This is a genomic window from Niabella aurantiaca DSM 17617 (assembly GCF_000374125.1).
Classification (GTDB): Bacteria; Bacteroidota; Bacteroidia; order Chitinophagales; family Chitinophagaceae; genus Niabella; species Niabella aurantiaca.
The window spans coordinates 1-57,671 of the sequence record NZ_KB893649.1; the positions used below are offsets into that span (position 1 = coordinate 1).

The 57,671-nt window shown below is 48.3% G+C and carries 36 protein-coding genes, 3 tRNA genes and 3 rRNA genes (1 of these 42 running past the window's edge); 8 read left to right on the plus strand and 34 right to left on the minus strand.

The genetic code is table 11. The features are described from left to right. Positions 1–43: 43 nt before the first annotated feature. The 6 genes from rrf to B160_RS0126880 form a co-directional block, all read right to left on the minus strand. A 5S ribosomal RNA gene (rrf, locus tag B160_RS0126855) occupies positions 44–155 on the minus strand. A 127-nt stretch (positions 156–282) separates the two neighbouring features. Continuing rightward, positions 283–3,081, minus strand: a 23S ribosomal RNA gene (locus tag B160_RS0126860). Positions 3,082–3,458: 377 nt separating this feature from the next. Then, positions 3,459–3,532, minus strand: a tRNA-Ala gene (locus tag B160_RS0126865). A 32-nt stretch (positions 3,533–3,564) separates the two neighbouring features. After that, positions 3,565–3,639: transfer RNA gene (locus B160_RS0126870), tRNA-Ile, on the minus strand. Between the two features lie 158 nt (positions 3,640–3,797). Next, positions 3,798–5,323 (minus strand): 16S ribosomal RNA (locus B160_RS0126875). Together the 16S, 23S and 5S rRNA genes with 2 tRNA genes alongside form the textbook arrangement of a ribosomal RNA operon. A 96-nt stretch (positions 5,324–5,419) precedes the next feature. Beyond that, positions 5,420–5,605, minus strand: coding sequence for a hypothetical protein (locus B160_RS0126880; RefSeq protein ID WP_157558258.1), 186 nt, complete (start codon positions 5,603–5,605; stop codon positions 5,420–5,422). A 620-nt stretch (positions 5,606–6,225) separates the two neighbouring features. On the opposite strand from B160_RS0126880, the gene B160_RS0126890 reads away from it, so the two are divergent. Next, positions 6,226–7,203: a glycosyltransferase family protein gene (locus B160_RS0126890; protein ID WP_018631075.1), complete on the plus strand. Its 978-nt coding sequence runs from the start codon at positions 6,226–6,228 to the stop codon at positions 7,201–7,203. A gap of 23 nt (positions 7,204–7,226) precedes the next feature. On the opposite strand, the gene truA is transcribed toward B160_RS0126890, so the two are convergent. From truA to B160_RS0126935, 9 genes are all read right to left on the minus strand, one after another. Next, entirely contained in the window at positions 7,227–7,976 is a 750-nt protein-coding gene (truA, locus tag B160_RS0126895) for a tRNA pseudouridine(38-40) synthase TruA (protein ID WP_018631076.1), read from the minus strand. 55 nt (positions 7,977–8,031) lie between these two features. Beyond that, positions 8,032–9,336: a DUF4476 domain-containing protein gene (locus B160_RS0126900; RefSeq protein WP_018631077.1), complete on the minus strand. Its 1,305-nt coding sequence runs from the start codon at positions 9,334–9,336 to the stop codon at positions 8,032–8,034. Between the two features lie 280 nt (positions 9,337–9,616). Next, positions 9,617–10,405, minus strand: coding sequence for a TPM domain-containing protein (locus B160_RS0126905; RefSeq protein WP_018631078.1), 789 nt, complete (start codon positions 10,403–10,405; stop codon positions 9,617–9,619). A 6-nt stretch (positions 10,406–10,411) separates the two neighbouring features. Then, positions 10,412–10,876, minus strand: a complete 465-nt coding sequence (locus B160_RS0126910) for a TPM domain-containing protein (RefSeq protein ID WP_018631079.1) — start codon at positions 10,874–10,876, stop codon at positions 10,412–10,414. A gap of 4 nt (positions 10,877–10,880) precedes the next feature. Continuing rightward, positions 10,881–11,462, minus strand: coding sequence for a LemA family protein (locus tag B160_RS0126915; RefSeq protein WP_018631080.1), 582 nt, complete (start codon positions 11,460–11,462; stop codon positions 10,881–10,883). 15 nt (positions 11,463–11,477) lie between these two features. Beyond that, the gene (locus B160_RS0126920; RefSeq protein WP_018631081.1) at positions 11,478–12,059 is read right to left on the minus strand and encodes a LemA family protein; all 582 of its coding nucleotides are present in this window, start codon (positions 12,057–12,059) and stop codon (positions 11,478–11,480) included. 186 nt (positions 12,060–12,245) lie between these two features. Next, entirely contained in the window at positions 12,246–12,716 is a 471-nt protein-coding gene (locus B160_RS0126925) for a hypothetical protein (RefSeq protein WP_211218118.1), read from the minus strand. Between the two features lie 10 nt (positions 12,717–12,726). Further along, the gene (locus B160_RS32325) at positions 12,727–13,461 is read right to left on the minus strand and encodes a diacylglycerol kinase (RefSeq protein WP_018631083.1); all 735 of its coding nucleotides are present in this window, start codon (positions 13,459–13,461) and stop codon (positions 12,727–12,729) included. Positions 13,462–14,072: 611 nt separating this feature from the next. Further along, positions 14,073–14,288, minus strand: a complete 216-nt coding sequence (locus B160_RS0126935; protein ID WP_018631084.1) for a hypothetical protein — start codon at positions 14,286–14,288, stop codon at positions 14,073–14,075. A 223-nt stretch (positions 14,289–14,511) separates the two neighbouring features. On the opposite strand from B160_RS0126935, the gene B160_RS0126940 reads away from it, so the two are divergent. Both B160_RS0126940 and B160_RS0126950 read left to right on the plus strand, forming a co-directional pair. Continuing rightward, positions 14,512–15,345, plus strand: a complete 834-nt coding sequence (locus B160_RS0126940; RefSeq protein WP_018631085.1) for a helix-turn-helix domain-containing protein — start codon at positions 14,512–14,514, stop codon at positions 15,343–15,345. Between the two features lie 159 nt (positions 15,346–15,504). Continuing rightward, a complete protein-coding gene (locus tag B160_RS0126950; RefSeq protein WP_018631087.1) occupies positions 15,505–17,502 on the plus strand; it encodes a hypothetical protein in 1,998 nt (665 codons plus the stop codon). A 93-nt stretch (positions 17,503–17,595) separates the two neighbouring features. Here the strand turns inward: B160_RS0126950 and B160_RS0126955 are convergent, their stop codons facing one another. After that, positions 17,596–18,795: a phosphoglycerate kinase gene (locus B160_RS0126955; protein WP_018631088.1), complete on the minus strand. Its 1,200-nt coding sequence runs from the start codon at positions 18,793–18,795 to the stop codon at positions 17,596–17,598. A gap of 239 nt (positions 18,796–19,034) precedes the next feature. Then, positions 19,035–20,048 carry a type I glyceraldehyde-3-phosphate dehydrogenase gene (gene gap, locus B160_RS0126960; protein ID WP_018631089.1) on the minus strand — a complete coding sequence of 338 codons (1,014 nt, stop codon included), beginning with the start codon at positions 20,046–20,048 and terminating at the stop codon, positions 19,035–19,037. Positions 20,049–20,234: 186 nt separating this feature from the next. Here gap and B160_RS0126965 point away from each other — a divergent pair. The 4 genes from B160_RS0126965 to B160_RS30260 all read left to right on the plus strand — a co-directional run bounded on the left by B160_RS0126965 (position 20,235) and on the right by B160_RS30260 (position 23,618). Beyond that, positions 20,235–20,306: transfer RNA gene (locus B160_RS0126965), tRNA-Glu, on the plus strand. A gap of 949 nt (positions 20,307–21,255) precedes the next feature. Further along, on the plus strand, positions 21,256–21,666 hold the full coding sequence (locus B160_RS0126970) for a hypothetical protein (protein WP_018631090.1): 411 nt from the start codon (positions 21,256–21,258) through the stop codon (positions 21,664–21,666). Between the two features lie 825 nt (positions 21,667–22,491). Further along, positions 22,492–23,127 (plus strand): DUF6266 family protein, encoded by a 636-nt coding sequence (locus B160_RS32165; RefSeq protein ID WP_018631091.1) that lies wholly within the window; start codon positions 22,492–22,494, stop codon positions 23,125–23,127. Between the two features lie 221 nt (positions 23,128–23,348). Next, the gene (locus B160_RS30260) at positions 23,349–23,618 is read left to right on the plus strand and encodes a helix-turn-helix domain-containing protein (RefSeq protein WP_018631092.1); all 270 of its coding nucleotides are present in this window, start codon (positions 23,349–23,351) and stop codon (positions 23,616–23,618) included. A gap of 478 nt (positions 23,619–24,096) precedes the next feature. Here B160_RS30260 and B160_RS0126995 read toward each other — a convergent pair whose 3' ends face one another. From B160_RS0126995 to B160_RS0127050, 12 genes are all read right to left on the minus strand, one after another. Next, complete coding sequence (locus tag B160_RS0126995; protein WP_018631095.1) at positions 24,097–26,343, minus strand: alpha-N-acetylglucosaminidase; 2,247 nt, start codon at positions 26,341–26,343, stop codon at positions 24,097–24,099. Between the two features lie 85 nt (positions 26,344–26,428). Next, complete coding sequence (locus B160_RS0127000; RefSeq protein ID WP_018631096.1) at positions 26,429–28,879, minus strand: hypothetical protein; 2,451 nt, start codon at positions 28,877–28,879, stop codon at positions 26,429–26,431. Between the two features lie 190 nt (positions 28,880–29,069). Continuing rightward, positions 29,070–30,842 (minus strand): N-acetylmuramic acid 6-phosphate etherase, encoded by a 1,773-nt coding sequence (locus tag B160_RS30950; protein ID WP_018631097.1) that lies wholly within the window; start codon positions 30,840–30,842, stop codon positions 29,070–29,072. Further along, positions 30,843–33,428: a hypothetical protein gene (locus tag B160_RS30270; protein WP_018631098.1), complete on the minus strand. Its 2,586-nt coding sequence runs from the start codon at positions 33,426–33,428 to the stop codon at positions 30,843–30,845. Between the two features lie 49 nt (positions 33,429–33,477). Beyond that, the gene (locus tag B160_RS0127015; protein ID WP_018631099.1) at positions 33,478–34,818 is read right to left on the minus strand and encodes a sugar porter family MFS transporter; all 1,341 of its coding nucleotides are present in this window, start codon (positions 34,816–34,818) and stop codon (positions 33,478–33,480) included. Positions 34,819–35,003: 185 nt separating this feature from the next. Then, a complete protein-coding gene (locus B160_RS0127020) occupies positions 35,004–36,761 on the minus strand; it encodes a RagB/SusD family nutrient uptake outer membrane protein (RefSeq protein ID WP_018631100.1) in 1,758 nt (585 codons plus the stop codon). 15 nt (positions 36,762–36,776) lie between these two features. Beyond that, positions 36,777–40,157: a TonB-dependent receptor gene (locus B160_RS0127025; RefSeq protein ID WP_018631101.1), complete on the minus strand. Its 3,381-nt coding sequence runs from the start codon at positions 40,155–40,157 to the stop codon at positions 36,777–36,779. A 187-nt stretch (positions 40,158–40,344) separates the two neighbouring features. Next, positions 40,345–41,550, minus strand: coding sequence for a FecR family protein (locus B160_RS30275; protein WP_169540146.1), 1,206 nt, complete (start codon positions 41,548–41,550; stop codon positions 40,345–40,347). 88 nt (positions 41,551–41,638) lie between these two features. Next, the gene (locus B160_RS30280; protein ID WP_169540149.1) at positions 41,639–42,166 is read right to left on the minus strand and encodes an RNA polymerase sigma-70 factor; all 528 of its coding nucleotides are present in this window, start codon (positions 42,164–42,166) and stop codon (positions 41,639–41,641) included. 103 nt (positions 42,167–42,269) lie between these two features. Next, positions 42,270–44,048 carry an alpha-L-fucosidase gene (locus B160_RS0127040; RefSeq protein ID WP_040680605.1) on the minus strand — a complete coding sequence of 593 codons (1,779 nt, stop codon included), beginning with the start codon at positions 44,046–44,048 and terminating at the stop codon, positions 42,270–42,272. A 66-nt stretch (positions 44,049–44,114) separates the two neighbouring features. Then, positions 44,115–46,241 carry an RCC1 domain-containing protein gene (locus B160_RS32170; protein ID WP_211218119.1) on the minus strand — a complete coding sequence of 709 codons (2,127 nt, stop codon included), beginning with the start codon at positions 46,239–46,241 and terminating at the stop codon, positions 44,115–44,117. A gap of 169 nt (positions 46,242–46,410) precedes the next feature. Continuing rightward, a complete protein-coding gene (locus tag B160_RS0127050; protein WP_018631105.1) occupies positions 46,411–48,108 on the minus strand; it encodes a thrombospondin type 3 repeat-containing protein in 1,698 nt (565 codons plus the stop codon). Positions 48,109–48,559: 451 nt separating this feature from the next. Here B160_RS0127050 and B160_RS0127060 point away from each other — a divergent pair, with 451 nt between their 5' ends. Continuing rightward, on the plus strand, positions 48,560–49,582 hold the full coding sequence (locus tag B160_RS0127060; RefSeq protein WP_018631107.1) for a GntR family transcriptional regulator: 1,023 nt from the start codon (positions 48,560–48,562) through the stop codon (positions 49,580–49,582). Between the two features lie 697 nt (positions 49,583–50,279). Here B160_RS0127060 and B160_RS0127070 read toward each other — a convergent pair. The 5 genes from B160_RS0127070 to B160_RS0127090 all read right to left on the minus strand — a co-directional run. Then, positions 50,280–51,638, minus strand: a complete 1,359-nt coding sequence (locus tag B160_RS0127070) for a 3-keto-disaccharide hydrolase (protein ID WP_018631109.1) — start codon at positions 51,636–51,638, stop codon at positions 50,280–50,282. Positions 51,639–51,710: 72 nt separating this feature from the next. Further along, entirely contained in the window at positions 51,711–53,105 is a 1,395-nt protein-coding gene (locus B160_RS0127075; RefSeq protein ID WP_018631110.1) for a Gfo/Idh/MocA family oxidoreductase, read from the minus strand. Positions 53,106–53,165: 60 nt separating this feature from the next. Next, positions 53,166–54,671, minus strand: a complete 1,506-nt coding sequence (locus B160_RS30285; RefSeq protein WP_018631111.1) for an alkaline phosphatase D family protein — start codon at positions 54,669–54,671, stop codon at positions 53,166–53,168. A gap of 68 nt (positions 54,672–54,739) precedes the next feature. After that, positions 54,740–56,755 carry an NPCBM/NEW2 domain-containing protein gene (locus B160_RS0127085; RefSeq protein ID WP_040680607.1) on the minus strand — a complete coding sequence of 672 codons (2,016 nt, stop codon included), beginning with the start codon at positions 56,753–56,755 and terminating at the stop codon, positions 54,740–54,742. A 22-nt stretch (positions 56,756–56,777) separates the two neighbouring features. Continuing rightward, positions 56,778–57,671 carry the 3' portion of a glycoside hydrolase family 28 protein gene (locus tag B160_RS0127090; RefSeq protein ID WP_018631113.1) on the minus strand. It continues 699 nt past the right edge of the window, so 894 of the gene's 1,593 nt are visible here — the last part of the coding sequence; the start codon falls outside the window, past its right edge; the stop codon is at positions 56,778–56,780.

The following is a 57,671-nucleotide window of genomic DNA, read 5'->3' on the forward strand; positions in this document are numbered from 1 at the left end:
CAGGCATAAAAAAACCCTCCAGTAAAACTGAAGGGTTCAATAAGAATGGCAGCTACCTACTCTCCCGCATTGTGGTGCAGTACCATCGGCCATAAGGGGCTTAACTTCTCTGTTCGGTATGGGAAGAGGTGAACACCCTTGGTATAACCACCATAAAAAATTAAAAATGTAAAACACTAAACTAAAAATGCAGCACTAAAATGTCTAACATCTATCGTCTAATATCTAACATCTAATAAGATTAACATATTGGAAAAAACTGTCAGAAGAGATCTAATAAAAAAATTAAAGCTTACGGGCAATTAGTACTACTCGGCTTTGATGTTACCACCTTTACACCTGTAGCCTATCAACGTCATAGTCTCTGACGGCCCTTAAAAGTAAACTCATCTTGAGGCAGGTTTCACGCTTAGATGCTTTCAGCGTTTATCCTGTCCGTGCTTAGCTACTCTGCATTGCACCTGGCGGCACAACAGATACACCAGCGGCACGTACGACCCGGTCCTCTCGTACTAAGGTCATGTCCTCGCAATTTACTAACGCCCACCACAGATAGGGACCGAACTGTCTTGCGACGTTCTGAACCCAGTTCACGTGCCACTTTAATCGGCGAACAGCCGAACCCTTGGGACCTTCTCCAGCCCCAGGATGTGACGAACCGACATCGAGGTGCCAAACCTCCCCGTCGATATGAGCTCTTGGGGGAGATCAGCCTGTTATCCCCGGAGTACCTTTTATCCTTTGAGCGACGGCCCTTCCATACAGAACCGCCGGATCACTTTAGCCGACTTTCGTCCCTGCTCGGCCTGTTTGCCTCACAGTCAAGCTCCCTTTTACTAATGCGCTCTGCGTACGATTACCAACCGTACTGAGGGAACCTTTGCAAGCCTCCGTTACTCTTTAGGAGGCGACCACCCCAGTCAAACTACCCACCATGCACTGTGTCCCGCTAGGGATTAGATTCTAAATCAAAGAAGGTTGGTATTTCAACGACCGCTCCACCCTACCTGGCGGCAAAGCTTCATAGCGTCCCAACTATACTACACATCCGTAATTCAAAATCAATGCAAAGTTGTAGTGAAGGTTCACGGGGTCTTTCCGTCCCGTGGCGGGTAACCGGCATCTTCACCGATACTACAATTTCACCGGGCTCGTGGAGGAGACAGCGTTCAACTCATTAGACCATTCGTGCAGGTCGGAACTTACCCGACAAGGAATTTCGCTACCTTAGGACCGTTATAGTTACGGCCGCCGTTTACTGGGGCTTCAGTCAGAAGCTTTGGATTACTCCGAACATCCTTCCTTAACCTTCCAGCACCGGGCAGGTATCAGGCTCTATACGTCATCTTTCGATTTTGCAGGGCCCTATGTTTTTGTTAAACAGTTGGTTGAACCATTTTACTGAGACCACATCGCTGTGGTATGCTTTATCCCGAAGTTACAGCATCAATTTGCCTAGTTCCTTCTCCACGGCTCACCCGAGCGCCTTAGAATACTCATCCCGTCTACCTGTGTCGGTTTGCGGTACCGGCTGCTATACTCGCTTTTCTTGGAAGCACTCTCACTGCTGCGCTTCACCCGAAGGTTCCACTCGTCTAATCCGTCAGACTAGGCAGCTAACATGCTCCGTCACTTTTATTGTATAGCAGGCGCAGGAATATTAACCTGCTTTCCATCGTCTACCCCTTTCGGGTTTGACTAAGGACCGGGCTAACCCTGATCCGATTAACGTTGATCAGGAACCCTTAGACTTTCGGCGATAAGGTTTTTCACCTTATTTATCGTTACTTATGCCTACATTTTCTTTTGAAACCGCTCCAGCATACGTCGCCGTACACCTTCGATGCCGTTTCAATGCTCCCCTACCGATCAGCCCTCAAAGGGCGATCATAGAGCTTCGGTTCATGGTTTAATACCCGATTATTTTCCGCGCAGAGTCTCTCGACCAGTGAGCTGTTACGCACTCTTTAAATGAATTGCTGCTTCCAAGCAAACATCCTGGCTGTTATAGAAACTCTACATCGTTTGTCTAACTTAACCATGTATTGGGGACCTTAGCTGCTATTCTGGGTTATTTCCCTCTCGGCCATGGACCTTAGCGCCCACAGCCTCACTCCCGGAGATATGTACTAGCATTCGGAGTTTGTCAGGGTTTGGTAGGCGGTGAAGCCCCCTAGCCCAATCAGTAGCTCTACCTCTAGTACACTTCTAAAATCCGAGGCTGTTCCTAAAAACATTTCGGGGAGAACGAGCTATCTCTCAGTTTGATTGGCCTTTCACCCCTATCCACAGGTCATCCCAAGACTTTTCAACGTCAACGGGTTCGGTCCTCCAGTGTGTGTTACCACACCTTCAACCTGCCCATGGATAGATCACAAAGTTTCGCGTCTACCCCCACTGACTAAGCGCCCTGTTCGGACTCGCTTTCGCTACGGCTCCGTTTTCAAAAACTTAACCTCGCCAGTGAGGAGTAACTCGTAGGCTCATTATGCAAAAGGCACGCCGTCACACCATAAAGATGCTCCGACCGCTTGTAGGCGTACGGTTTCAGGTACTATTTCACTCCCTTATTCAGGGTGCTTTTCACCTTTCCCTTACGGTACTGGTTCACTATCGGTGTCTGAGGAGTATTTAGCCTTACCAGATGGTGCTGGCAGATTCAAGCAGGATTCCTCCGGTCCCGCCCTACTCAGGATACTACACGTCCACGTTAATTTCCGCTTACGGGGCTATCACCCGCTTTGGCTTAACTTTCCAGAAAATTCTGCTTGATAACGCTTTCTAAAAGTAGTCCTACAACCCCAGCTCCGCACGCGAAGCTGGTTTAGGCTCTTCCCTGTTCGCTCGCCACTACTTAGGGAATCATTGTCTTATTTTCTTTTCCTCCGGGTACTTAGATGTTTCAGTTCTCCGGGTTGGCTCTCTTTCGAGTAATATACCTTCAGTATATTAGGTTGTCCCATTCGGAAATCCAGGGATTTAATACTTGTGTGCAGTTCCCCCTGGCTTATCGCAGCTTACCACGTCCTTCATCGCCTCTCAGACCCTAGGCATCCACCATACGCCCTTAATTGCTTTAAAAAAGTTCGTAAACTTCTTTAATGAGGCCAAGCTCCCGCTTGGACTTATTTTTTAGTTTAATTGTAGATTGTTACCCGACCACATTTCTTCAGACCAACCATAATAATTATAGTGTGATGTTTCAAAAATTGTGATCGAACCCGACTCGCGTCGGGCTGTTAGGTACTCTCCTAACAGTTTATTTTTTTCCAATATGTCAAAGAACTTGGTCTTCATGAAAATCTGAAACTACACAACCTAAATCATATACCTCAAACCTCATTCGACTTTTGCAGATAAAATGGTTTCGAACCATCGGAGCCTCTCAGGCTTTATCTCATCTTAAAAGAACTCTTTTTTTTCAAATCCTCAAATTATTCATCCTCAAATTTGACTTGTGGAGGATATCGGAGTCGAACCGATGACCCTCTGCGTGCAAGGCAGATGCTCTAGCCAACTGAGCTAACCCCCCATCTAAAGGCTGATAGCTATCAGCTTGTAAAGTAGACCCGACCAGATTTGAACTGGTGACCCCTACATTATCAGTGTAGTGCTCTAACCAGGCTGAGCTACGGATCTCTATACCCCAAACCCCTAAAGGGGCCTCGAGATGATTGCCTCCGTTAACCCTCGGGCTTGTCTTTTATTTAAAAGAACGCTAAATAAATTTGAAAGAATAGGAAACAACAGCACGGTAAATCTGGGGTTGAAAATATTCAACCCGTACATAGCTCTAAAAAGGAGGTATTCCAGCCGCACCTTCCGATACGGCTACCTTGTTACGACTTAGCCCCAATTACCAGTTTTACCCTAGGCAGCTCCTTGCGGTTACCGACTTCAGGTACACCCGGCTTTCATGGCTTGACGGGCGGTGTGTGCAAGGTCCGGGAACGTATTCACCGTATCATTGCTGATATACGATTACTAGCGATTCCAGCTTCACGCAGTCGAGTTGCAGACTGCGATCCGAACTGAGAAGAGGTTTTTGGGATTAGCTTCATATCGCTATGTCGCAACCCTTTGTCCTCCCCATTGTAGCACGTGTGTAGCCCTGGGCATAAAGGCCATGATGACTTGACATCATCCCCTCCTTCCTCGCGTCTTACGACGGCAGTTTCACTAGAGTTCCCAGCGTTACCTGATGGCAACTAGTGATGGGGGTTGCGCTCGTTGCGGGACTTAACCCAACACCTCACGGCACGAGCTGACGACAGCCATGCAGCACCTTGCTTTGTGTCTATTGCTAGAAAAACCACTTTCATGGTTCGGCACTCGCATTCTAGCCCAGGTAAGGTTCCTCGCGTATCATCGAATTAAACCACATGCTCCACCGCTTGTGCGGACCCCCGCCAATTCCTTTGAGTTTCAATCTTGCGATCGTACTTCCCAGGTGGGATACTTAATGCTTTCGCTCAGACACTTATTGTGTATCACAAATGTCGAGTATCCATAGTTTAGGGCGTGGACTACCAGGGTATCTAATCCTGTTTGATCCCCACGCTTTCGAGCCTCAGTGTCAATATATGTGTAGCCAGCTGCCTTCGCAATTGGTGTTCTATGTCATATCTATGCATTTCACCGCTACATGACATATTCCGCTAACCTCCACAATATTCAAGACCAATAGTATCAATGGCAGTTTCCAAGTTAAGCTCGGAGATTTCACCACTGACTTACTAGCCCACCTACGCTCCCTTTAAACCCAGTAAATCCGGATAACGCTTGCACCCTCCGTATTACCGCGGCTGCTGGCACGGAGTTAGCCGGTGCTTATTCATCTGGTACCGTCAGACGAGAAAGAATTCCCTTTTTTCGTCCCAGATAAAAGAAGTTTACAATCCAGAGGACCTTCATCCTCCACGCGGCATGGCTGGTTCAGAGTTGCCTCCATTGACCAATATTCCTTACTGCTGCCTCCCGTAGGAGTCGGGCCCGTGTCTCAGTGCCCGTGTGACTGGTCGTGCTCTCACACCAGTTAATGATCGTTGGCTTGGTGGGCCGTTACCCCTCCAACTACCTAATCATACGCACACCCGTCTTCTAGCGCATCACTGCTATAATATCAAAGAGATGCCTCTTCAACATCTTACGGAGAATTAATCCAAGTTTCCCTGGGCTATGCTCCACTAAAAGGAAGGTTGTGTACGTGTTCCTCACCCGTTTGCCGGTCTCAAGAAGTGCAAGCACCTCTCTACCCCACGACTTGCATGTATTAAGCCTGCCGCTAGCGTTCATCCTGAGCCAGGATCAAACTCTCCGTTGTAAATGAGTTTGACTACTGACTATTAAAAATTCTCAAGAGAAAAATTAACGTGTCAAAAATCTAAATGTTATTTGCTTTTTGACTTACCTTTCGTTGTCACAATTGAATGTGACTGAATTGTGCTATTGCTTCCAAACTTTCAAAGATCTTACCACTTCCATCACCCCCTAAAAGAATGACTTCCGTGACCTTGTAAATACCGCCGGATTTGAACCAGCTGCGCGCCTCTACGCTGTACCTCCTAAAAGAACTCCATCCCCGCATCAATTCTCTCCTCCTCATACCCTCCGTTTCGGGGTTGCAAAGATGCATTCTTTTTTTCATTTCACCAAAAATATTTTGAAAATATTTTTGATATAATCCATTAAATGTGAAGAACTTACCTGTTGAATTGATAGACCTGCATTGCCTCAAACCTTTGTTTCAGGCGGATTGCAAAGATACAAATTTTGATTTGATTTTGAACACGGTCAACAAAAAATATTTTATTTATTTTTTTAACCGTACCAGGTAAGTATAAGCGGAATATCCGGCAACAGTTTTACCGGAATTCATTATAGTAGATATTACTGAAACTTAAGCTATACAAGCGTTTCAGCGTTTTTTGAATCTTTATTTTCTTCTCAGAGAACTCATCCGTTTCACAAACGGAGTGCAAATATAGAACCTTTTTCTGAACCGCAAAATTTATTTCATAAAAAAATGATTTTTTCTGGAATAAAGCCGGACGTGCTCAATAGAACGCCCCTCCCGGCGTTATGAAACAAGTGCCGATCCCTTTTTAAAAAACAATGGCAACCGCATCTTTCGCCGATAAAAAACGTCCAACTATATGATCCACAGTGATTTTTTACACCCGGCCCCGCAATTGCTAACCCGGTTGAATAAAATAATACAGATTTATGAACAAAACCCCGCGTTCGATCCTCGTAGCCAATAACCATTTGCAACATCTGGGAGGATCAGAGACCTACACCTACACCCTGGCTGAAGAATTGAAAAAGCAGGCTTTTGATGTGGAGTATTTTACGTTTCACAAGGGCCTCGTATCGGATAGACTGGAAACCGATATCGGCGTCCGGTTTATGAAAAAAAGAAAGTACGATCTCATCCTGGCCAATCATTATACCTGTGTCAACCATTTGCGCAACAAGGGCTTTATCATTCAGACCTGTCATGGCATTTACCCCGAACTGGAGCAGCCTTCTCCCCATGCCAACGGATATGTAGCCATCTCCCAGGAAGTAAAGGATCATTTATCCCAAAAGAACCTGGAAAGCAGGATCATCTTAAACGGCATCAATATGGACCGGTTCAAAAGCACGGCCCCCCTGTGCCCGGATGTAAAAACCGTTTTGAGCCTGTGCCAGTCTGACGAGGCCAACCAGATCATAGAGGCCTCCTGCCAGGCGGTGGGCGCAAGACTTACCACCCTCAATAAATTTAAGAACCCGGTATGGCATGTGGAGCGAATGATCAACAGGGCCGATCTGGTCATCGGCATCGGCCGGTCTGCCTACGAAGCGATGGCCTGCGGACGCCCGGTGATCATTTTTGATCACCGCTCCTATTTTGAGCCCTGTGGCGATGGATATGTTAAAGACTGCCTGGAAAAAAGCCTGTTGAAAAACTGTTCCGGGCGCGCTTTCAACAAGGCTTTTTCGGTTGCTGAAGTGGTGCGGGAAATAAAAAAATTCAAAATGGAAGACGGAAATTTTTTCCGGAAATTTGCGCTGAAAAAATTCAATATCGCCCACAATGTACGCGAATACGTGGATTATTTTACGCATCTGAACCAGCGGTCTTCGCTGGTTGGGCAATTATCCGCAACGATCAAACGGTTTTTCAACAAACCGGACTTAGAAAAAAGCTATCTATAAATAAACGGGCGTACCGTAGCTTTCTATTTTACCAACATTCCTTCTGAAACCGGGTAGTGTACCCGCGTCAGGGTTAATCCGCGTGCCGGCGCATCAAAATATGCAGTTCCGCAGGCCGTTTTTTTCAGGATGTCTTCAAAAGCCTCCATATCCAGTGAATACCGGCCCACCCGCAGCATTGTGGCTACCAGCGCACGGACCATTCCTCTTAAAAACCGGTTCGCAGTTACCTGATATTCCCACACATCCCCCTCCCGGTTCCAGCCGCTTTCCATCAGGTTGCAGTTAAACGTTTTTACCTGGGTATTTTTCTTGGAAAAACTGCTGAAATCCCTATAGTCCTTCAATAGGGATGCCGCCTGGTTCATGACTTCCAGGTCCAGGGGATAAGGATAAAAACAGGCCGTATCCGAAAGGAACGCATTCTTGAACTGGTATACTTTATAAACATAGGTACGGCTGAGCGCATCGAACCGGCAATGAGCATCATCGGCTACCCGCCTTACTTCTTTGAGAACAATGTCCGGAGGGAGGATCGCATTCAGGTTATAGATCCATTGGGAATCAAAAGCCTTGTCCCAGTCGAAATGAAAAAAATTCTGCAGCGCATGTACACCGCTGTCCGTCCTGGAGGAACCGGTAAGCGGAAGCGTTTCTTTAAAAAAAACCGCAAACGCCCGCTCAATCTCCCCCTGGATGGTTGCCCCCGTGTTCTGGATCTGAAAACCATTATAACGGGTTCCTTTATAAGAGACTTCTAAAAAATAACGCATCGCAACCTGGCAGCTGAGGGCTGACAGCTTTCAGCTATCAGTTTTCAGCATCTAACTATTGAGTAAGACTGTTGAATTTTTCTTTATAATAGGTGTCTTTGATCTCTGACTGCAGCGAGCTGAAGTTCTCCGGGTCCGAAACATGCGCGCGGGCAGCTTCAAAGAAATTGTACTTCCCTGCATTGGATAAGAACATGCTGCTGATGTATTTTACCTGGGCACTGGTATAACATTTATTTTTAAACGCACGTTTGGCCTCGTCGATCATCTCGTCATCATTTTCTTTTCCGGCCATCTCCCGGCGCAATTTCAGAAAATCATCTTCAGTAGCGACCGATTTACAGTTACCCGGAACCGGTTTGGACGGTGCTTTCACCGCTTCTTCTTTTTTGCTGCCGGTACTGTTCGCTTGCGGAATGGCGGGCTTCTCTTCCACTGCAAAGGCTTCCTTTTCCTTTTCGCCATCGTTGGGGGATGGTGTTTCGGGTGCCTTCTCCTGCGGCGGGGCGGCTGCTTCCTGATCCGCCGTGGCCGGTATGGTGATTTCTATCTGTTCCGTTTTTCCCCCTGCGCTCCGGTCTTCATATAATACAACGGTACCGGTACCGGAAGAATGCTGTGAGATCTTTACCACTGTATTTTTGCCTGCAGGACTTGCGGTTTCAGGCATGGCGGCGCCTGCTTCCGCCGTGGGCTGTTCAGCTGCAGGAGCGGGTTCGGCTTTTACAACCGGTTTTTCTTCGGGTTTGGGCTGCTCCAGCAAGCTGGGATCATTGGCTGCCTGGGAAAGTACTTTTGTAAAATCGCTTACATTGGGATTGTCGGTCACAGCCGGCTGCTGAACCGGTGGCGGCGTTTGCTGTACAGCGGCGGTCTCTGCAGGGGCCTGTTTTGGGGGTTCTTCTTTTACCACGGGCTTTTCCTCGGGCTTCGGCCTGGGCGCCTGGCGGCGCGGCCGCGGTTTGGGAGCCTCTGCTTTTGCCAATGCCTCGGCCTCTTCAGCTGTGAGGGGTTTCTGAACATCCATGGACTGCAGGTCAAAAAGCGACCATCCTTCCGCACCAAAATTTTTTATCAGGTATCCTTTGTCTTTTGAATCGATCTTAAACCGGAAGGTCATTTCAGGATTCTTGTTGTCCTGAAACCCTACGATCAGCCGGTAGTCTCCGTCCTTGAGCTGGGGCAGGATCAGGTACCCGGAAGAATTTGCTTCAATGCGCTGCCCGTTGATGCGGATGTAAAAGGGCTGTGCCGGTTCGGTTTGCAGATAAACAAAATATTTTGACTGAACCGAATATTGTGCAAAAGTGATAAAGCCTGTCAGCAGAAAGATCATCGCCAGTAAAAAACGCTTGTTCATGATGTATGTATTGTTCTATTTATCCTGTCAAAATATAATTCGTCCAAACAAAAATAAACGAATAATGCGATGTAGAGAAGGTTTCTGGAAGAATTTGGAAATTTGAAAATGTGAAAATCTGGAAACAGGGGAATGGGGCGCACATGGGAGTTACAAACGGATCTGACCTGAAATCTTCTTTTATCTTTGGTTTTTGGTTCTCATAAGAATTACTAACCGGCATGGGGTATAGACGAAATTCAACCAGGAACTTTAAACATTGAACCTGAAACACCCCCTCCTACCAACTGCCGCCGGCGCCGCCGCCGCCGAAGCCCCCACCACCGAAACCGCCGAATCCTCCTCCGCCGCCACCACCGGACCAGCCGCCGCCACCGCCGCCGCCCGACCAGCCGCCGGGTATGATCCAGCCGCCACCACCGCGGTACCCGCGGCGCGACACATAGCCGCCACCGCCACCGCCACCGCGGCTCATAAAAGAAACAAATACGATGACAACGATAATGATCAGGATGATGGTTCCAAAACTGATGCCTTTACCCTGCTGATGATAGCCGTCCGGGGCTTTGAATCTGCCCGCCGCCGCCTGGATCAGGGCATCGGTACCTTCATCCAGTCCGCGGTAATTATCGCCCCGCTTAAAATCGGGGATAATGATCTGCTGAATGATCTGGTCCGCGACGAGGTCGGTAATGGCTCCTTCCAGCCCATACCCGGTAGCAATGAACAAACCCCGGTCCTTCGGGCCAGCATTAACCAGTATTACCACGCCATTGCTGAATTGCTTTTGTCCGCCTACGCCCCATTTTCGTCCCAGCGCAATGGCATAGTCGTCCCTGGAATAACCTTTCAGATCATCCACGATCACCACGGCGATCTGGTTGGAGGTACTATCGTCATAGGCCACCAGCTTGCGCTCCAGCGTCTGCACCTGCTCCTGCGTCAGAAAGCGCCCGGTAAAATCATTTACCAGCCGGGGCGGATTGGAAGGATTGGGGATCACGGATTCGACCTGTGCAAAGGACAGGGCCGAAACCAGCAAAAAGTATAATAAGATAAGTTTTTTCATCGCATCTTAACTGCCAAAAACGATATCGTCCGGGAGCTCGTTGTGGTCGGTGGCCCGGTCAAAAGGAAAATACAGGTGGAGGCCTTCGCCGATCTGGTGAATGTATTCACTGATGCCGGTGGCAAAATGCTTCTGGTTAAAATGACCCAGTATTTTCTTTACCAGGTTGTTCCAGTACTCCTTCCCTGTCCGCTGATAAATACCTTCGTCGCCAAAAATGGCCAGCTGCCGGTCTTTTACGGCCACATAAAGCAATACCGCATTCCGGTCAACCGTATTGTCCATCTTCAGCTTGAGGAACACTTCCGCCGCACGGTCCACAGGGTCCACATACTTATTATGACTTTCCAGGAACACCCGTATCTCGCCACTGGTACGGCTTTCTGCCTGGCGGATTGCTTCAACGATCAGCTCTTTCTCGGCGCCGGTAAGCACTTCTTCCGGATGTTTGTTGAATAAAGAAAAGGTCACGTTCTCAGAATTTTATTTCTACATTTTTATCGGCGCCCGGCGTTGCCTGAAACCCTTCCCGGGGCTTAAACCCAAGGACACCCGCAGCTATATTGCCCGGAAAGCTTCTTACGGAGCTGTTATAGTCTGCTACTGCTGCATTAAAATCATTGCGCGCCACCTTGATCCTCCGCTCGTTCCCTTCCAGCTGGGTTTGCAGGCCCCGGTAGGCTTCCGTGCCCCGCAGGGCCGGATATTTCTCGATCACCGCGATGACCCGGTTGGAGGCCGCCGCCAGCGAATCCTGCAGCTGTGCCTGCTGACCGTAATTTTCAGCGGTGGCGTCACCGCCCAGTCCGCGCTGTGCTTTGTTGCGTGCCTCGGCAATGGCCACCAGTGTGGATTGCTCAAAACCGGAGATCCCCTTCACCACACTCACAAGATTGGGGGTAAGATCCAGCCGGCGCTGGTACGTGTTCTGCACCTCGCTCCACATTTGCCGTACTTTTTCGTCTTTTTTTACAAAAACATTGTAGGTCGTAAAGAAATAGATCCCTACAACGCCCAGCAATACCGCTATCACTATGATCAGACCGGATTTTTTCATCTGGAGCCGGCTGATTTAGAATTTTACTTTGGGTGCTTTGTCTGCATCCGGATCTGCCTTAAATCCTTCTTTGGCATGGAACCCGAAGATGCCTCCCAGGATGTTCATGGGGAAGGAACGCACTTTTACGTTATAGCCGTTCACTGCTGTGTTAAAAGTTTGTCTGGAAGCACGGATGTCGTTCTCAATGCCTTCCAGCTGACCCTGCAACTGCAAAAAGTTCTGGTTGGCCTTTAATTCCGGATAGGCTTCCACGGTAACCAGCAAACGTCCCAGCGCACTGGTCATCTGTCCCTGGGCAGCCTGAAATTCAGCCAGCTTTTCCGGTGTCAGGTTTTCGGGGTTTACCTGTACGGATGTAGCTTTTGCCCGTGCATTGATCACATCGGTCAGTGTGGACTTTTCAAAATTTGCAGCCCCTTTAACGGTTTCTACCAGGTTACCTACCAGATCATTTCTTTTCTGATATTCACTCTGAACATTATTCCAGGCCTTATTTACATTTTCCTGTTCTCTTACAAGACCATTATAGCCTTTGCACCCCATAAAGCCGAGGATTACCAGCAGAATAACAATGATTAACGTAACTCCTTTCATATGTTTGTGTTTTAGGATTTTGATGGAACAAATTTATACTAAATAATATACCAAGTTATTAAATTATACGGGTATTTCGGATTTCCGGCCTTTATATCGGTAAAACCGGCCTATACGGCGGTGAACAGCTTTCAGCAATGAGCTATCAGTGATAGCCGATGGCTGACCACTGAAAGCTGATGGCTCTTATGGATTCACCTTCAGCAGGATCTTTTTATCCAGGAACCAAAGCATGCCTTTGCCCCCGGTTCCGAGGAAGATATCCGGATTGCCTGTATAATCCGGCTTGCTGAATTGCAGCTCCGCATGCCGGGCGCTGTCCAGCCATGGAAAATCAAACTGTTCTTTGGCATAGGTCCCCCGGGGAAAGCCCGCTTCCATATACATATTCAGGATGGCGTCGTATGCCATTTCATCATAATAAAGGATCGCTTCCAGCCCCTTTGTATCCTGGCCGTTCCACTGGAAAACCACGCTGTAAGGCGGGTACGTTTTCAGATCAATGAGCGCTCCCAGTACTTCCCTGTTTTCTGAGATCCCGAGGCCGGTATGGGGCTTTAACGCTGCGGGGCCGGATGGTTCCGCCGAAGCCGCCGGCTGCCTGTTTTCGCAGGCTGCGCCAAGAAGGATAGCATAAAACAGGAGGATTCGTTTCATAACAATCATGTCAGATCAATTGCATCAACCGCGGAATAAAGATCAGCAGCGCCACGATGAAGGCGCCTGCTGCAACAAGGAGCACCGCCGCCGCCGAAACATCCTTAATGTATTTAATACCCGGATGCTTTTCAGGGCTGATCTGATCGCAGATCTTTTCGATTGCGGTATTGATCAGCTCAAAGCTCATTACACCAACAATACATATAATGATGATGAGCCATTCGCAAACCGTTACTCCCAAAAAAAAAGCAAAGACGATCGCTAGCAATGCTGCGAAGGTATGCAACCGGAAATTTTGCTCCGACCGGAAGGCGGCTTTTAACCCGCTGCCGGCATAGCCAAAACCCCGGAATAACTTCTTTAAGGAAAACAGGCGGCCCATGCTCAAAACTACGACAAAAGCGCAAAATGCTGCATCTGAACCTGAAAGGGGTGCATAACATTTTTTGAGATTTTTATTGTCTTGCCACTTAGGCGCCAGGACACTAAGAAACACGAGGGCTTTTATAGTTCCCTTCGTGGCTCTTAGAAGCTGTTTAAAAATAAAAATTTGATGCTCGTTATAAGCGCCATCCGGCGCGTCGTTGTCGTTAAAGCCGCGCTTCAGCACGGCTTTAATGAGGCTGTAATTCCCTAAGTGACCTGGGCACGGATCATCATGCCCCGAGCCCAGGGCTCTCCGTTGTTCTTTGGGACGTATGAACGGGTTGAAACCCGTTCTTTCCGGATCTTTCGAGGCCATGCCTCTTTTGCTAAAATGATCGTTGAACCCCGTATGTTACAGATGGCGGCTGCAGCGATGCCCAAAGTAGCGGCGACAAAAAGCCGGCACCTTTTTGACGACAAGGATGCTCCTTATAAGCGCCATCCGGCGCGTTGTTGTCATTAAAGCCGCGCTTTAGCACGGCTTTAATGAGGCTGTAATTTCATAAGTGCCATAGGCACGGATCATCATACCCGAGCCCAGGGCTCTCTGTTGTTCTTTGGGACGTATGAACGGGTTGAAACCCGTTCTTGCCGGATCTTTCGAGGCCATGCCTCTTTTGCTAAAATGATCGTTGAACCCCGTATGTTACAGATGGCGGCTTCAGCGATGCCCTAAGCAGAGGCGACAAAAAGCCGGCACCTTTTTGTGACAAGGATGCTCCCGGATCGTTTTTAAACAGCTTCTTAGGGCCCTTGAGACTTTGTGGCTTGCATTGCCAGATCACCAGCAAGCACTAAGGCCTTTTATTGCCGTAGAGAGCCCGGCGTTGTAAAAAAATGTTATGCACCCGATGGAAGGATAAAGGCAGCCCAACGTCTTATTGCCACTATTTATGCGTTCAGCTTCCCTGTGGCGTTCGAGGCCTGTTACTTTCTCTTTATTGTTTTGAGGACAGGCTTCTTAATATCAACAGCCGTTTCCGCTTTCTTTGCCTCTTCTTCCATAGCGATCGAAAACACGGCCCATATACAACGACGGCAGCCCAGCTCCCCTCCTTTCTCCAGCACTTCTTTTGCTTTTTTGCTATCCTGCAGGCTGGCATAATATCCTCCCAAAACAGCGTACCCTTCCAGGTCGCCCATCCCGACCGCTTTTTCAATAAAAAGTATTTTCCCAGTACCTCTTCATATCAACAAATTTTAAGCCGCGCAAATATATTAAAAGCACTCTTGCTGTGCCTGTTCCTATAAACAACTTGAGCGGTATCCATGCCTGTGTTTTCCGCCTGCCTGCAAGGACAGCCATCACCAGTTCCCCTATTTAGGCGATAAAAAGGTCTCTGCAGGTAACTTATTTTTGAAGGGCATGACCATTACCTGTAAAAAATTAAACATACATCCTGCACTGCAGGAAATTGTCAGCTGTATGGTATTAACGGAAGCCACATTCCCCGATGATACGGCACACCGTTTTTGTTTTCATCCGCCTACTCCGCAAACAGGAATATGCTTTCATATCAACAGCTTTATAAGCGTTAAAAAACAGCACCAGGATGCATTTGAGGTACAGCCGCAAACAGTACTCGTTGGACCGCAGATAACACCCGTAACGATCAACATCGGTCAAAACTACAAAGCCATACGGCTTGGGTTTCACCCCGGGGGCCTGTACCGGTTACTGGGCACGGATCTCGGGCAGCTAACAGATACCAGCACGAATGCAGAAGCCGTATTTGGTGCGGAGATGCGCACCATAAATCAACAACTGAATGAGGCGGACAATGATCAGGCATTGGCAAAGGTTATCGAAACATTCCTGTTGAAAAAGATCTGCTCCGCTACTATAGCGCTACCTTTTGATGCTGCGATGATGGAACTGGTCCGGCAGGACGGGAATCTTTCAATGAAAGCGGCCGCAGATCTTTCCTGCCTTAGCCTGCGCCAGTTCCAGCGTCAAAGCCATAGCAGGATCGGGATGAGCCCGAAAATGTTCGCCCGCATTGCAAGGTTTTCCAAAGCCTACCGTCTTCACGAAAAATTGCCACAGCTCACCTGGACCCAGATCGCGCATGAATGCGGTTACTCTGAACAGATGCAACTTATTGCCGATGTAAAAAAGTTCGCCGGCTCCAACCCCAAAAAAATAGAAAAGGCTATTGCGCTATCCGCTTTTAAAATGCAGGCCAACCTGGTCCTGTAAATGTCGCTTTTCCCCTATTTTATCATTTTTGACGCGCCTATCTTGCAGCTTATTGGCTTTATCAGATACCGTATACCCATGCCAATATACCGGATGTGCATAAACGAATGATGCGCATGTTGCAGCTAATTGCAGATACCACAAATGATCAATTAAAATATGGCTATTAATTCTTTTCCCCGGTTTGCAAAATTCTTTACAGGCCTGCTGGTGACCCTGCATTGGGGTACGCCTGTAACCGCACAGTCGCTCGATTGGGTAAGGCAGCTGGACCCAAAGATCCGTATTGCCGCTCCGGCAGACAACCCCAACAAAATTCCTTCCGGCAAAAGCATTGTGGATGCCGACGGCTATATTTATATGACCGGGCATTTTTCGGGAACGGCCGATTTTGACCCGGGTGCCGGCGTAACCAACCTGACCTCCAGCGGCGGCACCGATATTTTTATCAGCGCCTATCGCAACGACGGCAATTTCCTGTGGGCAAAAAGTTTTGGAGGCAGCAATGATGATGCGGGGGGGCATATAGCCTTCGATGCATCAAAGCAGCATTTGCTTGTTACAGGGTCTTTTCGCGGGAAAGTAGATTTTGACCCCTCCACAAAGAACGAGACCCTTTCCGCCGAAGAGACATTCAGCGACATCTTTGTTTGTAAATACAATTTAGCAGGCAACCTGGTTTGGGCCAAAAACATGGGCGGTAATTTAACCGATGCCGGCTCCTGGATCGGGGCGGATGCTTCGGATAATATTTATATCGGCGGATATTTTGAAGGCAGCGCTGATTTCAACCCGGCCGTTGGAGCCTACACCCTTGCTGCCGTTGGGGCTTCCAATTCCGATCGCTTTATTGCCTCCCTTAAACCGCAGGGCGATTTTAGCTGGGCGGTGCGGCTGGAATCCGGAGAACCTATAAACCAGCTGGATATCAACGGCATGGCGGTCAGCAGCGATGGGGAGCTCTTTATTGCCGGCGGCTTATATGGCAAAATAGATATTGACCCGGATCCGGCTGTTGCCAAAAACATCAATGCTATTTCAGACGTAAGCGATATTATCCTGCTGAAACTGAGCAATGCAGGGGCGTACCAGTGGCATGTACAGGCAGGCGGCACCAAATCTGACTGGGCCAATAAAATAACCTTAAACAGCATTGGCGATATTCTTGTTTCCGGTTCTTTCACGGAAACCGCCAGCTTTGGAGGGACCAGCCTTTCGCCCTACAATATGGGCCGGAGCGCATTTATATGGAAAATGGATAAAACGGGCAACCATCTTTGGGTAAAAGCACAGGATACAAAAGGCAACGGCAACTATACCCTGGGGATGGATGTAACGGTTGACCCGACGGATAAAATATACAGCTCGGGAAGTTTTATGGACATTTACCTGAACCCGGAGGCCCATACCGATGCGGACCTGACGAAGGGGAACGGCGGCTATCTTTCCATTTTGAACAAGGAGGGAAAATACATCTGGGGCGGGGTGCTCAAACGCAGCGAAGCCTACTATCTCGGACTGGTATCCCCCTATTTTTTAGCGCTGGACGCCGCAGGGAACCTGTATGTTACAGGAGCCTTTGAAACCGAGGTCGATTTTGATCCCAGCGCCGGTAAAGAAGTAACACTCAATGCCGGGGATGCAACACCTGTTTTCCTGGCGCGGTTCAGCATTCCCACCGCCCTGCCCGCAAAATTCGGGACCATCAATGCATTGTGGAATAAAGCAGGGCTTACCATAAAATGGAGAACGGAAAGCGAAACCCATAACAGCCATTTCAATATTGAATTTTCTGAGGACGGCCGCACGTTCACCGAAGTGGCCACAATGGCCAGCAAACATACCAACGGACATGCCACAGCCGCAACGGACTATACGATTTTCCTGCCGGCCGGTGAAAACGGCGTGCGGGCAGCGGCACTGCCGGTCGCGTTGCTCCTGATCACTGCCGGCTGGGTCGCGTCGATAAAAAGAAGACCGGGTTTGTATTTACTTGCATCTGCGGTCATTGCGACCCTGATGTTCAGCGCCTGTAAAAAGCATTTCAACGATGCGGTTAACAGGCAGGGTGATACCGTTTTTATACGCATTGCACAGGTTGATAAAGACGGAAAAACGGCCGGCCACAGCAAGGTGATCAGGGCTGTTAAAGAATAGCCTTGCTGATCTTTAAACGGCAACCAGATCCATCCATCCATAAAAAAAGAGGCGCCACAGAACGCCTCTTTTATCGCATTAAAATTGTTATCATTACGCTTCTTCAATAGCTGCGATACCCGGAAGCTTTTTGCCTTCAAAAAACTCCAGCATAGCACCACCACCGGTAGATACATAGCTTACTTTATCGGTATAGCCGAATTTATTAACAGCCGCCACGCTATCGCCGCCGCCTACCAAAGAGAAGGCCCCGTTCTGAGTAGCTTCGGCAACCGCATCCGCAATGGCTTTGGTTCCGGCCTGGAATTTTTCCATTTCAAAGACGCCCATCGGCCCGTTCCATAAAATGGTTTTCGATTTCCTGATCACATTTGCAAATTGTTCCCGGGCTTCGTTTGCCACATCCAGCCCCATCCATCCATCGGGAATATTGTCGCTCGGAGCTTCCGAAACACTGGCATCCGCCGCAAATTTATCGGCAATGATACTGACCCCCGGCAGGTGGATACATACGTTTTTTTCCTTTGCCTTTTCCAGGATCTCTTTTGCGGTATCCAGCCGGTCTTCCTCACAAAGAGAGGCGCCGATCTTGCCGCCCATTGCTTTATAGAACGTATAAGCCATGCCACCGCCGATGATGATATCCGTGGCTTTTTCCATCAGGTTTTCGATGATGAGGATCTTATCCGATACTTTAGCACCCCCCAGAATGGCCGTAAACGGCTTCTCGCTTTGGCTTAATACTTTTTGTGCGCTGTTCACTTCATTCTCCATCAGCAGGCCGAACATTTTCTTATCTGCAGGGAAGAATTTTGCGATAACGGCGGTAGAAGCATGCGCCCGGTGTGCGGTACCAAAGGCATCGTTCACATACACATCTCCCAGCTTGCTCAGTTTTTCGGCAAATGCTTCATCTCCTTTTTCTTCTTCTTTATAAAAGCGCAGGTTTTCCAGCAGCAGCACTTCCCCGGGCCGCATCATATCTGCGGTAAGATAGGCCTGCTCGCCAATACAATCATTGGCAAACAAAACTGTGGCTCCGCCCAGCAATTCGCTGAGATGGCTTACCAGGTGCTTCAGGGAAAATTTGTCTTCCGGTCCGTTCTTGGGACGCCCCAGGTGGCTCATCAGGATCACTTTACCGCCATCGGCAAGGATCTTTTTGATGGTAGGCACAGCGGCTTTCATGCGTGCATCGGAAGTGATCTCCATTTGGTCATTCAGCGGAACGTTGAAATCAACGCGGATCAGCGCTTTCTGATCTTTGAAGTTATAGCTTGAAAATTTTGACATTGTTAAAGGATTTGATTTGAGAGTTGAGAATTGAGATCTGATTACCGGCAGAACTATCCGGGCGGGCCCGAAACTGCCGCCACGTGCACCGCTGTTAAACTGAGCGTAGCAACAAAGATGCCATCTATCCTGCGGCCGGTTCAATATACTTCGTCCGGTCCCCCATTATACTCCGTCTTTGCTCAGTATAAAAGCAAAAAGCGGAACGAAGTGTTCCGCTTTGAATGCTTATTTCTGAATTACTTGCTGATCAGTTTCGCAAAATATTCAACCGTACGAACCAGCTGTGATACATAGCTCATTTCGTTATCATACCAGGAAACGGTGCGCACCAGTTGCTTGTCGCCCACGGTCATTACTTTGGTCAACGTAGCATCAAACAAAGAACCATAGTGGGTGCCGATCACGTCGCTGCTCACAATTTCATCTTCATTGTAGCCAAAGCTTTCATTAGCAGCGGCTTTCATTGCAGCATTGATCTCTTCTGTGGAAGTTTGCTTCTTCAACGTAACATTCAGCTCGGTAATAGAACCGGTGATGGTAGGTACGCGCTGCGCGCTGCCATCCAGTTTTCCTTTCAGGTTCGGCAATACCAGGCCGATCGCTTTTGCAGCACCTGTGCTGTTGGGTACAATGTTTGCGGCGGCGGCTCTTGCCCTTCTCAGGTCACCTTTTGCATGCGGGGCATCCAGGGTGTTCTGATCGTTGGTGTAAGCGTGGATGGTGGTCATGATCCCCAGTTCGATACCAAAATTGTCATCCAGTACTTTTGCCATGGGCGCCAGGCAGTTGGTCGTACAGGAAGCACAGCTGATGATGGTTTCGCTGCCATCCAGGATATCGTGGTTCACATTGAACACAACGGTTTTCAGCTCGCCGGTAGCAGGAGCGGAGATCACCACTCGTTTAGCGCCTGCTGCGATATGTGCTTCTGCCTTTGTTTTATCGGTAAAGAAACCGGTACATTCCAGTACCACGTCTACATCATGATCTTTCCAGGGAATCTGGGAAGGATCCTTTTGTGCATATATTTTAATCTCATTACCGTCAACGATAATGGAGTTTTCCGTGCTTTTCACATCTTGGCGAAAACCACCCTGAGCAGAGTCGTATTTTAACAGGTGAGCTAATACTTTAGGGCTGGTCAAATCATTGATCGCAACAACGTCGATACCTTGTTGGTTGTAGATTTGACGATAAGCCAACCGGCCGATTCTGCCGAAACCGTTGATGGCTACTTTTACTGTACTCATAGTTGTGTAAAAAATTTAATTAAGTAAGAACAATTTTTGGAGGCGTAAAGTTACAGCATTTTGTACGGAATACATATTAAACAATTTCGATTTTTCGGCGCTATTTTTTTAACGGCAATTATTTTTTACTTTTTTTTGGCCAATCCAAACCGGACTATTATCTTTGCACTCCCAAAAACGGGTAACGCCGCGTTGGTCAAGGGGTTAAGACGCATCCCTTTCACGGATGAATCACGGGTTCGATTCCCGTACGCGGTACAAAACCGGGCTTTTCAGCCCGGTTTTTTTATGCCCGGAATGGCGGGTACCGCTACTACGGGATCAGTGAAAAAATTGGAGAACTTCAGGAAAAAGTGATCTTTTGCTGCGCTATGGGAGAAGAACGTTCCAGGGCACGGGGTCGCCTCCAAATTTTGCTTGCTTCTGAAAGCTGTTTAAAAATAAAATTTTGATGCTCCTTATAAGCGCCATCCGGCGCGGATCATTATGCCCCGAGCCCCATGGCTCTCTGTTGTTCTTTTGGACGTGTGAACGGGTTGAAACCCGTTCTTGCCGGATCTTTCGAGGCCATGCCTCTTTTGCTAAAATGATTGCTTGACCCCGCTTTTTACAGATGACGGCTACAGCGATTCCCTAAGTAGCGGCGATAAAAAGCGGGTACCTTTTAATGGTTATAGATCAATTCCCGGATCATATGGGTATTACATTGNAATATTGTCTAAAAAAGTTTTTTAAAAAAAACAGGTTTTGACTAAACAAGTCATTAGTTTTAGATAAATATTTTTTAACCTAAACAATGCATTATGAAAAGTAAAATCAGCTTTTGAAGAATTAGAAAACCAATTTCGTAAACTAGATTATGATTCATTAAGAAATTATTTAGGAGGCGACGATGGGCACTGTGTTACGAATGCACTTAGCTATGCTGTTTTTGGTACAAATCCGCTAAGCTCTTTGATTGAATCGGGATTAGTTGATACAGGTGCCGCTACCATTGTTAACGATTGCCTTCTTGCAATTCAAAGATTAGAATCGACTATTGTAAAGACGATGGAACTAAAAGGAAATATCCCGAAAAGTGTGTAAGTTAAAATCGAGGTAAAATAACCGTAGAACTATACCTTCAATCTGTCGCCAAAAATAATTAAGAACTGGTTAAGAACTGTAAGAAGTTTAACCCTTTATTTTTTTTCTAATACACTAAAGCATGTTACAAGATCAATTGAAGCTAGTAAAGTTTGAAGTGTTGACTTTGGGAAACGGAATAAAGCAACCGGAGTATATTGAAAACAGCATCAAAAATGCAGATGTTGATTCTCTATTGGAGGTTTTTCCTTCAGATGATTTTAGGTTTTTTTCTATTATCATTTCGATTAAATACGGGAGCAGAGCGGTAATAAAAATCAGAAGCCTTTTTTCTCTAAATAAAACAGGTGATCTAAAACCCAGGAATACTACAAAATTGAAGAATCTGATCACTGATATGTTCAATGAAATTGAATATCGATATAATGTAAATTATCTTCAAACTGATAAATACAAGGCCCTGAAATTGCTAGACAAAACTATTCTTTTTAATTATTTAAGCTCCAACAATTTTCTAAACTTGACAAATTAAATTTGCTATGCTTTATTACACTCAATTGTATTCTGAATAGTTTTACGCCGATTTTTAGTAGCAAAAACAATCTGGTAGAAAATCTGACGGTAGCTCATGGTATCTATTTCATAGGTTATAAAATATTGCGCTGTACACGCTGATTTATATTTCGAAAGTCCAGTCTGCGTTCATCACATTCGACCCCTCCGGGGCCGCATCCTCTATGCATTTTCTTTCCCCCAGCGTTAGGGGGGTATGCACATGGCACCCTTCGGGCACTTCAGCAACAACCACAGAAAGATCGTTCCGGTACAACCTCAGGAGATGTGTCTACACGATAGCTGTCATACGGGAAACGTTCCCGTATGACAGCTTTTTACAAAGCCATTTCAGCCTTTTCAGAAGCGGGCGGACAGGAAGGCCATTTTGCCCGCGGGAACCTGTGCAAGACTCAGGTTGAAAATTTATTCCTGGCATATTTGTACGCCCCAATACTAGCTAGATAATTTTCCGCCATTATGTCAGCCAACATACAGCCACCCCTTACCGATACAGCAACGATACAGAAAGGATACGGAAACGATACAGAAACGATATAGAAAGGATATAGAAAGGATATAGAAAGGATACAGAAAGGATACAGAAACGATATAGAAAGGATACAGAAAACAGGCGTTTTGGGATCAGAAGGGTTCAGGAAGGATCATTAGGGGTCAGAAGGGGTCATTAGGGTTCAGAAGGGTTCATTAGGGTTCATTAGGGATCAAAAAAATAAAATGGACCTTTAATACCCCAATTTTACGCAAGCAAACATTTATTTATTCATTTTTAAAAATTAAAGCTATGGGCAGCGTGACCAATTCCATTTTAAGCGGCACCTCCGGCCGCACCGGGCGCGTTGTTATCGCCAACGTTCATGGGGTGGAAGTAAGCCGCGCGCGGCCCGTAATGCGCAGCAGTTCCACCGAACCGCAAACCGCTCACCGCGAGCTGTTTCGTTTTGCAGTAGCCTTCCTGGGTTTGTACAAGTCCTTTGCACGCCTGTTCTTTGGCAAGCGTAAAGGGCTGGTAACACCCTATAACCAGGCACAGGCCAATGTACTGGAAAACATTCAGCTTACCGGCGACGAGGTGATCATCAACTACAACCAGGTGCTTATTTCGAAGGGCAACCTGCTGGAAATGATCCCCGAAAGTATCAGCACAGGGGCGGCACAGGCTATTACGGTTACCTGGATCAATAATGCGCCGCCGGACAGCAGTAATGAAAACGACCTGTGCTCCGTTTTTGTGTACATGCCATCGCGCAGGGACGGACAGTTTTTTAGCGGGGTGGCAGCGCGCCAGGCCGGCAGCGCCACGGTAAACATGCTGCCCTTTTACGCGGGTGAAGAAGTGCATGTATGGGCCACCTTTACCGATGAGGGAGCCACTGCGGCCTGTAACTCGAGATACATGGGTTTTACAACCCTTACCTGATCCGTTAAAAAAAAGGACCACTGCCGGGGGCATCATGTATGCCCCCGGCATTTTACTGCATATTCATGCCCGGATCAAAAATAATCATCACTTTATAAATTAAATATATAACATTTTATTTTAATAAAAATATGTATATTCATAGAAGTGTTCCCGTTTGCTGATTGATGAACAACACTATTGACACAGACTCTTTTTATAACCCTTTCAAAACATCCAACATGGCAACCAAAATGAATCTGTCCGTACATCAATTAGAACTGCTGCAAAAAAAATACGAAGCGTCTGACGCCTTTGAGCTCGTAAACAATAAGGTAATGATGCGTATGTTGCATATTTCTAAAAGCACGCTTTACCGGCTACGCATAGAAATGAATATTCCCTATGTTAAGGTAGGCAAACAAATATTTTACATACGGGGACTGGTGATCCGGCAGCTGCTTCAGCAGCATGGAGCGCTGCCGCCAATGGAGTGGGGCAATGGGGGCTGACAGGCATTGGATAACCCGGGGCTAACCGGTAATGCACCTGCACCGGACCGCGGATAAAAACCCGCATACAGGTAACCGTTTATAACAGCGCAAAACCAGGCCGGCATTTTAATGCAGGTTCCAAACGCTTAGAAGTTGTTTAAGAATAAAATTTTGATCCTCCTTATAAGCGCCATCCGGCGCGGATCATTATGCCCCAAGCCCATGGCTCTCTGTTGTTCTTTTGGACGTGTGAACGGGTTGAAACCCGTTCTTGCCGGATCTTCCGAGGCCATGCCTCTTTTGCTAAAATGATTGCTTGACCCCGCTTTTTACAGATGACGGCTACAGCGATTCCCTAAGTAGCGGCGATAAAAAGCGGTACCTTTTAATGGTTATACGGATGCTCCCGGATCGTTTTTAAACAGCTTCTGAAAGCTAATGATCAATTCCCGGATCATTTGGGTATTGCAAAGGTTACAGCAACAGCGGTTGCTCATCAGCGATATAGTGCCAATGCGGCCGGATACCATTTGTTGTAAAACTGTTTTACCGTCCGTAACTCATTTCCCGACGGTATGGTTTGTGTAATAACCCCGGGTTTGGCGACCCAATCAGCTTCCCACCGGGAAATAGCCCTGTAAAAATCATTGGCATTGTTGCGTGGCCGCTGGAACCGGTGATTAATATTAACTTCCCGATACTGTTGATCCGGCGCTTTCGTTAACGCATCAGCAAGCATCGTGATAAATTTTTCCCAGCGGGGTTTATAAAAAGTACGGACGAGCCCATTCCATTGACGGGCAGCGTAGTCGTACTGGATCGCACTGGAATCATAAGGTCCCCAAATAGTGATAAGCCCTCGTGCATTTTTTTCATAAAGATCTTTTTCGGCCGCAGTGGTTCCGATAGATCTTGCATCCGACAGCCATTTACCCAGTAAAAACTCTTTGCGGGTTCCAAGAAGTGCATCAAAATCATCCATCAGGTCCAAAAACTGATGGCTATAAAAAGCAAAACTATCCCGTTGGTTGTTGAGATATGCCTTTGCCATATTTGCCTGCATTGGTATTGCCAGGTCTGCAAGGCACTGCCGCATCAGATCTACCAGGTCGTATTTATAGGTATCCGTTCTTTTTGTTGTTTCGCCTGCGGCCATTAATAGCTTTACCGCCGTCCATAATTTCTCAAAGGAATAATTCTTCTGGCTGTTGAGTGCCCCATTGGCTGAGGCTCCGTATACTACCAGGGCAGGTCGGGCACATATGGCAGATTCCCGGAACGTTTCCACTCCCGTGCCCTTACCATATACCGTTTGCAACAGCAGATCCCATGCATCACGCACCGGGTTATCGAGGCGGCCATAGCGGGCACGGAGATAACCATGCAGCCATTGCTGCGTATTGGGCTGCTGTGCATGCCAGGCCATTTCGCTTGCGGCCTCATATATTACCGGGTTATGCCCGATAGCCTCCGGGAACATGCCGATGCCTGATAAATTCCTGGTTTGCCCTTTATCGTTCAGCAGCCGGGGGAACATGGCCAGCACCTCATCTAAATTACCCCCCATCGCCGTATTGTCTCCGAAGTTATGGATGATCCCGGCCAGCCAGGGGCGCCCCCAAAAAGCCTGGCTTCTTTTCCATTTCTGGGTGTTTAAATCGAGCATAACAATGCGGTCAGCCGGGATGGCCTCCACAATTAACTTACGCATGCTCCAGGTTTGCATGGCAATGACAGCCTGAGAATCGGCTGCAATAGTCGCTTCATATATTTTTTTCCCTACAGCGGATAAATAATCATCCCCGCTTACCGGTGGTTCCCCTTCGTGAAAAGGATCGGCCGCATAAATATGATTCGTGCCAAACAGCCGGGTTTGCTCCTCAATAAAGACCTTTGTCATTTTGGCGAAGAGCGGATCCATCGGATCTAACTGTGCTGTTGGGCCTCCAACAGAAAACCATACCGGCTTTTCCATAATATTTGCCTGCGGCTGGCTTTTTTTTAAACCCATGGGTACATAACCTGTAAACCCCTGTAAAATAGGTTGCATACCTAACTCCCGCTCCCTTTGTAAAATTTTTTTACCAAGTACGACACTACGGTCGATCCAATGCTGCGGCAATGGCCCATAGATGCTTTCAATAACGGTCATCCATTGAAAGGCCTGGTAGGCCGGCCCTACCAGGAAGGCACATATTTCATCATCGCTCATTCCAAACCGGCGCAGGGTATTTTGCCATACCGCCTCCTGTCCTGTAATGGCGAGTGGCATATTAATGCCATGCATAGCCATCCAATCAATCTCCTGCTCCCAGCGCTCCCAACTCCACCAGGTCATCGAATAATTGAACGTACAATAATTCAGGTAAGACCTTTTTGCATAGGGGGTTACCTGCCGTACTTTCTTTGGGACCACTGGCAGTTTTGGAGGAAGGTTCATCTGGTCGCCACACCAGCTACGCTGCACATAGCAATAGTACTTTAAATACCAGTTAAGTGCGGAAGCTACCGAAACAGGACTATTCCCTCTTAATACGACCTGTCCTTTTTCTGATTCAATTTCAAACACATCTTTTCCATTGTCGGCGGGTATGGCGACCACTTTAAATTGTTGCGTATAGGCCGGAACCACCCGCCGGATCAGCCTTTCTGCAGCCTGCCGGTCAAAACCCTGGGCCTGGGCAGAAGAAAAAGCTATTATAATTAAAACTGTAAATGTGAGCGCCTTAAGCTTGAATGGCATGTTGTTGTTGTTTTTAAAGTGGCAAAATTTTTATACTATCTTCTGTCTGTTGTAAAAATTCAGTTGCATTGCCTGGTCCTTTTGCTTACCCGGCCACGCCCTTCGCATCTTTTGGTACTGCGGGTGCCACTGTAATAATCTTTGCCTCCCCGGCCTTTAAATGTACCCGTGGCCAATCCATAAAACGATTCAGCACAAGCGGCCTGCGCGCCGCGGAGGATGTTTCGGAAAAAACCGACACGGTTGCATCATATTGAGTCGGATTGCTGATCCGGAATGTTACTTTTCCTTTTTTACGTTGAAGCACGCGGGCATTCACATGATCCAGCACTAAAAAAGTATCATCATCCGTGTGCAAATAAATACCGGGGTTCATCATTGCAGAAAGTGCCACTAATGTTTCCCATGCCATGTTGGAATCATTATGATCCACCTCCCCTGCGTTATTGCCCTCCCAGTCCGAGAGCTGTACCCGTTCAGAAACGAAACCATCCGGCTTCCGCAGCGGGTTATAGGGTGCTCCTACATACTGCATCACATTGTGTGTTTGGTCCCTGTAAAGTTCAGCGATTTTTTTATCGCCTGTGGCGCGATAAAGCTTCAGTAACATATCACCGGACATAATATAATACCCGGGAGCACTGTGATTATTTTGCGCACTCGCAAAAATGCTCCCCGCCGCATGTACTCCTGCCATTTGCATAGCGCTGCCAGCCGGAAATTTATAATCGTAAGAGACCATGAAAGTAGCCAGGCCGTGCGCGATAAATTTTGCCTTTTCTATCCATGCCCGATCGGCTGTTACATCAAACAAGACCATACAGGCCTCCAGCATATTCGTGTAGGCCTCACTGTCTGGTGCCTGTAAAATTTCGGCGGGCGCCCCCCCGGCATAACCCTTCAAAAAATAATGCTCATAATAATATTTTGTAGCTGTTTTTGCAAGTTCCAGGTATCGCTTATCGTTAAAATAAACAGCAGCCAAGGCCAACCCGGCGCCGGCATATCCTCCTGCAGCAGATCCATTGATATTCATTTCCAGGTTATCAACATCAATAAACTGCCCGAACTGACCATATTTCTTCCAAACCTGCAACAAGCCATCGGCACAGTTTCTCAGTCCTTTTTCCCAATGGGGTTTAATCAATGCTCCCTGGCCACGTTTTTTAAACAACTCCAATGACCGAAGACCATAACAAAGAACTTCCATGCTCCGCCTCGTCATTGCAACACTCCGGAGCTCCTTCATCTTACCATGAGGATCTCCATAAATCTCCCCGTTTTTATTGGCGGCATAAAACAACCCGGTTGCGGCCTGGGACCTGAAAAGGATATTATCAAATGATTTCACCACCCGGTCCAACCGGCCAAAGGAACTATTTGTTAACTGGGGAAAAGCATATACAGGCAAACCGCTCCACCCAATCTGGTACCCGTAAGGGCTGTTGCTTCCCGGATGGTTACAATAGTAGCCGGTACGGTCATTTTCGAACCATTTATCCCGGTTATGCATCTTCACGATCAGGTCTCCGGCCACACTAAACGGCGTAATATTGGTAAAACTATTTTGCCCGCTCAATGCTTTACGCACGTTAAATGCTTTCTCAAAGAATGCCGGCATATCTGCTGCGCTGAAGTTGTATAAATGAAACCGGAGCCCGATCTCATCTCCTGCTTTCCAGGTTACCGCTTTATCCCCCGATGGAGCCCTTCCGCACATTACGTACTTTTCATTCCGGACGCCGGGGGCACTTACAATGAAACTGATCCGTTTATTTTTAATGCCGGGTGCGGCATTTTCTTCAATGATCATACCGTTGTTGCCAAAGCGGGAGGCCTGTTCGGTGAGCAACAAAAAACCGGTCTTTTCTTTGGGATTAAAGAAGCCCATCATTGGTGTAGCCAGGTTGCCGGTATTCATTTCTATTTTGGCAGCTGCTCCATCCTTATTCAGGTGCAGGATATTGGTAGTGGTCACCGGCATATCCAGGGGACGGTTGGCCGGGTCATCTATATAGGGCGGATACGGGAGCGGCAATATCTTAAACCGGTTGCCTCCATATACAATGGCTGGTGCAAATACATAATTACCGATGGCCCAATCATCAAAATCAACGGCCAGCGCCACTCCTCCTGATTTAACCTCCCCGCTGAGCAGTTTAAATTTAACCTCAACATGCAGCTCATGTTCCCCCACCCGATCCGTCCTGATCTCCGACCGCCAGGTTGCGCCTCCCACCTTCATAAAACGGGTATCAAAGGCTGCCGGGCTCACCGGTAAATTATTGTCATATTGCGTCACCAATAAACGGACCGATCCTTTAAGACGTTTTAAGAAGGCATTCATACCCGACCTGGTTCTTTCATGCTGCCTCGGAAGCCATGAGCCATTATTTCCCGCTCCGGGGCTAAATCTTCCGCGTAAAACAGTATCCCCGGTTTGCATCTTCCCATTAGCAACTTTCCCGGCAACTGCTGTCTCAAACAGTGCAACGGTTATCACTACCAACAAAAACAGCTTTGCGGGTTTATTCATACCAAAATTTTAAAAACGTACTCAGAACCTGTAATACGAAAATGATATTTTAATGAGTCCAAAAAGTTTCCTGCAAAGACGCGGCGGAGCAATGATGCAACGTATTGTTTTGATCCAAAATAAATTTCACTATCATATAAAACCCTACCATCGCTCAGTGCCAACACATACAACCAGAAAACCGTTTGCTTCACGATTGCTGCAGGCACGTTCTCATTTTTTTGCAGGCAGCTCCCAGGTCATAATCACTTGCCTTCAGTACGGCAAGGCTTTCGGTCTTGTTGATCTTAAAAAGTATTTGTAAAATAGAACAGGCCCTTAAGACCAGCTTTTCATTTAAGCATTTCAGATTCGTCATGTAAGAGCCATCCACTTTTCCTGAGAGTATCATGGCCGTGGTTGTAATAAAATTCAGCAGCTTTTTGGTGGCCGTACCGGCTTTCATACGCGTGGACCCTGCCACAACTTCAGGCCCCGAGCCCAGTGGTACTATTTCATCGCACCAGTCAGCATTTTTCGAACCGGGATCGTGCTGAATCATCACCGTATATGCACCGCAGCTACTGGCGTAACTGAGGCCCGACAAGACATAATTGGCAAAGCCGCTGGCCGAAATACCCAGCACCACATCCCAGGCAGAAATATTCAGCATAAGAAGCTCAGGTATGCTGCTGGCATCCTCTTCAAAGTTCTCTTCAATATCAATAGCCGCGTTGGCAACACCTCCTGCAATGAGTGTTACCACCCGATCCTTTGGCAGCCCATAGGTACAGGGAATCTCTACCGCATCCATTGCAGCGATCCTGCCACTGGATCCTGCACCAATATAGATAAGCCGGCCGCCGGCATCCAAAGCATCTGCTACCCGCCGGGCGATCCCGGCCACCTGGTCTGTTACCTGTGCCAGCTGTTCTCCGGCTTCTTTTTCTGCATCATTTAACAGGTGCACAATAGCCCCCGCCCCCCATTCATTCAAAAGTGCATCCGGCCTGTAAGGCTTTTCTGTTTCACCCGTACGATAAGCCGGTTTTATAATCTTTGCAGCAGCTTTTGCTTCTGCTGCAATAAGCGAAGCGGCGCCCAGTAGCTGAAGCCTGTTCCCTTCCTCCGCAACCCGGATGGTCAGGCGGCCGGCCACAGCCGGCGCCGTTTTGTGGAGTGCTTCCAGCAACAGCTCCCTGATATCGCATCCCGCAATACCTGCTGCTTCTACCAGCCCACCCGCAATATAAACATCGTCCATATTGTACAAAACAGCCGCGCTGCTGATGATGCCGGCAAGCTGCAGCCAGTATTCCCTAACCGCTGCTGCATAATCAGGCTCTCTTAATACAGCTGCCAGGTCCCCGTCCTCGCGTAAAGCGGCCAGTTTGCTGGCACTTGCCAATTCATCATAGCTGCCCAAAGACGTATATATACTCCCAAGTAATGTGTAATTCCCATCGGGCCTCCATCGTCTTCCGTTTTTTATGATGGTGCAACCCAAACCGGTGCCAATGCACAGGACGCCGGTCGTTTGCACCCCACCAAGCAGCCCCAGGGCCGCTAACCCGATAGTGGCCGCATCATTATCGTTGACCAACACTACCGGGCATTTCAGCTCCGCCTCCAACAGTTCCTTTATGTTCAACCGCTGCAGTACCGTTAATGCCGGGGTTGTTGCTTCTATTGCCGTACCATGATAGTTGACCACTCCGGAAGTAGCGATACCCACTCCTGCAATAACGGCGGAACCGGTTCTGAGGCACCGTTCAAACAACGCTTTTATCCCGAATAAAAATTCCGGGGCTGTTGACTGCTCCGTAAACAGAAAGGGGCTTTTTTCGACCCCGGTAAAAAGTGCAGACAGTAATGCCGGATCCTTATGCATATTAAATGTATCTAACGCATGCTCCTGAACGGCTGCTGCTTTTATCCAGGTACCGCCAATATCCAGCACCAAAAACCACCTGTCCACTTTCATTTATTTTTTGTTTAATTGTTCAAATAGTTGTTCCCTTTCCTTAGCGGTAAGCATCGCCGGCGCTTCTACCTGCTTCAATATTGCTCCTTTACCCTCCCGCTCCCGGGCCAACCTGTTGTACTCATACAAAAAGGTATTTTTTACCAATTCGAAACCAAGAGGCTGCGCTACTTCTGAATGCTCATTCGCCAACGTATAGGGCTGTCTTTTTTCAATGATCGCTTTTCCGTCTTTTACACCTGCAAACCGGTTGGCACTCCTGTACTCATTCAATATATTTTCCCTGGTATGCAGGTGCACAGAAGGGATATCTTCCCATCTGAGCTGAAGGATCTTTGCATCTGTACTCAGCAGGATGCAGTCCCCCTCCCGCTTCTGTACTTTTGCATCGGAAGAAAACCTGATCAGTCTTTTGAAATAAGGGACTCTTACCCGGTAAAATGCCGGTGATGTGTGAAAGCGATTCGCTATTTTTATGATTGCGCCGCCAGCGACTGATTCAAAGGAGGCATCCAGTCTACCAAATTCGGTTGTTGCATTTTTTATCCCGATCTTTTTGCCCTTCCCAACCCACTGGGGAGACAGGCAATGAAAAAGCCACAGCTCCCGCTTATCCATTTCCAGCCCGTTTTTACCGCCCATTTCCATCAACAACAGGTTCCGCACCGTAATGGCCTGCTTGCTGTTTCCCCAGGCATGCGGCGGTGGACAATCTGCTGCCACGCTCCGGTCCGCCCAGGGTGTCACCAGGTTCTCAAAACACTCCATTGTAGAACCGCTATGCAACAACTGATGATAAAAGTCCTTCAATGCTGTAAAGCCATCTCCCATTGCCAGGTACTGCTGTATCATATTGGAAGTTATATACTGATGCAAATGCATTCCATGCCGGTAGGTCATCACCCCCTCTGCATAACTTTTCCTTATATGATTAACCGTTGCTAAAACACGATAATCCGAAGGCTGTAAAACTTCAGTTGGATAGGCCAGTATCATATTCTCCCAGTCATTGTTTGTCTGATATTCCTCAAACCCTTTGCGGGCAGCCTGCCCCGTCAGGTAGTGATAAAGCCCGGCAGGTACATAGCCATCTTTTTTTACAGAAGCATCCAGCGCTTTTAGAATATTCGCTTCATACCTGCGGGCCAGAAGGGTCCAGTTTTCAGTGTCTTCTTTTTTATTCAGCAACCGGGCAACCCTTATACAGGTTCGCAAGCCCATCAACGCAAAAAAGTTTTGTCCGCTATAGTGCCCGGTGATCATTTCGGCATCGTACGCATAACAGGGAGGAAGCAGGCCATATTGGCTTGAGTCAATGGATCTTTGTAAGAATCCGACTCCCTTAGCGATACTCGCATATACGGACCTGGCAAAAGCCGTATCCCGGGTATAAAGAATCGTCATGGCAATGGCGTACAGGATATGCCCCTGGGTAGCCGGGATGATCTTATTATGAGCCACTGCTTTATCGAAATAAAGCCCATTTTCCTGCTGCTGTGCAATGGCACCGGGAATGATATATTGTGTAAGCATACGAGGCATACCTGCAGATAAGTACAGCATGGTCATTTCAGGTACCGAGGTCAGAAAAAAATCCGGATAAGGTAGCCCGTCTGTCTGAAAACTTTTCCCGTTCCTGTTCCTTGTTGCCAGCAGGGCATGTACAATACCTGCCTTATAAGCATTTTCCATTCTGGGTTCCGGAATGTCAAACTGGCTGCCATTCTTTACTAAATCCGCCCAATACCGAATAACTCCAGAGCGATGTCGTTTATATGACGCCTGCTGAATCTTATTTGCTAATGTTTCATCCCTCGCAGCAACAGGCACACGTGGCATTTTAAATAACAACTCCATTGATTCTCCCGGCTTCAGTCTTCTTTGATAAGCAGACAGGCAACACTCTGCCCGTGGAGAAATCTGGTAGGTTCTGCCGTTAAATGGTTTTTCATACCGGACTCCCGGAACGGATTGAAGAGTTCCCCCTTTCTCAAACGTATAAATCAGTTGTTTATCCCGATACACCGCATCCCCTTTCATTTCATAGCTCCACTCCGAAGAAAATTTTTCACTATACGAATATGCATCGCCACCCATCCGGTAATCCTGGCCACTAAATCTTAGTGCAGCCGTCCAATATGCAACGGATGGTCTGTTGCCAGTATTGGTAATCCTAACCTTTGCAAAATTTACAACCGGAGCGTTCCCGCTTTCTCCAATATAATCCGAGAAGTACTCCATTTCATACTTCAACCCATCATCAGCCCAATCGTATTGAACAACCGGGATCCACCCCTTTAAAAAGGTTTTCTGGCGCGCCAGCAAAGGCTTTTGCTTCGCCCCCCAAAAAAAGCACAGCTCCGCATACCGCGTATACAGTGCTCCGTCAAAAGTCACTTGTGTAACATCCGACTGAAAAGGCATTCCAATAACCGTGGTGGATTTTGCCAGGTAGCTCCACTCTTTCGCCGCGATATCCGTCCGGGGGGATAACATTCCCACGGGTGGGGTCACTGTCTGTCCGAAAGCCTTAGGGAAACAGAACAACGTGATCCATAAACACACAAATGCATATATCTTCTTCATGATATCAATTTAATCACCGGCTATACCAGGCGGCTAAGAGCGGGCATTTTCATTCTGCCGCTTCTCTTTTAAAAAAAGTTTCTATTTCTTCAAGCGACCGCCCTTTGGTCTCTTTCAATTTAAGCAGCATATAAACAAACGCTGCTGCGCACAATGCTGCATAGCAAAACAACGTGTACGCGGTTCCTACATGACGGGTCAGTATCGGGAACGTAAGGGTTACTGCAAAGTCCGCAGTCCACAGGACCAGTGTAGCCAATGCCAGGGCATGGCTCCTGATGGCATTGGGAAAAATCTCGGACAGATACACCCATCCAACAGCTCCCAGTGTGCTGCCAAAGGCGGCCACATAAAGCAGCATAAAGATCAGCACAATGTAATGGTCGAAATAACCCGCCTGGAAGCAGAGCCCCACTACAAAAAGTGAAATACCCATCAAAGCCAAGCCGTAGAGAAACAGTGCGCGGCGCCCTACTCTGTCAACCAGCCCGATTGCGACAAAAGTGGCCGCCATATTAATAACCCCGATCCCGATCGTTTGCATCAGGGAGGCAGCATTATCCAGCCCCGTTTCCTTAAAAATAACCGGAGCATAATATAATATGGCATTAATACCGGTCACCTGCAAAAAGACGGCTATCAATACTCCAACAATGACAACGCTCCTGTACTTTTTGTTCAACAGCTGTTTCCATGAACCGGTCTTTCCCTGGAAACTTTTTTCGATCACCATCATCTCGTGTTCCACCGTTTCACTTCCCTTCATTTTTTCAAGCACCTTCCGGGCAGCGGTGTTTTGCCGCTTCATGATCAGCCACCTCGGCGTTTCAGGTACTAAAAACAACAGCGATAAGAACAGTATAGAGGGCAGCGTTTGGGAGGCGAGCATCCAGCGCCAGCTGTTATGGCCCCAGCTTTCAAAAATAAAATTGGCGAAATAGGCCACAAGGATACCAAATACAATAGCCAGCTGGTAGATGGCAACAAGCCGTCCCCTCCATTTGGGCAATGCCATTTCAGCAATATACATCGGCGACAGCATGGCGGAAGCACCCACCCCCAATCCACCGATCATGCGAAACAGGATGAACCCGGACAATGAATCCGACAAGCCCGCGCCTACTCCTGAAACCGCAAAAAAAACAGCACATGCCATCAGGCCGATCCGACGGCCATATTTATCGGCCACAATACCTGCAATTGCCGCGCCAATGGCGCATCCGACCAATATCGAGCTCACCGCCCACCCTAAATAATATTCGTTCAGGCTGAAATAAGACCGGATACCGGGAATGGCTCCGGAAATTACAGCCGTATCATATCCAAACAAGATCCCCCCAAAGGCGGCAATACAGGTCGCTAATAATATAAATCTGTTGTTCGTCTTCATTTTATTTGTCTACGTATCAAAGAAATCTGATCGCATCACATCCCAACCGGGAAGCAGAAGCCTATTGTTTCACCATACAAATCATGGATATGACCAAGGGCTTTACCCAATACAGAAATTAACCAAACGGGCCGCAGTGTCTTTACCTCCGGCAGGTACCGGGTCTTACCGCCCAAACGGAAGCTCTATTGCCAAAGCGGATTTTGCTTTAGTATTCCCGAGGTACTTGATGTAATGGCACTTTGAGGTATCGGCCAAACATAAAACTTCGGTTCAGTAAATACGCCTGTCGTCATCAGGCGCCCGCCCGTACTTCCATCAGGGATTGTGAAGGATGCTTCCTGACCAGGATCTGTCAAACTGGTACCTACCCAAATCTTATCCATGTAACTGTTGAAGGAGCCATCTATGTTAAACCTGGAAATATGCATGGATTTAAACGGTTTGTTTTGCACTTGCTCCCCTATACCCCAGCGACGCACATCCCAATAACGCTTGCCTTCTCCCTGTAGCTCAACGACTCTTTCATTCCGGATGAGCGCCCGCACATCTTCCCTGGTAGGATGGCTTAAAGCATTTACCAATGGCATGCCCGACCGCTGCCGTACTTTCGAGATCGCATTATAAACCGTAAGATCCGGTCCGGATGCTTCATTTTTTGCCTCTGCATACATCAGTAAGAGCTCTGCATACCGGTACACCACAAAACTGGTATAGCCCATCCCTATCGTTTGCGAGCCTAAATCCTTATCCCAATACTTGATATTGATATACCCTGAAACGGACCGGTCCCTTGGATTAAAAGATGCAAGGATATAATCATTGTTGGCAGGCGAAGGGTCCAGTGAATTAAACACCCAGTTTTTGGACGGATCAATCGTGTTTACAATATTACCCGGGAATAAAATGGACGCGGAAAGTCTTGGGTCCCTGTTCTTAAAAGGCCGGGAAGGATCGTATAATACGCTCTTGTTGATCGGCTTACCATCTGTGCATTCATACATATCTACCAGCTCTTGTGTTGCCAGGTAAGAGGCTATACCAAATCCTGTCGCTCTCGGACTCCAGTCGTAATTTGAAACAGAATTTGTTGCGATCTCAGGCAACCGCACCTGTTCCAAAATGATCTCTTTCTGGATATCCGCCTCTGTCTGATGCGCTCCTGTAAAAAGATTGATATAACTGCCTGCCAGGCCATACCCTTTGTCATCCGCTTCAGCAATGGCTGCTGCTGCTGCATCCGCAGCATCCGGCCAGGTTGCGCCCGCAATTGCACCGTTAAAACGCGAGGCTGCATATAAAAGCATGTCGGCTTTTAATGTCATCGCACTAAGCTTCGTTAACCGGCCACGTACCCTTTCAGCGGGGCTCAATGAAGGTAGTTGTTGTATCGCCTCATTTATCCTCTTCAATGCTTCAGAGAAAACATCCTCTTTTGAGGAAGCCGGAATCCTGTCTGCCTCATCGGGCGTCAATACATTATTCACGACCGGTACACTTTCATATGCCCGGAACATAACAAAGTAACGATAGGCCAGCAGGTAATTCATACTGCCATTGTACAGATTGAGTTTATCATTGCTCATTTGCACGTTTTTTACCTGATCAAAATACACATAGGCATTCCGGATTGCGCCGTAACCCCAAAATTGCGCAATACTGGATGAAGTAGGGCTAAACGTTCCCAGAGAAATATCCGTATTTGCAAAATCGCCCCTTGCCGGGTTCAGTGCATTCAGGTCGGTGGCAAAATCCAGGTTTGGGCTACCCCAACCAGGCACCATCGCCCCATACAGCCCATTCACAAATGCATCTATATCCGCCTCCGTCTTAAAATAATCATCAACCGTTAAATGACTCAGATCCGTTCTGTCTAAATATTTCTTGCAACTCATCGCAAGCAGCGACAAAACCGCAATGAAAAAATAAATTCGTTTTCTCATATTATTATTTTGAAATTATTTGAATGTTACATTTACTCCAAAGCTCAACACCCGCGGTACGCCAAAAAATGCAGATCCCTCCGGTGTGTACGTCATTACAGACTCCGGGTCCATTTCTTCTTTATAGCCTGGCTTTATCGTCAGTACATTCTCACCGGTAATAAATATCCGTGCCTTGCTTAAGCCTATCCTGTCAATCACATTTGGGGACAGCGTATACCCGATCTGCAGGCTCTTAACCCTCAGATAGTTGAAGTTTCGCAAATGGTATTCAACCGGTCCGCTGAAAAGTGTTGAATATTCTCCTGAGATCCAGTTGTTATTTGTTAAGCGTGGCTGATCCGCCCATTTATCCGGATTGGCTGCTGACCAGCGGTTATCATAGTTTTCCTGCCACATGGCCAAGCTTGTTCTAACCCCGGTTAAATACACGCCTCCGGTGTTCCTGTACCCCCATCTTTCACCAACACCATTTACCACAATCCCTAAATCAAAATTCTTATACTCGAAAGAAGTAGTGAGCCCGTATATATAATGCGGTGTCGATGTTCTTTTATCCGGTCGTTTATCGTCGGGCGTCAGTTTGCCATCACCATTCGCATCAACGAAAATGATGTCACCCGGACGGGTAAGGGAACTAATGAATGCATGGCTATCGATCTCTTTCTGATTCACGAATAAGCCATCAGACCGGTACAAATAAAAATGGTTCCGGCTTTCTCCTTCGTGTAAATATCCATCTGAAGACAACTGAACCAATCCCACACCGTTGCTAAATAAGGGGTTCGTGGTGCCAATACCTCCCAGGCTCAATACTTTATCCCGGGTATCGGATAAGTTCACGCCGATATTGTATCTTAGTGCGCCTACAAAGCTTCTCCAATTCAGCACAAACTCATACCCCCGGTTCGCTATAACAAATGTATTTCGGATCGGTGCAGCAGCGCCATATACCGATGACACAACCGGCCGCCCGATGATATCCCTGGTCTTGTCGAAGAAATAGTCAAAAGACCCGGAAAGACGATTCGAGAGCATTGAAAATTCAAGCCCCAGATTTACCGTCCGTTTCTTTTCCCAGGTCAGGCTCAGGTCAACAGGTCCTCCTAATGTAGCCGTAGATACCAGCCCATTACCGATAGCCAGGGTACCGCTGTTATCAACTGTTTGAGCAAACGGGTACAAGGTTGATCCCTGATTTCCCAACTCCCCCCAGGATGCCCTCAGCTTAAGGTCATTAATAAGCGCTATATCCTGCATAAATGGCTCACTGCTGATACGCCATCCTGCTGAAACCGATGGGAAGAAACCCCATCGTTGCCTGGGTGAAAACCGGGAAGACCCGTCGTATCTTGATGCAGCCTCAAGCAGATATTTTCCTTTAAAAGAATAATTTAACCGGCTTATAACAGAAGCGAGGGCCCAGTCGGAAGCATCAGAAGACCCCGCTATATCGGCTCCCGTGCCTGTAGTTGCCGATATCTCGCGGATCAGGTTAGTGGCGAAACCCCGCGCGCTGGCACCAATATTATCCACACGTCCGTCCTCTGCAGTAACGCCGGCCAACACGCCAAAAGAATGATCTCTTATTACTTTTTTATATTCAAGGGTCAATTGATTTGAAAGGTAAATGTCTTTTGTCCAGGCTTCGGAAACGGTCGTTTGATCCCGGCTATAACCATAAACAGTGCCATCATTATTTTTATATGGAATCCTGTTATTAATGTTATTATCTGTGAAAAGACCAATGCGCGTCGATATCCCATATTGTATCATAAGGTCCTTTATCAACTCATAGCCAACATTAAGTGCCATTTTAAATTTATAATAGCGTCCTAAGTCATTTCCTCCATATTCAACCACGTTTGCCGGGTTGTTCCCCCATAACGTTGCATTATTGTAGTCTCCATTGGGTAAATAAAAAGGTGTAGTTGGAGGTGTCATCAGCGAGTTACGCAGAATATCATTTACCGCCCCAATTCCTGTCGCCGGTCTTGTTACATCTTCTTTCAGAAAGGTAAAATTTGTTCCAATTGTCAATTTTGAACCTGGCTTATAATTCGTGTTCAGCAAAAGGCTTAATCTTTTGTAGTCATCGTTGGGAATAAACCCGTCCTGCCCTGTATAGCCCACTGACGCATACAGATTCAATTTATCCGTGCCCCCGGCCACATTAATGTTATGGTTTTGCTGGAAGGCGCTTTTGGCGATCCAGTCCGCCCATTGAGAAGTGGCCGGAAACTGGGGATCCGTGCTATGCTCATATTTTGAAATTTGCTCTGCCGTATATATATCTGCACTGGAAGGATCATCATTTTTTGCGGCTTCATTGTTCGCCCGCATCCAGTCTGCTGTATTTAAAAAACGGTATTTGGCAAAAGGCGCCTGTTGCACACCTACGATTGTAGAATAATTGATCCGGGTTCTACCGGAAACGCCTCTTTTCGTTGTTACAAGTACCACCCCTCCGGTTGCCCTTGACCCATAAATGGCGGCGGCGGCGGCATCTTTTAAAACAGATATCTTATCTACATCATTCGGGTTAATATTATTGATGTCATCCACGATTCCATCAATGATGACCAAAGGAGGATTGCTTGAAAAAGTACCCAGAGAAGCGCCTCTTATATCAAATGTTGATGCATTAAATCCCGGCCTGCCGGTCTGTTGCCGGATATTAACACCAGGAGCGATCCCCTGTAATGCAGCGCCTAACTTGGTCAGGCTCCGATCATTCAGTTCCGCTGTATTTACAGAAGTGATGGCGCTGGTCGTGTTTGCCTTTTTCTGTGTTCCATATCCCACAACGATCACTTCGCTGCCCGTCGCTATTTCCAATACCAGTTTAACCATTACGGGAGCATTACCCGCTACCGTTACCCGCTGCGGCTTATACCCAACAAATGTAAATTCAAGTTCATCTCCCCTATTCGCCTCAATACTGAATCCGCCATCCGTATCCGTCCTGACGCCTTTCCCCGAGCCCCTTACCATTACAGACACCCCGTACAGTGGTTTCCCACTTTCATCTGTTACCTTTCCTGTTACCCTAATGGCCGCCGGGGCTATGCTTATCAGCACTTCCTGTTCTTTTACGGGCTGCTCTTTTTCTGTTATCACTACAACCCTGTCAACAATTGAATACGTCAACCGCTGCCCCCGGAAACATTGATCCAGCACCTGCTCCACTGTTCCGTTAACAATATGGACACTGGTTTTTGGTGCTTGCCTAAAGAGCTTTTCTTTATAAAAAAACTGGTAACCCGTTCGGTGCTCAATTTCTTTAAATAACTTTTTGATGGGAATGTTGTTCTGTGAAATAGTTATCCGTTGAGAATAACCATTCGCACTTACCTGCATACAAGCAACAAGCAGGAAGAAAGCAATCATTTTCATAACAAGTAACGTTTTGGAGAGGCCCTGCCTTTTGAAAAAAGGCCTCCATGGCAATTTTAAATGCATACCTTTGTACTGGTTTTTGGTTAAAAATAGCGTCAACAGCTTCTATTAATCGGGAGCCATCCAGCCGGCAGTGTTCCACCACTACCGGCCTTTTTTATCAGCTCATCTTTTCTTTTCCATTTTAAGATTTTATAATCACCCTTTTGCCATTGCCCTCAATCCGGATATCATTCAGCTTGAGGATGTACAGCAGTTTTGTAAGTGGTAAACTTTTAGATATTTTACCGGAAAAACCATCCGTGGTGGGCTTCCCGTCAAACACCACTTCCACATCATACCACCGGGCGATCTGGCGCATTAATGTTCTTATATCTGTATTGTCAAACCAAAAAAAACCATCTTTCCAGGAAACCACCTGTTCCAGTTCTACATTGCTGTATAACCGCATCCCCTTTGCATCTGCCCTTACCTGTTGTCCCGGAGAGAGATTCCTCAAATCCCCCATACTTTTTATTTTAATAGCCCCCTCAAGCAATGTTGTATTTACAAGGGGTTCGTCTGTATAGGCGTTTACATTAAAATGTGTCCCCAATACTTCTATTTCACCGGATCCACCCCAGGACGTATTAAATGTTACGCGAAACGGAATCTCCGGGTTTTTGGCTACTTCAAAATACGTTTCACCAGTCACTTCCACCGTTCTGCTATCGCCTGTAAACGTAGATGGGAATTTAATAGAAGATCCCGCATTCAACCAAACCTTACTGCCGTCGGGCAATGTCAGCCTGTATTGCCCCCCCCTTGGAGTAGCGACCGTATTGTATAAAATATTAGCGGATAGTGCTGCCCCATGTGCTGCATAAGCCAGTTCGCCCGTTTTTAATTTCGTCACGGTTGCACCTCCCTGCACTGCCAGTACACCATTTGCTGCGCTATCCAGCACAATACGGCTACCATCTCCAAGTGTAAGGATGGCTTTCTCTCCGCCGGGCATAACATCTTTAACAGGAACCTGTTCCCGGGCAATGCTCCCCGGTATCTCCGTCTTGTTACTGCTAAAGTACCACCAGGCCAACACCGAGAACGCAAGAAGCACACAGGCCACAACCGACCAAACCCGCCTGTATGGCATTCTTTTTATCCTGGTCTTTGGCTGCATCGCTCCCAAAAGCTTTTGCCAGGCAAGCGCTGCATCAGGCTCCTCAAAGCGTTTTATTTCCTCAGCAAGCCGATGGTCATCAGACAGCTGCAAGAGCAGATCTTTGTTCGCCTTATCCTGCCGGATCCATGCGTCCAATTCCTCCTGTTCTGCGGTGGTCAATTCCCTTTTAAGGTACTTACCAAGCAAGCGGCCGTATTTTATTGATTCCTCCAACCTGTTCATCATTGCTATTCCTGTATTAAAACACATAACCCCACCCACCGGGGTGAAAGGAATGGGATTTTTTTTTAAAAAAATTAATTAGAGGGGGCTCCTAAGCAAACAAGGTCAACAGCGAAAAAAATCCCGGTCTTATCTTCAGACGCAATAATTGCAGCGCCCTGGCTTTTTGTGTTTTAACGGTATTGATGCTAACGGATAGGTGCGCTGCTATTTCCTGATTGCTCAGCCCGTCAAGATATCCCAATCTGAAAATCTTCCGGCACCCTTCCGGCAGCTCATTGATGGCCTTGTACACCTCATTTAATGCCTCGGATTTGATAATCGTTTGAAGCGCAAAAGATTCCTCCGCCTCTTTTATCGCATTTGCAGCCAGTATTCTTTTATGATTTTGTGCCTGTCTTAAATAGTTCAATGAAGCATTTCTCACTGCAATATAAAGAAAAGACCGGGCTGAAATTTCTTTGTCAAAATCTGACTGCCGGCCAAGAAATCTGATAAAAACGTCCTGCACCAAATCCTCCGCGGCATCAACATCTTTAATCATTTTACCGGCAAAATAAACAAGCGGACGGTAGTGCTCCTTAAAGAAAACCTCAAAAGAAGACAATCGTTTATTCAAAACCATCCCGGTTTTCATTTCCAGACCGTGCATCGTGTACAAATTACTCCATTTTACGCAACAAAAAAAGTGGCCCTTCCCAACAGAAAACGAAAATAACCCCTTAAAAAGCTACCGGTTTCAGCTGCAGCTCCGTTAAGCTGGCCGTCTCCCGCTCACCTTCCACCAGCTGCACGGTTACCCGGTGCTTACCGGCTTGTTTAAACTTCAGCCATCCTATAGGATGACTGGTATAGATATGATCAGCGCCCTGCTGGTTCTGTATAAAAGTGCCCTCGCTGTTTCCTACCCGCCATACCATCCTGCCGGAGCCAGCGTACTTCAGATTCACCGCATAGTAACCGGGGTCTTTAATGCTTATTTCCCATGTTGCAGCGGTATTGTCTTTCCAGTTATTGACCACATAGGCCGTTTTCCACTCGCCAAACTTTTCCATCCACTGGCTTTTCCTCACCGCCCCGTTCTGAACCGCCGCAAATTTTGCAGACAATGCAATACCTTCTTCCGGGTCAACGGCCTGCGCGGGGTCCACCTGCAGCGGCGTCTTATTTTTTGGGATCAGTTTTATAACGGATGCTAATGGGTCCGGGCTCAGAAACGGCACATCAATCACCAGCCAGTTGCCTTCCTTCCGGAACCGGAGCTTTTTTTGCCTACCGCTTAGAAGGCTTACACCGGACACTTCCGACAGCAGGCCCGGTACATACAGTTTTCCCTGCGCCGGCCAGTTAAATACCGACAGGTACAGCTCCCCGCCGTGGGTGGTTACATCGCCCCAGGGCAGCGCATGCTTCCATGGGGAGGCACCCGCACCATAAATAACCTGCGGGTACCGGGCGATCCATTTACCGGAGGCCCGCAGCGATTGCTGTGCCGGGACCGGTACTACGCCGGAACGATCAGGCCCTACATTCAGCATAAAAGTACCACCCCGGGCCACTGTAGCCACCAGGCTGGTTAACACCTGCCTTGGCGATTTCCAGTTCTCATCATACCAGGCATAGCCCCAGGAATCATTGGTAACATCTATGCTCTCCCACAGGCCCTTTATATTTTCAAGCGGCACTTCCATATCACCCAGGGTCTGGTAATCGCCAAGGTTATACCCCACCCGGCCGGATACCAGCGCCCCCGGCTGGTTCCGGTGCACGGTTTCTACCAGCTGCTGCGCATATTTTTCCGGCATACCGCCCGGTGTATCAAACCAGACCAGGGCTATATCGCCATAGTTCTTTGTAATCTCCTCCACCTGCGGCAGGCATTTTTCCCTGAAGTAGTCATCAAAGGTTTTGGGGTTACCTGCTGCGTCTTTTGCAGGACCACCATTTCCCCCCGGGCAGCTCCAGTCCTGGTTATGGGAATAGTAGAAGCCGAATCCCAGTCCCAGCTCTTTGCAGGCCCTGGACAGTTCCTTCATGGGGTCCCGTCCGAAAGGCGTTTGCTTCACCACGTTAAAATCGCAGACCTTTGAATCATACATCGCAAATCCATCGTGGTGCTTGCTGGTAATCACAATATACTTCATACCGGCATCCTTTGCCAGCCGGGCGATGGCATAAGCGTCAAAGTCTTCCGGGTTAAAATCCTTAACCACTTTTTTATATTCCTGAACGGGTATCTTCGCCATATTTTCATTCATCAGCCACTCGCCAATGCCATAATAGGTTTTGCCCTTCCATTCATTGGCAAGCTGAGAGAATAACCCCCAATGGATAAACATCGCATAGTTGGCCTCATCAAACAGGGCTGCCCTGCGTGTTGTACCGTTCTTGCCTTTTACTTGCGACTGCCCCCACATCTCATTCATCGATTGCTGAGCCGGCAGCATGTAGATGTTCAGATGGAACGCGAATAAAACGCACAGGAAGAATCTTATTTTCATTTTATATTTTGTTGCTGAAAAATCCACTTCAATATACAACATGGCGGCGCTACCGTTTCATACACGCTACCTGTTTACAGCCGCTACCACTTTCGAGCAGGACGATGTACCGTCTTTGTCGACCTGCACCACACGTATGTACAGCTTGCCATCAGCGGAAGGCAGTGTTTCTTTTTTTACACAACCTGCATAAAATATTGCGCTGCCCAACAGCATAATCAATATAAAGGGCACACGCCGTTTACGATTTACAACGCCACCCAGGCCGCCAAGTGCCAGCAGCCCGATGCCCAAAGCCAGACCGATATTAGCCGGAACGGTTTTCCTGAACTGGTAATGAAGCGCTTCTTTTGAATTACCACCCGGAGACAGCGATTGTACCGAACCGATATTGATAAAATGGGCACCGTCAGCCGACGCTTCTATATTAAAATGGTCGTTATCGGTTTCGGTTTCGGTGGTCCAGGTTACTACCAGATCATTGTTTTTAAACACAGCACTAACCGGCCCGAAGGTTACCGGTAATGACTGGGAGATCACAGTGAATGTTTTAGTAACTGTACCACAGAGATCGCCCACATCGTAGGCTACCGTTACGGTACCGGCGTCCTTCAACATCAATTTATTGCCGGCTAAGGTAGCAATACCGGCACCGCCGGTTAATGTAAAGCTGCCATTGGAAGGCTGACCTGATAACTGGATCTCGGTACCTATATAATAATTACCATCATTATTAGCAGGGGCAGAAGGCGCTGTTTGGATAACGGGCAGGGTTTGAGCGCCGCAAACCTGCATGGGTTTCGTAGCAAATGTAAATTTAAGTTCGGTACCATTCTCCGCAGTGCCATCGCCCATACTTCCAAATACTTTATGGCCCAAATAACCAAAATTAGTTTCGCATTTTCTTAATATCATGGTGGTATGCCCGCCGGTTTCCACGGCAATAATATCTGCGTTATCCCCTGTTTCAAAAAAAGTTTGCGCCGGGGCGCCCGGGTCTACCGCCACACCCGTGCTGGTATTGCTATTTGCACCCCTTCCCATGTCTGAACCGCTTTCAAGTCCCCAGTTATATAGCTTGTTCCCGGTAGTGATGACGCTTGTGAATGGCAATTGATAATCATGCTCGTTGGGCGATACCCAGGCAATATCATTCATGGCTGCTCCCCCGGCTGCATACAGGGGCTGTATCCAGGCTGGCCTGTTTGTAGCAGTCCAATCGCCTAATTGCCTGGAATTGTTATGCCCCATGGCATAAAGGCTGCCGTTTTCGTATAATACATAATAACTGGCTTTGGCAATATTGACATCGTTGTTATATGTACCTGTCATACCAATCATTTTGATGGCGCCGCTGCCCCCGGGAAGGGTTACCGGGGTAGCCTGGTTTCGGGTAGCGGCGGCGGCAATTCCATCCCAGGTAGTCAACCCCCATGTCCAAAGATTGCCATCTTTATCTAAGGCAAAAAGCGCAGCGGAGCAGCCACGGGTGGCTACAACCCCCGTAAGGTCCCCGCCTGTGCTCTTTTGAACCTTTGCCCAGGTAGTGCGGGAAGCAAGGGTTACGGGGCCGGTACTGCCATCTCCCCTCACGGCCTGATCCGCCCGTGTAAGCACGTACACATAACCATCACAGGCAGTTAATGCGATCGTATTAGAGGTAACAAACATCATTTTTACATTGGCTGCCGCTACCCCGGCAGGCAGGTTAAAGGAGCCAAAAGCTGCTGTTGGCTTTACATCGCTTGAAAGTACCGTGTTGGTATTTCCCCAGGCCCACAGCTTATTATCATCGGTTAGCAGTATGTTCTGCGCATTGATACCGCTATTCCAGCTTCCAGTTGCGGCTTTTAGCGGTATGCCGGTAAGGCCCGGAAAATTGGTTTGGTTAATGACTGTGGGGATCAGTGCATTGCCGCCATTGGACAACCCCGCCTGCCCCCATATCACCAGGTTGCCATCAATATCCCGCACAATGGTGGTATGCAGGGAGGAGGTAAAATTATCATACTCCAGGTCGGCCGCGTGCCTGCCAACAGAATTAACGCCAAAATTAGAATAATCCTGGCATCCGCCTGTGCCGGTGAAACAGCTTTGCGCCCGTATAAATGATGCCGGAAGCAGCAGTAACAGAAACCACAATATACTGCACCGGGCTTGTATCCGTAGTTTGATCTGAGGGAATATTTGCATTGCCGATAATTTTGAAACGATCATTTCGATTTTTATTTCAGACTGAATGTACCTTTTTAAAAAACAGCGCTCCATCTATATGGTTTTGTACCCGCTGTTACCAGCTGGCAGCAGATTTCTTCCTGATTTATTCTCGTTAAGGTAACGTTGGCCTAATGTAATAAAACCTTTATTCCTTTACCACCCGGATCACTTTCGAATAGGAACGGCTTCCGTCCTTATCTACCTGTGCTACCCGTATGTACAGCTTACCATCAGCGGAAGGCAGTGTTTCTTTTTTTGCACAACCTGTATACAATACTGCGCTGCCTAACAACATAATCAATATAAAGGACATACGCCGTTTACGATTTACAACGCCACCCAGGCCGCCAAGTGCCAGCAGCCCGATGCCCAAAGCCAGACCGATGTCAGCCGGGACGGTCTTCCTGAACTGGTAATGAAGCGCTTCTTTTGAGTTACCACCCGGAGACAGCGACTGTACCGAGCCGATATTGGTAAAATGGCTACCGTCAGCAGACGCTTCTATTTCAAAATGGTCATTGTTCGTTTCGGTTTCGGTGGTCCAGGTCACTACCAGATCATTGCTTTTAAACACAGCGCTAACCGGCCCGAAGGTTACCGGCAATGACTGGGAGAATGTAACCGTATATACAGCGTCGGCACTCCTTACAGCTGTTCCATTAACGGCATAGTTGAAGCTGGTTGTTGTAGTGCCTCCCGGTGTACCGGGGCCGGGTGCGATGGACAGGAGAGCGGGATCGTAGTTTGTGATCACGTACCCGCCGGCATCGATATCATCCTGGGTGATCGTATGCCCGCCATAAGTAAGTATAAAGCCATTGGTTGGCAGACTGGTAATAGTGGCGCTACGCCCCGTCCAGCTGACCTGAGCACCACTGGTTTCCGTAGTGCTGCTGCCCTGCAATGGTTTGTCGGCCAGGTTGGTGACTACGGGTGCTCCGGTAACCGTTTTTGTAACCGGGTAAGCAACCGGGTCGCAGGCATTCACACCGGCCATATAAGCCGTGCCGGGTTGCTGGCCTGCTGCTCCCGCAGCCAGAGGCACCCCGTTGGCATCCACACCACCCGTCAGGCGAAGGTTGCCATCCAGGCTGGCCATGGTAAAACTGGCGGCGCCTTCAATGGCATCGGGGCAGCCGTCATTATCACTGTCTGCATCAAACTGGTTCAGCAGGATGGCATCGCCGTCGGTATTGGGGCAGTCGGGAAAATCGGCGCCAAACATAAAAGTGGCATAGGTCTCTGCCCGTTGATAGCTAAAAGTGAGGCTACTGAATAAGCCTTTAAAGCGTACGATGGCATTGCCTTCCGCTCCACTGATTTGCAAGGCCGCTTTGTTCACAATAACTCCGGCATTTGACCATACAACATCAAAATCATTATTGAACTGGATCGGAACTCTTATACTTGAGCTTCCTATTGAAGCAAATACAAGTACCGGGTTGAGCATCGGGCTCGCAAAGGTGAGGGTATTGGTGGTTACTGCATCATTCCGGACCCCCACTGCATTGAGCGGTATGCCATAAGCGGCAGGAAAGTTTCCAGGCTGAAACATATTCCACACCAAAACAGGGGCAGAGGAGGTATAGGTGTAGGCAATACCGTTAATGGTACCGGTGGTAGTGTAGGGCCCACCGGCTGGGTTGCTGGCCGGACTTGGTGTGCCCGACCAGTAAAAATGCGATTGGTTGCATTCATCCACATCAGGGATGCCGTCATTGTCATCATCAAGATCAATACTGTTCTTAACGCCATCGCCGTCAAAGTCATCATCGGGAGCATACTGGCTAAACGCCTGTATACAACAAAACGATGCGATCATCAGAAGAAATCCGCGGGTCATATAATATAGGTTTAGTTTGTGCAAATCTGGCAGATACTGCATTATTTCCCACTTCGTCTTAGTGCTTAATTCTAAGTTCATTGTTACCAATAAGATATCGTATCCGTTACCGGCTTTCATTTATTGCAGCGCCTCTTCATCATCTGCGACTCCTGTTTGTTCCATTATCGATGGCCGGATAAAGGCAGGAACCTTTTGCCTTCATCATTTATCGTAACAAGCACCTTTCCGGTGGCCATTTTTCCCAGATCCCGCAGCATGAAGGCAGCCTGTTATTTTGATAAATTTCATATACTCAGAAGTATTGTCTTTTCAGGTAATCCCGGACCATATGGCCTGATTGAAAAACTATGTACCAGTATATACCAGTACAATATTAAAAACTCTTTTTATATTCTCCAAAAAAATATGCTGAAATATATTTTACTTTGTAAAATAAGTAACCGTGACTATGGATACAAAAAAAGAAGACCAGCGGATAATCTATATCGACCATACGTTATCAATACCCATTTATAAGCAGATCGTAGCCTCTGTGCAGCAGGGCATTTCGAATGGCTCGCTTACGCAGGGAGACCTGATCCCTTCTGTAAATGCGGTTGCGGCAAAGTTCTCTGTGGCAAGAGGATCGATCTTTAAGGCTTATAACGAATTGAGAGGCATGGGCATTATCGATTCTGTTCCGGGAAAAGGGTATTTTATCGCAAATGCACGACCGGTAGGAAAAAAGAATATTTTCTTACTAATGAGCACCTATAATCCCTACCGCGAAGTATTCTACAACGCCTTTATCGACAAACTAAAAAACCAGGCAACCGTCGATATATATTTTCACCACCATAACATCAGGGTATTTGAGACACTGATACAAAATCACGCGTCCAACTACAATACATTTGTGATCATGCCTGAAATTCACAAACAGACAGCGCAGATCTTAAACCAACTGGATCAGCGCAATATTTATATCCTGGACACGGGGCTAAAACAATTCGGCACGCTTTACCCCTGCGTATGTCAGAACTACGAAGGCGACATTCTTGAATTCCTTCATTCCGTAAAAAAACGATTGAATCACTATAAGCGGATGGTACTATTATTCTCCTCCAATATGCGAAACTATGATGTTATAACAGGCTTTGAACGTTTTTTTGCAGCAAGTAAACAGGAATGGCTTGTGGTTCAGAAGACCGAAGAATTTATTCCCCAGCGCGGAGACCTTTGCATGGTTATGGACGACAACGACCTGGTTCGCCTGTTCCATTTTGCGAAAAAGAAACGCTGGCAACTTGGGCATCATCTGGGAATCATTTCTTATTATGACACCCCCCTGAAAAGTATTATAGCAGAAGGTATAACTACGATTACTCCAGACTTCAGGCAAATGGGCATTTCAATGGCAGAAATGGTATTACAAAGAAGCAAAGAGCACATAGAAAATCCATTTTTATTAATAGAACGGGCCTCTTTTTAATTATTGACCTTATAATCCGAAGCATGTCATTAAAAGGCATCGGTTCCGGCTGTAATAACTTCACTGACCAACAGCAACTTCGTTCATCGGCAAAAATCACCGATCGGCGTCACTGTCAATTTGATAATCCGGAATTTTACAGGATTTCAGAAAGCCTTCAACGACCTGGTTCTATAATCCTCCCGTACGCGGTACAAAACTTTGAGCAGGAAACCTTGTAGGAGTCAATGCTGCAAGGTTTTTTGTGACGGTCCCCGGACGGATTTGGAGCAAAATCAAAAAGGCAGGTGCTGCGAACTTCAACCTCACCTCTTTCGTATACTCGATCGAAAAGACAGTAACCGGTTCGTTCTGCAACAGAACAGATCCATTACCTACCCAGGTAACGTCCATCCCCCGCAGGTTATCAGGATATATTGCGCCTGAGGCAAAAAATACCTGCATACAACAGGCGTAAAAAGTACAGGTGATGCAGGATTCCAAAAATGCCTGATACCGTTTCCCTGTGATCATTGCGGCTCATCGTTAAACATAATGGACGCAGAGCGATATGGCCGAAATAAAAGATAGTGTCCCTTAGGTTTAAAACTGAACGTAAAGAACGCCCAATACAAAAGCAATTAGTGCGGCGTAACCTGAACAGTTCATGGCACCCCTTACTATTAAACCATGAATGCAAGGACCTCTACAATTCCTTTTATTTTAGTTCCCGGAGCTTGATGTTTTTATAGTATACGGAATTGCCGTGGTCCTGCAACAGGATAGGCCCCTGCTCCGCAAGGCCAAAACCCGGCTTGTTGGCAAACTTACTGTGTGCCACCCGTTCCTTATACGCATTGCTGCCACGCTCATACTCCACCACCTTAAACCCGTTGAGCCAGTGCTGCACATGGTTATTGGGGAGTACTACGATCTTGCCATGATTCCAGTCGCCCAGTTTCTTTTGAAAACGCGGCTCCAGCCTGGCAGCCGGAATGAGGTCATACAAACTGCTCATGGTACGGTTGCCGTTGATACCCAGTTTGGCATCCGGATGGTTTTCATCATCCAGTACCTGGTACTCCAGCCCCAGGCCTGCGCGCTGTGACCGCTCCGACTCCGTTACAAAATATTTTACCCCGGAGTTGGCCTCTTTGGTGAGCTTAAAATCAAAATCCAGTTCAAATGCCTTATACGATTTTGCGGTGAGCAGGTCGCCAAACTTAACCGTATCACCGGCTGCCCTTGGCAGGATGTGCAGCAGGCCATCCCCCACCACCCAGCCTTTTGGAGGAGGCGTTTGCTGTAATACCGCGCGCCAGCCGGTAAGGTCTTTCCCGTTAAACAACAAGCTAAAGCCCTGTGCCCGTTCCAGCGGCGAAAGGGTGTTTAAGGTATAATTGGCCACCGGCACCGAAAGGTCCAGGGGTTTGGGGTTCATGGCCGCGCCGGTCTGGATGCGGATATTGCGCCATTGCACCCGGGCGCCACCGGCCCGCTGCTTTACCCCGTGCACCTGCAGGGCAATAAAGCCCCGGGGTGTAAGATCATCCACCATATAGGCCACCGGCACGTCATTGACCCAGGTACGGATCACCGGCCCGATGGCTTCTATACGGTATCGGTTCCAGCCGTTTTTGTGAAAGGCCTTCTTTGCAGCGGGGTTCATTTCTGTCTGGTACATCCAGCCCCTGCGGGCCTCATCATAAATACCGCCGGACCAGGCCCTGTCTGAAGGATCCACTTCTACCTGGTAGCCCCGCACCCGGCCGTTGTTACCCGGATCGGACAGGCTCCGGATCTGGATGCCGGAATTCATATCGCCTACTTTTAATTCCAGCTCGAGGATAAAATCATCATAATCCTCATCTGTAACCAAAAAGGAGTTGGGCTCGCCCGTAACCGTTGTGCCCACAATAGCGCCGTTGCGCACTTCATATTTTGCCTTTCCGTTTAGCTGGTGCCAGCCCTTAAGGGTTTTACCATCAAAAAGGGGCCTCCAGCCCGTTTGCCGGGCCTGGGCTACCGCTGTACTGCAAACCAGTAACAGCCATATATAATTCTTTATCCGGTTCATAGCTGATCTTGTTTTTAAAATCATTGATCCTGTTTTAGTATTTTTTTTATTGCGTTATCCATGGCGCAGGCCCTACATTTTATAGAACTGCTCCCAGCCTTTGCGGGGCGGGGGGCCTGCCAGCAGCTCATTGCCGGCCCTGCTATTGGTTATTTTCTTTTGCCTGGGATCAAAGACCAGTTTTGTATTCAGGCGCTGGGCCAGCACGCCCAGGGCCATAACCTGGCATAAAGGACCCGCCACCTCAAAGGAAGAACGGCAGGTTTCCTCCCCCTTGCAGGCCTTTAAAAAATTGGCAAAATGATTGGAGGGGCTTTGCGGCACTACCGGAAGCCGCGGGGCCATTTCCGCAGCTTTTGCCGCCGGAAAGATCTCAAGCGGGGCGGCATGCGATCCGCCTTTAAACGTGAGCTCCTTTGCGTAAATGATCTTGCCGGGATAGCGCTTGGTTTCGACAGCACCGGCGGTTGGCGGCGGTATATTTTTTGCCCGCACATAATCGCCAAAGCCGGCGGGCAGCTCCGGCCGGTTATCGTACCCATCATACCAGGTAAGCTCACAGGCCGGCATGTTCCTGCGCGGGGCAAACTTAAATACCAGGGTAGATGCCTGGGGAAACAGGAAGAGGCTGTGCCCTTCCATTTTAACCGGGTTTACCTCGGTGGGCAGGCCCAGCTCCAGGAACTGGTGCGCATTGTCGATAATATGCGCACCCCAATCGCCAAGGGCACCGTTGCCAAATTCATACCAGGAGCGCCAGTCGCCATTTACATAGCCCCTGTTGTATTCCTTAAAAGCAGCCGTTCCCAGCCAGCAATCCCAGTCGAGGGTTTCGGGTACCGGTTGTGCCGGCAGGTAGCCGGAAACAGAGAGGCCATGCCAGCGGCGATGATTGTTCATAAAAGCGGTGATGGCCGTTACATCTTTTATAATGCCGGCCTCCGTCCACGCTTTAAACTGAAAATACCCCTCCTCCGAGTGGCCCTGGTTGCCCATCTGGCAGCTGACCTTATATTTTTTTTCGGCCTGCATCATCAGCTCCACTTCCCGGAAGGTATGCGCCATCGGTTTTTCTACATACACATGCTTGCCCTGGTTCATGGCCAGCATGGCAATGGGAAAATGCGAAAAGTCCGGAACCCCAACGGATACCGCATCAAACTCTTTCCCCATTTTATCAAACAGCTCCCGGAAATCCTTGAACCGCTTTGCGGTGGGAAACAGCTGCATGATCTCCTGCGTATGCGGGGCACCCATATCCACATCGCATATAGCCACTACATTGGCCAGGCCGGTTTTATGCAGGGACCTGGCCACATCTGCACCACGGTTGCCAATACCGCAACAGGCCAGGTTTATTTTATCGCTGGGTGCTGTATAGCCAAAGGGCCTACCCAGTACGTAAGCCGGCAGCACCATGGCCGCAAGTGCGGCGGAGCCGGTTTTAATAAATGCTTTTCTTTTCATCGTATACTTGTTTAAGATTGAAACAGCCGTGCTGTATTTATAGATCGTTATTGTTTGCGTTTAACCCTGTGGTGTATATTCAAAGAGGGTATTGCCGGTGACGCCCCTGTGCGTAAACCGGACCCGGGGCTGGTCCTGAACATGTTCAACATTCACTTCCAGGTAGCCGCCGATCACATTTACGTACAGATGCTCCGGCTTACGATCCGCCGGGTTCCATCCTCCTGCATGTTCTGTGCTTACCGGTCCGCAGCCAAATTCCAAAAGTCCCGTTTCATCATCTTTGGATGCATACTGCCAGTGCCGGTCGCCGTTTATTACATACATACCCTGCTGCGCTATAAACCGGCGCAGCATCTCTCCTTCGTGCTCAAATACCCTGTTGGCATGATTGTCTACTTTTTGCGGCCGGTCCGGCCCCACCACCGGTGTGGGGCTAATGAGGATTTTAACGGGGGCATCCGAGGCCTGTACCGATCTTTTAAACCAATCGATCTGCTCCGCCCCCCAGATCGTTTTATCCGGCCCGTCCGGCATCCGGTTGGGGCTTCTGAAGTCCCGCACCTCCACCAGCCAGATCTGCAAACTCTTACCCCAGCGATAGGTACGGTAGGGCCTGGGGGCCATGGGCACCTGCTCCCGGAACACCTGCTGCCCCTGCTCAAACGTAAACCGGCCCATAAAGCGGGTCTGCATGCCGGGGTAGCAATCATTCATCCAGGTATCATGATCATCTTTCATAAAATAACTGCCTACCTGCCGGTGAAAAGCCACCAGTGCGGGAAAGCTGTAAAGACGCTGCCAGTGCCAGCGGGCCAGGTCTATATCCTTTGCCTCCTGATCGTAATACACCACATCACCGGTATGCACAAAAAAATCCGGGCGGCTCTTTAGCATGGATCCGTAGATCCTGAACCCATTGCTGCCATCATCCCGGTGATGATACTCCTGGCAGGTGACCACTACAAATTTTATGTTCTGCGGCTTCTGCGCTGCCGGCGCTGTTCTAAAACTGCCCTGTACGGTTGCCGCAACCCGTGCGCTGCTCTTAAAGCGGCTTTCTGCCTTCACCTCGTAGCGGGTGCCGGGGCGCAGCCCTTTTAATGTAAACTGACGGGTGGCATCATTACCGGTTGTAACGTTCTCCCAGGGGGCGGCCTGCCAGCTGCTGCCGCCCTGCTCCCTCCACAACACGCGTACCTGGCCGGCAACAGGGGGTGTGGCGCCGGCTATGGTATGCACATTGGCGCCGGCGGGATAAAGTACTTTTGGTTCCCTGTCGGGCCGGCTTTCACCCTTTTCTTTGGGCTTAAATTTACCGGTATGATCATCCTTATACAGGATCACCGGCCGTGGGGCATCATCCGGCACCCGCTCCGGCCGCCTGGTTAACCGGGTCCAGATGATGGCCTCCGCGGCACTTACCTCCCCTATCTTGATACCCGTTGCCATAAACGGGCCTGCGGGCACAACCGGCGGCAGCAACTCTTTGTGGCCAATACCGATGACCATTGCTGCAGAACCTGCAGACAGGTCTTTGATAAATTTTCTTCTGTCCGACTTCATATCATTTTTGTTAAACCGTTCACCAATCTTTTCCCCGTTCCTGAACTGACCGGGAACAGGACCAGTCCTTATTCCGTTACCGGGCTAAGGCAAAGCAGGGCCACGCCATGATGCCGGATACGGGCTTTTACAAGGCCTGTGGATATGCCCATATCCTTTTGCCGCCATGCATCCCGCACCCTGTACCGGCCTTTTAGCCCGATCTTTTCCAGATGGAGCGTACAGAACACCGCCTTTTCATCGCCCCAGCGGAAATAGGATTGCGGGGTTTTTGCATAATCATCCGTATTGAATAAACCGATGGCAAAGGCGCCGTTCTGCAACGGCTTCAGCCATACCTGTACCCCGTTTTGTTCCAGCACCAGCCGGGCGGCTATACCAGCAGGATCCTGGTTAATGGCAATGACCTCATCATTGGTTAACAGGCTCAATGTAAAAGCATCCAGCTGATCAACGGGGCAACCGATCAGCAGGGGCGCCGCCAGCAGGCTAAAGATGCTTACATGGCTGTACTGCTCATCCGCTGTAAGCCGGGTTGCATGCAGGGGACTGCCCATGGTAACCTGCCCCAATACCATCATATCCGGATCGTTCCAGTGACCAGGCCCGCTATAGGGCATCCATTTGCTGAGGGTGAAGGCACTTATATACAGGCTGAGCCAGCTGTCCCGGATATCCGGCCCGGTTCGCCAGCTGTTGGTGAGCCGCGTCCAGTTTGCAACCTCACTGAAGGGAGCAGAATTGGAAATGCTGTAAAAAATATCGCGGCCGCAATTTCTTAACGCCTGGTGCATCCGTGCGGCAGACGCCACATCGATACGCCAGTCGTATTTCAAATAATCTACCCCCCATTGCGCCATTTGCCGGGCGTCTTCTTTTTCAAAACGGTATTTACCAATGTAGCGGAATGCCCGTTTATTATCGCGTACGGAATCCGGGAAAAAACCATTTTCAAGATCGGAAGAACCGCCTGCAAAACCGGCGTAGCTGGTGATCCAGGGTGTGGAGTACACCCCCAGTTTTAACCCCATTGCATGAATGGAGTCTGCCATTTTTTTAAAGGCCGGAAATTTTTCATTGGGCTGCAGGGCGTGCGCCACGCCACCCCGCTGCCCCTGCCAGGCATCATCGATATTGATATAGCTCCAGCCGTGTTGTGCCAGTCCGGTTTTTACCAGGGCCGCAGCTGAAGCCAGTACCTTATCCTGGTCTATGTCCCGGGCCCAGGAGTTCCAGCCGTTCCAGCCAATGGGTGGTGTTAACGCAATGGTATCTCCTATTTTTATGACGAGCTGTTTGGTGGCCTGCCCGTATGCATTTGTGGCGCTCAGTGTTACCGCATAATGGCCCCTTGCGGCTACGCGGCCGGATATGATGCCCGTGTGCTGATCGATGCTTAGCCCCGCGGGCAGATGACGGGCAGCAAATACCACCGGCCGTACGCCGGTTGCCGCAACGGTATATAAGAACGGGTTGCCCGGTGTGGCGCCAAATACCGCGGGGGAATTGATCCGCGGTTTTTTACCGGGCGGTGGCGTTAGTATTATTTTTTTACCGGTATTAGGGATCGTTTGGGGAACATGGGTACCCTTCATCGTAAATGCGGCGTCGGCCCAATTGGAATAGGCCCGGATAATACCCGGCTCAACCGTTACCAGCAGTCCCAGGCGTTGCACACCGGTCAGGTTCACTGCTACCTTTTCAGGCATATCTCCCCGCCGCATTTCGCTGCTCTCAAAAAGGACCTTACGGTCGCCGATCACATAAAACCCGAAGGGCACATCCTCCCGGCCGCTGTCATCAACCCCCACCAGGGCCGAAAAAGCCGTGGCATTCCCGTTCAGCAAAAATGTTAACACGCTGGTGGAAGCGACCCCTACCCCGCGGCCATAAGCAGTGCCCTGTATACGCATGGGCGTACCGGATCCCGAAGCCTTTGCCAGTATGGCGGGGATGCCTTCAGAAAAACGGCGGATATCCAGCTCATCCATCCATACCCTGCGGGTACCCTGTGCCAGCAAGAGGTTGCCGTTAATCAACAGACAAACGGATAAAACGGTGATGCCCCTGCATATCCTGTTCATTCCTGTTTTTACCCCCTGCATGTTACCGGTAGTTGGTTGTTAAAATCGTTTTGTTGCCGGTTACCGGCAGCTCAAGTCCCTGCGCGGTATACCCGGTTGTGTTGTTTAACTGTATCACCGGCAGTTCTTTTACGGTTGGGATCTTTACATTTACCAGGCTGATGCCTTTTACATCATCCACGACCATGGCCGGCCGAAAATCATCCTCCACATACCGCAGCGTTACATTGATCATTTTTATACCGGTGGCATGCCGTATGTAAAAGCCCCAGCTGGGCAGCTCTCCAAACATGGAAAACTCCGGGTAATTGGCCGGGTTTTCCGGAACCGTGGTGATCTTATCCAGCGGGATGTGTGCAATTTCTTTTCGGGCCCGGCCGCCATAACTGATCTCAATATTCTCGAGCGTCACATCCTCTACCGGGTAGCCCGGCAAGCCTACGATGGATGAAGGAACCAGGTTATAGGGTAGGAACGGATGACCATAAATATGAAAGCTGGAAGGGCGTGCCGGCATCCGGTCAAAACCCGGGCGCAGGTGATCCGGCGGCCCCTCAACAGGATACCCCTGGTCCGGTTTTAACAAGGGCGTCTCCACTTTTACATTGGCAATATAAATCCCCTTTAGCGTACCTACAGCTCCCTGCTGATTGCGGTGCCCGCGGCGGATAAAAATGGCATTGCCGGTATTTTTTGCATATACATCCCGGATGTCGATCTGCTCCAGACGCCCGCCATCTACCGACTCCAGTGCAATGGCAGAGCGGTAGGTATCAAAGATCGTAAGATTGCGGACCTTAATGTTCTTAAACCCGCCATCGCTGCGGGTGCCGAATTTTAAGCCGCTGGCGCTGGACCTGAGGGTACAATTTTCCACAACAATGTTCTCACAGGAGCTTCCCGGATTTTCCGATTT

Excerpts from the sequence above, each read along its gene's own strand:
- B160_RS0127020 (WP_018631100.1), bottom strand. The coding sequence starts at position 36,761 with ATGAGAAAACGAATTTATTTTTTCATTGCGGTTTTGTCGCTGCTTGCG.
- B160_RS0127075 (WP_018631110.1), bottom strand. The coding sequence starts at position 53,105 with ATGAAAAGAAAAGCATTTATTAAAACCGGCTCCGCCGCACTTGCGGCC.
- B160_RS0127015 (WP_018631099.1), bottom strand. The coding sequence starts at position 34,818 with ATGAAGACGAACAACAGATTTATATTATTAGCGACCTGTATTGCCGCC.
- B160_RS0126995 (WP_018631095.1), bottom strand. The coding sequence starts at position 26,343 with ATGCCATTCAAGCTTAAGGCGCTCACATTTACAGTTTTAATTATAATA.
- B160_RS0127040 (WP_040680605.1), bottom strand. The coding sequence starts at position 44,048 with ATGAAAATAAGATTCTTCCTGTGCGTTTTATTCGCGTTCCATCTGAAC.
- B160_RS30285 (WP_018631111.1), bottom strand. The coding sequence starts at position 54,671 with ATGAAGTCGGACAGAAGAAAATTTATCAAAGACCTGTCTGCAGGTTCT.
- B160_RS0126940 (WP_018631085.1), top strand. The coding sequence starts at position 14,512 with ATGACCATTACCTGTAAAAAATTAAACATACATCCTGCACTGCAGGAA.
- B160_RS30270 (WP_018631098.1), bottom strand. The coding sequence starts at position 33,428 with ATGAAGAAGATATATGCATTTGTGTGTTTATGGATCACGTTGTTCTGT.
- gap (WP_018631089.1), bottom strand. The coding sequence starts at position 20,048 with ATGAGTACAGTAAAAGTAGCCATCAACGGTTTCGGCAGAATCGGCCGG.
- B160_RS0127050 (WP_018631105.1), bottom strand. The coding sequence starts at position 48,108 with ATGACCCGCGGATTTCTTCTGATGATCGCATCGTTTTGTTGTATACAG.
- B160_RS30260 (WP_018631092.1), top strand. The coding sequence starts at position 23,349 with ATGGCAACCAAAATGAATCTGTCCGTACATCAATTAGAACTGCTGCAA.
- B160_RS0126900 (WP_018631077.1), bottom strand. The coding sequence starts at position 9,336 with ATGAACAAGCGTTTTTTACTGGCGATGATCTTTCTGCTGACAGGCTTT.
- B160_RS0126920 (WP_018631081.1), bottom strand. The coding sequence starts at position 12,059 with ATGAAAGGAGTTACGTTAATCATTGTTATTCTGCTGGTAATCCTCGGC.
- B160_RS0126925 (WP_211218118.1), bottom strand. The coding sequence starts at position 12,716 with ATGAAACGAATCCTCCTGTTTTATGCTATCCTTCTTGGCGCAGCCTGC.
- B160_RS30950 (WP_018631097.1), bottom strand. The coding sequence starts at position 30,842 with ATGAAAGTGGACAGGTGGTTTTTGGTGCTGGATATTGGCGGTACCTGG.
- B160_RS0126905 (WP_018631078.1), bottom strand. The coding sequence starts at position 10,405 with ATGAAAAAACTTATCTTATTATACTTTTTGCTGGTTTCGGCCCTGTCC.
- B160_RS32325 (WP_018631083.1), bottom strand. The coding sequence starts at position 13,461 with ATGGCCTCGAAAGATCCGGAAAGAACGGGTTTCAACCCGTTCATACGT.
- B160_RS0126955 (WP_018631088.1), bottom strand. The coding sequence starts at position 18,795 with ATGTCAAAATTTTCAAGCTATAACTTCAAAGATCAGAAAGCGCTGATC.
- B160_RS32165 (WP_018631091.1), top strand. The coding sequence starts at position 22,492 with ATGGGCAGCGTGACCAATTCCATTTTAAGCGGCACCTCCGGCCGCACC.
- B160_RS0127000 (WP_018631096.1), bottom strand. The coding sequence starts at position 28,879 with ATGAATAAACCCGCAAAGCTGTTTTTGTTGGTAGTGATAACCGTTGCA.
- B160_RS0126970 (WP_018631090.1), top strand. The coding sequence starts at position 21,256 with ATGTTACAAGATCAATTGAAGCTAGTAAAGTTTGAAGTGTTGACTTTG.
- B160_RS0126890 (WP_018631075.1), top strand. The coding sequence starts at position 6,226 with ATGAACAAAACCCCGCGTTCGATCCTCGTAGCCAATAACCATTTGCAA.
- B160_RS0127025 (WP_018631101.1), bottom strand. The coding sequence starts at position 40,157 with ATGAAAATGATTGCTTTCTTCCTGCTTGTTGCTTGTATGCAGGTAAGT.
- B160_RS0127085 (WP_040680607.1), bottom strand. The coding sequence starts at position 56,755 with ATGAACAGGATATGCAGGGGCATCACCGTTTTATCCGTTTGTCTGTTG.
- B160_RS0126935 (WP_018631084.1), bottom strand. The coding sequence starts at position 14,288 with ATGGGCGACCTGGAAGGGTACGCTGTTTTGGGAGGATATTATGCCAGC.
- B160_RS0126880 (WP_157558258.1), bottom strand. The coding sequence starts at position 5,605 with ATGAGGAGGAGAGAATTGATGCGGGGATGGAGTTCTTTTAGGAGGTAC.
- B160_RS32170 (WP_211218119.1), bottom strand. The coding sequence starts at position 46,241 with ATGCAAATATTCCCTCAGATCAAACTACGGATACAAGCCCGGTGCAGT.
- B160_RS0126950 (WP_018631087.1), top strand. The coding sequence starts at position 15,505 with ATGGCTATTAATTCTTTTCCCCGGTTTGCAAAATTCTTTACAGGCCTG.
- B160_RS0126915 (WP_018631080.1), bottom strand. The coding sequence starts at position 11,462 with ATGAAAAAATCCGGTCTGATCATAGTGATAGCGGTATTGCTGGGCGTT.
- truA (WP_018631076.1), bottom strand. The coding sequence starts at position 7,976 with ATGCGTTATTTTTTAGAAGTCTCTTATAAAGGAACCCGTTATAATGGT.
- B160_RS0127060 (WP_018631107.1), top strand. The coding sequence starts at position 48,560 with ATGGATACAAAAAAAGAAGACCAGCGGATAATCTATATCGACCATACG.
- B160_RS0127070 (WP_018631109.1), bottom strand. The coding sequence starts at position 51,638 with ATGAACCGGATAAAGAATTATATATGGCTGTTACTGGTTTGCAGTACA.
- B160_RS30275 (WP_169540146.1), bottom strand. The coding sequence starts at position 41,550 with ATGATGAACAGGTTGGAGGAATCAATAAAATACGGCCGCTTGCTTGGT.